Source organism: Paraburkholderia sp. Cpub6, from assembly GCF_014201065.1.
Lineage (GTDB): Bacteria > Pseudomonadota > Gammaproteobacteria > Burkholderiales > Burkholderiaceae > Paraburkholderia > Paraburkholderia tuberum.
The window spans coordinates 170008-227281 of sequence record NZ_JACHDM010000006.1 but is presented as its reverse complement, the minus strand read 5'-3'; the positions used below and the strand labels follow the sequence as shown (position 1 = coordinate 227281).

The window sequence follows — 57274 nt, the reverse complement described above, 5'->3', positions numbered from 1 at the left end:
CGAGACCGAGCAGCAAAATGCCGCACACGACGCCAATCACACCCTGAATACGAAACAGCTGCGCGGCGACGGCGCCCGCCGTCATCCGGTCGAGCGTCGTGAACAGCACGGGCGCAACCGCATAGCCGATAGTCAACAGACTACCGACCCACACCACCGTCAACAGGCGGAAAAAACGATGCGGCATCAAAGACACCGGCGCCACCCTCAGACGTAGCTGACCGCGATGATTTCGTATTCGCGCACACCGCCCGGCGCTTGCACCGACGCGACGTCGCCTTCCGACTTGCCGATCAGCGCACGCGCGATCGGCGAGCTGATCGAGATCAGGCCGTGGTCGATGTCCGCTTCGTCGTCGCCGACGATCTGGTATTTGACCGACGCACCCGACTCGAGGTCTTCGAGCTCGAGCGTCGCGCCGAACACCACGCGGCCGTCCGCTTCCACTTGCGACGGATCGATCACCTGCGCGCCCGCGAGCTTCGACTCGATTTCAGCGATACGGCCTTCGATGAAGCCCTGCTTTTCCTTCGCAGCGTCGTATTCCGCGTTTTCCGACAGATCGCCCTGGGCGCGCGCTTCCGCGATCGAGTTGATCACGGCCGGACGTTCAACCGATTTCAGGCGCTGCAATTCATCGCGCAGCATGTCTGCGCCGCGCTTCGTCAATGGAATAGTGCTCATAAACAACTCTGGAGGCAAAAAACGGCCATAAAAAAAATCACCGCGGTTAAGTGCATTCCGCGAAAGCCGCCGCCCGTGGACAAACCCGGGCCGCAGCACCTGCGGAACGCCGCTTAACCGCGGCACTTACATCTTGGACAGCTAGTCGAAGCCTTAGTTTAGGCGAGCATGGAGTCCTTGTAAATCATAGACTTCCAGGTTCTTCAGATAACGAAGACCCTCCACCGCCGCGCGTGCGCCCGACATCGTCGTGTAGTAGGTGACCTTGTTCGCCTGCGCGCTCATGCGGATCGAACGCGAATCGGCGATCGCCGCGCGCGTTTCGTCGACGGTCGTGAAGACGAGCGCGATCTCGCCGTTCTTGATCATGTCGACGATGTGCGGACGGCCGTCCTTCACCTTGTTGACGACCTTGACTGGCACGCCGGCCGCTTCGATCGCGGCAGCCGTGCCCTTGGTCGCGACGATCGGGTAGCCGAGCTCGTGCAGCATGCGCGCGACTTCGACTGCCTTCGGTTTGTCGGCGTCCATCACGGTCAGCAGCACCGTGCCCGATTCGGGCAGACGCGAACCCGCCGCGAGCTGCGACTTGAACAGAGCCTCGCCGAACGTCTGGCCGACGCCCATCACTTCGCCGGTCGAACGCATTTCAGGTCCGAGCACCGGGTCGACCGCCGGGAACTTGACGAACGGGAACACCGCTTCCTTCACGCTGAAGTACGGCGGCTCGACTTCCTTCGTCACGCCTTGCGCGGCGAGCTTCTGGCCGACCATCGCGCGCGCTGCGATCTTCGCGAGCGGCAGGCTGGTCGCCTTCGACACGTACGGCACCGTGCGCGACGCGCGCGGGTTCACTTCGAGCACGTAGATGATGTCGTCCTTCGAGCCGTCAGCCTGCGGTACCTGCTGAATCGCGAACTGCACGTTCATCAGGCCGACCACGTTCAGCGCCTTCGCCATCGCAGCGGTCTGGCGCTTCAGTTCGGCCACGGTCGCCTTCGATAGCGAATACGGCGGCAGCGAGCAGGCCGAGTCGCCCGAGTGCACGCCCGCCTGTTCGATGTGCTCCATCACGCCGCCGATGAACACGGCATCACCATCGGAAATGCAATCCACGTCGCATTCGATCGCGTCGTTCAGGAAGCGGTCGAGCAGCACCGGCGAGTCGTTCGACACCTTCACCGCCTCGCGCATATAGCGCTCGAGATCTCGCGGCTCGTGGACGATTTCCATCGCGCGGCCGCCCAGCACGTACGACGGACGCACGACGAGCGGATAGCCGATTTCGTCGGCGAGCTTCAGTGCTTCGTCTTCGGCGCGCGCGGTGCGGTTCGGCGGCTGGCGCAGACCGAGGTCCTGCAGCAGCTTCTGGAAGCGCTCGCGGTCTTCGGCCGCGTCGATCATGTCCGGCGACGTACCGATGATCGGCACACCGTTCGCCTCGAGGTCGAGCGCGAGCTTCAGCGGCGTCTGGCCGCCGTACTGCACGATCACGCCGACGGGCTTTTCCTTGTCGACGATTTCGAGCACGTCTTCGAGCGTCAGCGATTCGAAGTACAGACGGTCGGAGGTGTCGTAGTCGGTCGACACGGTTTCCGGGTTGCAGTTGACCATGATCGTTTCATAGCCGTCCTCGCGCATCGCGAGCGCGGCATGCACGCAGCAGTAGTCGAACTCGATACCCTGGCCGATCCGGTTCGGGCCGCCGCCCAGCACCATGATCTTCCTGTTGCTGGTCGGATTCGCTTCGCACTCTTCCTCGTACGTCGAGTACATGTACGCGGTCCTGGTTGCGAACTCGGCCGCGCAGGTGTCGACGCGCTTATACACCGGACGCACGTTCAACTCGATACGACGCGCGCGCACGTCCGCCGGCTTCGCGCCGAGAAGCTTGGCCAGACGACGATCCGAGAAGCCGCTCTGTTTCAGATACTTCAGCTCCTCCTTCGTCAGGCTCGCCAGCGTGCGGCCTGCCAGCGCCTTTTCCTTCAGCACGATCTGTTCGATCTGCGCGAGGAACCACGGGTCGATCGCGGTCTCCTCGAAGATCTCTTGCGCGCTCATGCCCACACGGAACGCGTCGCCAACATACCAGATGCGATCCGGACCAGCTTCGCCGATCTCGCGGATGATCTCGTCGCGATTGGCGGTCTTTTCATCGAGACCGTCGACGCCGACTTCGAGGCCGCGCAGCGCTTTCTGGAACGACTCCTGGAACGTGCGGCCGATCGCCATCACTTCGCCGACCGATTTCATCTGCGTGGTCAGGCGCGAATCGGCTTCGCGGAATTTCTCGAACGCGAAACGCGGGATCTTCGTGACGACGTAGTCGATCGTCGGTTCGAACGACGCCGGGGTCTGGCCGCCGGTGATTTCGTTCTTGAGTTCATCCAGCGTGTAGCCGACCGCCAGCTTCGCCGCGACCTTCGCGATCGGGAAGCCGGTTGCCTTCGACGCCAGCGCCGACGAGCGCGACACGCGCGGGTTCATTTCGATCACGATCATGCGGCCGTCTTTCGGATTGATCGAGAACTGCACGTTCGAGCCGCCCGTGTCGACGCCGATCTCGCGCAGCACCGCGAGCGACGCGTTACGCAGGATCTGGTATTCCTTGTCGGTCAGCGTCTGCGCCGGAGCGACCGTGATCGAGTCGCCGGTGTGGATGCCCATCGGGTCGAGGTTTTCGATCGAGCAGACGATGATGCAGTTATCCGCCTTGTCGCGGACCACTTCCATCTCGTACTCTTTCCAGCCGAGCAGCGACTCTTCGATCAGCAGTTCGCGCGTCGGCGACAGGTCGAGCCCACGCTTGCAGATCTCTTCGAACTCGTCGCGGTTGTACGCGATGCCGCCGCCCGAGCCGCCCAGCGTGAACGACGGACGGATCACGACCGGATAGCCGCCGCTGCCAGTTTCCGCGGCGATCTTCGCCTGCACCTGCAGCGCTTCTTCCATCGAATGCGCGGTGCCCGACTTGGCCGAACCGAGGCCGATCTTCGTCATCGCGTCCTTGAACTTCTGGCGGTCTTCCGCTTTGTCGATCGCTTCCGGCGACGCGCCGATCAGCTCGACCTCGTACTTCGCCAGCACGCCGTGCGCGTGCAGGTCGAGCGCGCAGTTCAGCGCGGTCTGGCCGCCCATCGTCGGCAGGATCGCGTCCGGGCGCTCCTTCGCGATGATGCGCTCGACCACTTCCCACGTGATCGGCTCGATATAGGTCACGTCGGCCGTGTTCGGGTCGGTCATGATCGTCGCCGGATTGCTGTTGACGAGAATGACCTTGTAGCCTTCCTCACGCAGCGCCTTGCATGCCTGCGCGCCCGAATAATCGAACTCGCACGCCTGACCGATGATGATCGGACCCGCGCCGATGATGAGGATGCTCTTGATGTCTGTCCGCTTGGGCATAACGCTCTCGCTAATGTATTCCTGAATTCTTTCCGTCGGCGCGCGCCGTTTTCACGTTGCGCGCGCTGTTTCGCGGCATGCCCGCCGCGTAGCGCCGCGGGCTGCGGCGGCCGCCGCGAGCCGTTTCCGGCTGGCCTCTGCGGCCGGCCTGTACTACGTCAAGCCGCTGCGCTCTTGCCGTTCTTGTGCGCGTCCATCAACGCGGTGAAGCGGTCGAACAGGTACGCGATGTCGTTCGGACCGGGCGATGCTTCCGGGTGGCCCTGGAAGCAGAACGCCGGCTTGTCGGTCAGCGCGAAGCCCTGCAGCGTGCCGTCGAACAGCGACACGTGGGTCACGCGCGCGTTGGCGGGCAGCGTGTCGGCATCGACCGCGAAACCATGGTTCTGCGACGTGATCACCACGCGGCCGTCTTCGAGATCCTTGACCGGATGGTTCGCGCCGTGATGGCCGGTCTTCATCTTCATCGTCTTCGCGCCGACCGCGAGGCCCATGATCTGGTGGCCCAGGCAGATGCCGAAGGTCGGAATGCCGCGCTCGATGAACTCCCTGGTCGCCGCGATCGCGTAGTCGCACGGCTCAGGGTCGCCCGGGCCGTTCGACAGGAACACGCCGTCGGGGTTGAGCGCGAGCGCGTCAGCGGCGCTCGCTTGCGCCGGCAGCACGGTGACATGGCAGCCGCGCTCGGCCAGCATGCGCAGGATGTTCTGCTTGACGCCGTAGTCGAATGCGACCACGCGGTACGTCGGCGCTTTCTGCTCGCCATAGCCCGTGCCCAGACGCCATTCGGTTTTGGTCCACTGGTAGGTTTCCTGGGTCGACACGACCTTCGCGAGGTCCATGCCGGCGAGGCCCGGGAACGAGCGCGCGAGTTCGATGGCCTTCGCTTCGTCGTCGGAACCAGCGAGGATCGCGCCGTTTTGCGCGCCCTTGTCGCGCAGGAGGCGGGTCAGCTTGCGGGTGTCGATGCCGGCGATGGCGACCACGCCTTCGTCCTGCAGATATTGCGGAAGCGTGCCCTCCATGCGGAAGTTCGACGCGAGAACCGGCAGATCACGGATGATCAGGCCGGCGGCATGGACTTTCGTCGCTTCGACGTCTTCGGCGTTCACGCCGACGTTGCCGATATGCGGGTACGTGAGGGTCACGATCTGGCGCGCGTAGCTCGGGTCAGTCAGGATTTCCTGATAGCCGGTGATGGCAGTGTTGAACACGACTTCACCGATGGTATGCCCGGGGGCGCCGATCGAATAACCACGAAAGACCGTGCCGTCGGCGAGCGCGAGTAGAGCGGGAGAAAATGACGGCAACACGGGAGACTCCTTGGGGGAACACCCTGTTGCCACCTGTCTATCCGATTGCAAGCCGCAGCGAAACACATCGTGGATGCGCGCGCAGACTCGCTCGCGAGTTGCCGGTGACGCTGCAAGGGGCGCGATGGGTCCATTGTGTGGACGACTCGGCTGGGTGTGGAGCCCTTCTTGCTACGCCAATGGCGCGCGGCGGATGAACGGTATGGGGGAGGTAGGCGCTAGGGTGCGGGTGGATAAGCTCAAACCTTCAAATTATAGCCTGAATCCACTGTTCCCTCCAAATGGGAGATAGGACGAGGCGTTGAGGCGACGTGCCTGGGCGGACCTTCAAAGCCTTGCCGGGCCGCGTCGCCAGGTACTTGCCACGCCTGTCCATGCGGTTCTGTCGAGACACCACTATTGACGGGGGCCGAACCGCCGTGGCGGCCCCTCCGGGTCCGACGCAAGACCTGGCGCGGCCGTTCAGGCCTCCTGTTCCGCGCGCATCTCGCCCGAACGGACAAGCTGCCGACCCGGCAACACGTACCAGATCGCACTCAGCACCTGCAGCGCGACGAGGATTTCCCACGCGCTCAGATGCGCGAGCGCCGGGTAATGCCCGCCGCTCGCCGGCCAGTGCGACAGCACCGCGCCAACGCCGATCTGGAAACCGAAGATCAGCAGAAAAATAATTAGCGTCAGCGTCGTGTTGACCCGGCCGATCATCTGCGGCGGGAAATGCCGCGCCATCACCGCGTAGCTCAGAATCCCGGTGCCGCCGAAGATGCCGTAGGCGGCCCACAACAGGCTCGCCGGCAACGGCGCGTTAAACATGATGAGCATCTGCGTCAGCACATATAGCGCCATGCCGATGCCGCAGAACGCGTACAGCGAGAGGCCGCGCCGCTCGAGACTACGCGCCGCCGCGCCGAAACCGACGCAGCCGGCCATCATCGCGAAGCCGAGAATCGACACGAGCGCCGCCGCCTGGTGCGGCTCGAAGCCTTGTACGTCACGCAGCCATGCTCCGACCCACAACGACTGCATCGCGTAGAAGACGCCTTGCGTAACGACCGAGAACGACGCGATTTTCCAGAAAGCCGCGCTGCGCAGGATGTGCCACGTACCCTCGAACTGCGCGACGATGCTCGCCTGGCGATGCGTTTCGCGCGCGTCCGGAGCGAGCGTCCATTGCGCGAGCGCAACCGCTACCGTCAGCACACCGAGTCCGACGCAAACCGGGCGCCAGTTGGAAAAACCGAGCACCCACGTGAGCGGCGAACCGACCATCACGCCGCCGAAACCGCCGATCGCCATCACAAGCCCGTTCATCAATGGCAAACGCGCCACCGGAAAATGCTGCGCGAGCGCCTTGAACGCGGCGCCGAGGCACACCGACACGCCAACGCCGATCAGCAGCCGCCCGACCATCATCATGCCGAGACTGTGCGCGGCGCCGAATACCCAGATGCCGAGCGCGGCAAAAAGCAGCGTGACGGAGGTCACGCGACGCGCGCCGAAGTGATCGAGCAGCACGCCAGCGGGGATCTGCGCGCCCGCGAAACCGAGGAAATACAGACTCGTCAGCACACCCAGATCAGCGGCTGACAGACCGAGATCGCGCGTGATGAACGGCGCGAAACCAAGATTGACGCCGCGAAACACGTAAGAGACGAAGTAGCCGGCGGAAAAAAGCAGAAAGACGCGCAGTTGGGTCGACGACATAAATCAGGAAGTAAACCTGGAAATGACCTCAAGAACCTCTCCCGAGGTTCGGACGGATCAGGACGGACCGGCACCCCGCGGCCAACGCGGCCAACGCGGCCGAAGCACGAACAATAAAGTAAATACCGCAAACGCGCAGGAATCGTCCGCGCAATGAAAAACGCCGTCACCCTGAGGTGACGGCGTTGGATGAACACGGTACGTGATCGGAGCGCAATCCATGCGCTGCCCCCGCAACGCATGTGGTCACTACCGTGAGAGCCGCTATTGGTCTATTTACCCTTCTTCTTCGCGTTGGCCACGGTCTTCGGGCGGCTCTCAGCCGCGGCCTTCGACGCCTTGCCGGGCTCCGAGGCCGAGACCTTCTCGACCTTGCCCTTGCTGGCAACGGGCGCCGCCGGCTTGTTATCCTTGCCGCCCGGCTCGGAGACCTTGACGACGGCGGAGTGGCCGCGCCCTCTCTTCTTATCGTAGCGCGATTCACCGTGTGTGTCTGCGACGTGGACGCCAATCTTCTGCACACTGCCGCCTTGCACGTCGGCGGCGATCTTTTCCGGACCCGGCTCGCTGGGTACCGGCTTGCCGACCGGCACGTGCAGCACGATCACCTGGCCGCGCGAAACCTGATCGCGATGCGTCCTGTTCCACGCCTTCAGCTGACCGACCGACACGCCGTAGCGCACCGCGATGGCCGCCATCGACTGATTGCGACGCACGCGGATCAGCATCTTGCGCGTGTCGGGTACGTCGGGTTCCATCGCGAGCACCGCGCTTTCGGCGACGTCGGCGCTGATGTCCTCGTCGTCGTCCGAGCCGCGCGGCACGACGATCGTCGAGCCCGGCTTCAGGCGCATACCGACCGGAATCTTGTTCACTTCCATCAGCGTGTCGGGGTCGACACCGATCTTCTGTGCGATCGCCGCGGGCGTCGCGCGTGCATCGACCGTGTAGGTCGTCCAGGACGACAGCGAGCCCGAGTACGTTTTCAGATTGCGCTCGAACGCGGACGCGTTGTCGAAAGGCAACAGAATCTGCGGCTGCGTCGCGCCGAGAATCACCGGCTTCCTGAACGACGGGTTCAGCGAACGGAACTCGTCCGTCGACATGTTGGCGAGCCGCGCGGCGACGTCGACGTCGATGTCGTGCGAGGTCGTGACCGTCACGAAGTACGGGTGGTTCGGAATAGACGGCAGGGTGAGCCCGTACATCTGCGGGTTCATCACGAGGTTCTTGACCGCTTGCAGCTTCGGCACGTAGTTGCGCGTTTCGTTCGGCAGACGCAGGCTCATGTAGTCGGTCGGCAGACCCGCCGCCTCGTTGCGCGCGATCGCGCGCTGCACGTTGCCCTCGCCCCAGTTATACGCAGCGAGCGCGAGTTGCCAGTCGCCGAACATGTCGTGCAGGTTCGACAGGTAGTCGAGCGCGGCACTGGTCGACGCAAGCACGTCGCGGCGCTCGTCCTGCCACATGTTCTGCTTCAGGTTGTAGGTCCGGCCCGTGCCCGGCATGAACTGCCACATACCCGCAGCCTTGGCGACCGACAAAGCCTGCGGGCTATATGCAGACTCGATGAACGGCAAAAGCGCGAGCTCGGTCGGCATATGGCGCGACTCAAGTTCCTCGACGATGTGATACAGGTATTTCTGCGAGCGCTCGGTCATGCGCTGCACGTAATCGGGACGCTGCAGATACCAGTTCAGCTGCATGTCGACGAGGTCGCTCTGCAGGTCCGGCATCTGGAAGCCACGGCGAATGCGGCCCCACAGATCGGCGTCCTCGCTCGTCAACTGATTGACGGAGCTCTGGTCGACGTTGATGGTTTCTTTAGCGGTGGCGTTCTTGCGAAGGGCGTCGGCTACGGCCTGCTGGCTGGCGGGGTTAGTGGCGGTATTCGTCGTCGGTCCCTGACTCGCGCACGCGGCGAGTGTCAGGACCAATAACGCACTTAAGATAAATCGCATGAACGTCTCGGTTTCCACAAGGGCTGGAATTTGCAGCCGATAGTACGAAACGTCAACGTTTCCGTCAATTGGAAAATCAAGAAAAAAATCAACCAAATCTGGGGCTTGGCGAATTTTTCCGATTCATCGCGTGAAGAACCGCCGAATGCGCTCCGGATCAACGGAAGCGGTTCTTCCATTCGCGCATCAATGTGAAGGCCTGCAGCCGGTCAGACACCGTTTCGTGCAATCGTGCTTCGAGGTTCGACTGGATCGCCGGCTCGCCTGCGCGCAGGAACGGATTGACCGCGCGCTCGTGCGCGATCGTGGTCGGCAGCGTCGGCTGGTGGCGGGCGCGCAACTCGTTCGCCTTGTCGCGCCACGCCTGCAGTTCGGCATTATGCGGCTCGCAAGCGAGCGCGAAGCGAATGTTCGACAGCGTGTATTCGTGTGCGCAATGCACTTCGGTTGCGCCGGGCAGCGCGGCGAGCGCATCGAGCGAATTCAGCATCTGTTGCGGCGTGCCTTCGAACAGGCGCCCGCAACCGCACGCGAACAGTGTGTCGCCGCAAAACACGTGCGGCGTGCCGCGCGTATCGGCCGCCTGGAAATAGGCGATGTGTCCGCTCGTGTGACCGGGCACGTCGAGCACGCTGAATTCAAGTGCGGGTACAGCGATCGTCACGTGGTCGCCACTTTTGAGACGATGTGTCAGGTGCGCGATCGCTTCGCCGGCGGGGCCGTAGACCGGCACGTCCTGGCCGTTCAGCAGATCGGCCACCCCGCCGACGTGGTCTTGATGATGGTGCGTGAGTAAAATAGCGCTCAGCCGCCAGCCTCGTTGGGCCAGACAGGCGCGCACAGGGGCGGCTTCGCCCGGATCGACGACGACCGCGTGGTGTCCGTCGGCAATGACCCAGATGTAATTGTCTTCAAACGCCGGGACCGGTACGTACTCGAGCGCATTCATAGGCGACGCATTTTTAATATGACTGACCGAGCGATTATAGACTGGCCCGCCTGGACCGATTCGCCGCCAGGCCGCTACGTGCTCGACTGGGAGCAAACCCAGCTCGATCGCGTGGTGTCGGACGTGTTCGGCTATCATGCGCTGCAACTCGGCCTGCCGCAGCTCGACGCGCTGCGCGAGAACCGCATGCCGTGCCGCGGCCTCGTGCTCGACGCGGCGAGCGGCGCGAGCGCGCCGTACACGTATCCGCCCTGGGCACGTCGTGGCAGCGTGAGCGGCATCAGCAGCGCGGGCAACGCTGGCGACGACAACCCCGCGAACGCCGCGCGAGGCGCCCCTGGTCTGCACGCGCCGGCCGGGCGCAGCGCGGTCTGGTGCGACCTGCTCGATCTGCCGTTCGAAGCGCAAAGCGTCGACCTGCTCGTGATGCCGCATACGCTCGAATTCACCAGCGACCCGCATCGGCTGCTGCGCGAAGCCGAACGCGTGCTGGTGCCTGAAGGCCAACTGATCATCCTCGGCTTCAACTCGTTGTCGCTGTGGGGAGTACGGCAGTCGATCGGCAAGATGACAGGCCGCCCGTTCGTGCCCTCCGCCGTCGATCTGATCGCGTTCACGCGCCTGAAGGACTGGATCAAGCTGCTCGGCTTCGACCTTGAACGCGGGCGCTTCGGCTGCTATCGTCCGCCGCTCGCGAGCGATCAATGGCTCGCGCGTTACGGCTTCATGGAAGCCGCCGGCGACCGCTGGTGGCCGATTTTCGGCGCCACCTACATGATCAAGGCGATCAAGCGCGTGCGCGGCATGCGTCTCGTCGGGCCGCTCAAAGTGAAAAAGCCCGTGCTCGCGGCAGGCCTCGCGCCCGCCGCCACCCCGAACACACGAAACCACACCGAATGACTCCAGATCACATCGACATCTATACCGACGGCGCCTGCAAGGGCAATCCCGGCCCTGGCGGCTGGGGCGCGTTGCTGCGCTTCGGCAGCCAGGAAAAAGAACTGTTCGGCGGCGAGGCCAACACGACCAACAATCGCATGGAGCTAATGGGCGTGATTTCCGCGCTCGAGGCGTTGAAGCGCCCGTGCAAGGCGATCGTGCACACCGACTCGCAGTACGTACAGAAAGGCATCAGCGAGTGGATTCACGGCTGGAAGAAGAAAGGCTGGGTCACCGCGGCGAAACAGCCGGTCAAGAACGCCGATCTGTGGAAGCGGCTCGATGCGCTCGTCGCGCAACATGAGATTGAATGGCGCTGGGTGCGCGGCCACAATGGCCACCCGGAAAACGAGCGCGCCGATCAGTTGGCCAATCGCGGCGTGGCATCGCTCGCCGAGATGTAAAGAGCGTGCGCGCATCGGCAACACCGCGCGCCGCCCTCCCCGCTTTTTTTCCGCAATTTTTTCGAAGCAGGCTAATCCGACATGCGTCAACTGATCCTCGATACCGAAACTACCGGCCTGAACGCCCGCGGCGGCGACCGGATTCTCGAACTCGGTTGCGTCGAGCTCGTGAACCGCCGGCTGACCGGCAACAACCTGCACTTCTATATCAACCCCGAGCGCGACAGCGATCCGGGCGCGCTCGCGGTGCACGGCCTCACCACGGAATTTTTGAGCGATAAGCCGAAGTTCGCGGAGATCATCGACCAGTTCCGCGATTTCATCCATGACGCGGACCTGATCATCCACAACGCGCCATTCGACATCGGCTTTCTCGACGCCGAGTTCGCGCTGCTCGGTCTGCCGCCAGTGAGCATGCACTGCGGCGAGATCATCGACACGCTCGCGCAAGCCAAGCAGATGTTCCCCGGCAAGCGCAATTCGCTCGATGCGCTGTGCGACCGCTTCGGCATCAGCAATGCGCACCGTACGCTGCACGGCGCGCTGCTCGACTCGGAACTGCTCGCCGAGGTCTATCTGGCGATGACGCGCGGTCAGGAAAGCCTCGTCATCGACATGCTCGGCGAAGCGCAGGCCGGCGGCGATACGCATGCGCCGCGCGTCGCACTCAACTCGCTGGAGCTGGTCGTGATCGCTGCGAGCGACGACGAAAGCACCGCGCACGAAGCCGTACTCGACGATCTCGACAAGGCGCTCAAAGGCGCGAGCGTATGGCGTCTTGAACCCGCGCCGACAACTGATGAGCAAACTGCTTAAAAAAAACTAGACGAACCCTGAATTCCCTGACATAATTTCGATCTCTTCGGGTGGTTAGCTCAGCGGTAGAGCACTGCCTTCACACGGCAGGGGTCACTGGTTCGATCCCAGTACTACCCACCAGATTCTTGGTGTGTCGATCACCGAAGACAAAAGGGCTTACGCAGCAATGCGTAAGCCCTTTTTCTATTTGCCGGCAAATACGTCGCGTGCGCCATACGAGATATCGTTGGCTATAGAACCACGTCGTTCCGTAGGTTGGCGAGCGCCCCGCACTATTGCTATATTCGGCAATCGGGCATTCGCCCGGTCCGGCTCCGTCCGGTTTCTCCATCTTGAACCATCTCAGGGAGGCGCCACATGTTTGCAGTGCATCGCGCGCTCCCCCGCATGGTTCCACGACCGCCGGCCCGTCCGCCACGACCGATGCGACCTTGAAGCCGCAGCGTTGTCGCTGATGCGCCGCCGCCTCGGCAGGCGCACCGCGTTCATTCCAGACAGTCCGTTGTTCCGTTGCCGTTGTTTGCAGTCGTATTTTTTCGCGCCTTGCCGCGCGGATTCCGGCATCCGCTGGCTGTCTACCCCTTTTTCGCTTCTGACTGGAATCTCGGCGCGCTCGTGCTTCGCCGGGCCCAAAGCAAATGGCTAACAGAAAACTCGACTTTCGCGGACAAGCTTTCAAGGATGTCCTCGGCTTCACCTTCCGTCACTGGGCGCAACAGCCGGGGCGCATCGTCGTGATCGCGGCGCTCGCGCTGTTCACGGCGGGCGCGGACATCCTGACGCCGGTCTTCGCCGGACGTCTCGTCGACGCGATCGCGGCCGGTCCGGCGTCGTCGGCGCCCGTCTGGCATCACGCGCTTGCGGCCTTCGGCGCGCTCGCCGCGCTCGGCATCACCGCGACGCTGCTGCGCCAGGGCGTGTACTTCAACATCATCCGCTTCACGCTGAAGATGATGAGCGAGATCGCCGCGCGCGCGTTTCATCGCGTGCAGCGCTTTTCGACCGACTGGCACGCGAACAGCTTCGCCGGCTCGACCGTGCGCAAGATCACGCGCGGCATGTGGGCGCTCGACCTGCTGAATGACACGCTGCTGATCGCGCTGCTGCCATCGCTGGCGATGCTGATCGGCGCGACCCTGCTGCTCGGCTCGCGCTGGCTCATGATGGGCATCGTCGTCGGCATCGGCTCGCTGCTGTACATCGGCGTGACCGTAACGGTGTCGCTGGGCTTCGTCGCGCCGTCCGCGCGTCTCGCGAACGCGTGGGACACACGCATGGGCGGCGCGCTCGCCGATGCGGTCAGCTGCAACGGCGTCGTCAAGGCATTCGGCGCGGAAGCGCGCGAGGAAGCGCGCCTCGCGCACGTGATCGGCAAATGGCGGCAACGCACACGCCGCACGTGGGTGCGCGGCACGCTCAACGGCGGCCTCCAGGGCGGCATGCTGGCCGCGATCCAGACGGCGATTCTCGGCGTGGCGCTACTGCTGTGGGCACGCGGCGAAGCGAGCGTCGGCGACATCACGTTCGCGCTGACGATGTTCTTCATGCTGCAAGGCTATCTGCGTGACATCGGCATGCACATCCGTAACCTGCAGCGCTCGGTCAACGACATGGAGGAGCTCGTGTCGCTCGAGAGTCAGCCGCTCGGCGTCGAGGATCGTCCCGGCGCCGGCCCCATCGCGATCCGCGACGGCGAGATCCGCTTCGAGCACGTGTCGTTTCACTATGGCGCGCACAGCCGACCGCTCTACGACGACTTTTCCATCCGCATCGCGCCGGGCGAGCGCGTCGGGCTGGTCGGTCATTCCGGCTCGGGCAAGACGACCTTCATCAAGCTGATCCAGCGCCTTCACGACATTTCGGGCGGGCGGATCACGATCGACGGCCAGGACATCGCGCAGGTCCAGCAAGCGTCGCTGCGCAGCCAGATCGCGATCGTCCAGCAGGAGCCGCTACTGTTTCACCGCTCGCTTGCCGAGAACATCGCGTATGGACGGCCCGGCGCGAGCCGCGCCGACATCGAGCGGGCCGCGCGGCTCGCGAGCGCGCACGACTTCATCGCCGCGCTGCCGAACGGCTACGACACGCTGGTCGGCGAACGCGGCATCAAGCTATCGGGAGGCGAGCGTCAACGCGTCGCGATCGCGCGGGCTTTTCTCGCCGACGCGCCGATCCTGATTCTCGACGAAGCCACGTCGAGCCTCGACAGCGAAAGCGAAGTGCTGATCCAGCGCGCGATGGAGCGGCTGATGCAGGGGCGCACGACGCTGGTGGTCGCGCATCGGCTGTCGACGGTGCGCGCGCTCGACCGGCTCCTCGTGCTCGACAAGGGCAAGGTGATCGAGGAAGGCAGCCACGACGCGCTGATCAAACGCGACAACGGCTTGTACCGTCGCTTGTTCGAGCGTCAGGCGCTGGAGCTGATCAAGGGTCTCGGCGAGCCGGAGCTCGTGCGCGAGTCGGCAAAGGTCAAAGCCGACCGGGTCGACGATTCTGGCTTGTTGGTCGGCTAGCGCGACGCAGGCATGCACCAGGCTTCGCGGCAAACGATGCCACGCCTGGCGCCACCAGCCCCTGGCAATAGAAGGCCCGCCGCGCTACACCGCGCCGGCGGGCAACCCGATGCCGCGCGCCATTCCGGTCGCGGCAAACACCATCAGAACCAGCAGCACGGTCTGGATCACGCTGAAATGCGCGTAGGATCGCGCCTTCTTCAGATTCGGCGCCGCGCCGCTGCGGATCGACGCGCGCCAGCGCATCAGGCCGAGCATCGTGGGCACTTCGAGGATCAGGATCAGCACCAGCAACGTCATCTTCACGTGAAAGAGCGGCTGGTGCAGGTAGTAGTCGGCGCCCTTCTCATAGCTACCGAACATGCGCATCAGGCCGGTCACGATCAGCACCAGCGCGGCGATGCCCCAGCGTGAATCGGCGCGGAACACCGAACGCAACGCGGCGGGCACCGACGCGCGACGCAGCGACCACGTGCGTCTGAGAATCGACGCGAGCGCAAAACCATAAGCGAGCAGATGAAGGGCGGCAAGCAACCAGCGAACCAGCATGGCGACTCCTGCGAAAGACGCAATATGATCGATGAGTGTCCCACTCGCCCGCCTGCAGGCCGGGCGCCTTGATTGCATTATCGACGAAGCTTCGCTTCGGGATGCGTGCATCGGCCACGCGATGTGACCGATAGCACAAAACATGCAGCGTCAGACCTGGCGCAGCGTCGTGTCGAGCGCGCGAGCGGCGACGCGATCGCCTTCGGTCGTCAGCGCGGCGCGGAAAACGGTCTGCCGGTTATGACCCGCGGCGGCAGGCGAATCCCACAGCAACTCGACCTTCGGACGTACGCCGAACGCGCTGCGCGCGAGCGAGGGCGCCGCGACCGACCCTCTCGGCGCCGCTGACGCGCCGGCCTTGCCCGCCGCGCCGAACGCGACCGCGGGCGCCGGCGCCGGCGTCGCGCGCGCATTGGAACCGCTCGCCCAGCGCACCGACAATTCGCGCGCATCGTATTGCCCCACCTTGCGCCGCTCAGCCCACACGACGACGGTACGGGTCAGCGGATCGAGCGACACCGCATAGCGGCCGATCGCAAAGCGCCGCGCCGCCACATTGGTGCGCCACAACGGCAGCGGCCGGCAGATCCACAAGACGATCGCATACAGCACCGGCGCCGCGACGAGCCAACCGTTGCTGGCCGCGACCGCCTGCATCGCGCGACGCCAGCCTGCGCTCGCGACGAACGCGCCGACCGACCACAGCGCAAACAGAAACCCGAGGAACGCGAACAGGCGCAGCGCCTGACGCAGCCATTGCGGCAACGGATGGAACGGACGCTCCGCGACGGCGCGCGCGCCCGGCAGGAAGATCAGCAGGAACAGAAAAACGAGGTTGATACATGCCCACGGTGAAGACGCCATCGCGGTCAGCGCGGTGGTCAGCTTCATCTCGGACATCGAGAAAAACCAGCGGGCGGCGAGCACGAGACCGATGGCGCGCAACGTAAAAATCGTTCCGGCGCCGGGCGCGGCGTTCGCGCGCGTCTCTTTCGTTCTCGCCAAGGCATCCTCCTGTCGTCGGCGGCACCGCAGCCCAATTTGCGGCACGGCAATTATAGGGATATTACCGAGACTGGCTCGTTCGCGCCGCGCGGAAACCCGTATTTTCAGTTGTGCACCGACGAAAAACGCAGCGCGCATGCAACAACGCCCCGCCGGCGACGTGCCGGCGGGGCGTTCAGAGCAACGAAGGAAGCGTGCAACGAGTTGCTGCCGACAGCGTTTTATCTACCGCGAAACAACCGCGGTGAAACAATCGCCAATCAGCCCGCGTTGACTTCGCGCAGCACCGTGCGATGTTTGCGGCGCAGCAGCTCTTCATAGGTGGCGACGTAGTTCTGCGCCATCACCTTCGACGAGAAGCGCGCCTCGAACGCCTTGCGCACGCCAGCGCGGGGCAGCGTGTGCAGACGTTTGACGGCGGCGACCGCGCTGATTTCGTCCTCGACGACGAAACCCGACACGCCGTTTTCGATCACTTCCGGCACCGAACCGCGATTGAACGCGATCACCGGCGTGCCGCAAGCCATCGCCTCGATCATCACGAGACCGAAGGGCTCCGGCCAGTCGATCGGGAACACCAGTGCGTGCGCATTGCCGAGAAACTCGCGCTTTTCAGCTTCGCCGATTTCGCCGATGTACTCGACGTGCGACAACGACATCAGCGGCTTGATGACTTCTTCGTAGTAGGCACGGTCGGCCTTGTCGATCTTGGCGGCGACCTTGAGCTTCATGCCTGCCTGCCCGGCGATGCGAATCGCCCTGTCAAGCCCCTTCTCCGGCGAGACGCGGCCCAGGAATGCGAGGTAGCCGGGCTCGACGTTGGGACTCGGCTTGAGCACGTCTTCCGGCAAACCGTGATAGACGGTTTGCAGCCAGTGCGCCTGCGGCAGCGGAATGCGCTGGTTGTCCGAGATCGACACGACCGGCACGTCATTGAACGTTTTGAAGATCGGCTGCAGTTCAGGCAGATCGAGACGGCCGTGCAGCGTCGTGACGAACGGCACAGGCTGACGCGCGAACAGCGAGAACGGGTAGTAGTCGATGTGGAAATGCAGCACGTCGAATTCGTCCGCGCGGCGGCGCACTTCTTCGAGCAGCAGCATGTGCGGCGCCATCACGTCGCGGATCGTCGGGTCGAGGCGCAGCGCCTGCGGCCAGAAAGCTTCGAGCTTCGCCGAGGTTTGCGAATCACCGCTTGCAAACAGCGTGACGTCGTGGCCCTGCTCGACCAGCGCCTCGGTCAGATAGGACACCACGCGTTCCGTACCACCGTACAGCTTGGGAGGAACCGCCTCGTGCAGCGGAGCGATTTGAGCGATTCGCATATTGACGAACTCCTAGTAAAAAATCAGGCAAAAGTACTGCATTTGGAAAAAGCGACTCGCTTGCTCGCCAGGGCAGTCTGGCCGGAAATGCCGGCGCGGGCCTGATTCTTTTGAGAAATCCTGCGATGGATCGCTTGGTAACGAGCCCGGACAAGTGGATCAGCGACTGGGCATGTGCGAGTAAACGCGGCCGTTGCACCGACGTTGACAAACTGTCAGAAAAATTGCCGGGCTAACGAGCACGCATTATCGTTGCCCGGATTGTTGCAGCACCGCAGCATTTCAAAGTCTTTACGTTGTTACAAACGCGAAACACTTTGCAAACCCTTGTTTTCAAAGACAGTTCTACAGTATCCACGAGGATTCGCGAGGCGCGGCGGTACCGTCTCTGCGAGCTCTCGCCCATCAACGTTGCCGGCAGGAATTGCAAAATTGCCGCAGCGCGGTTGAATGCAATCTGTAATTATATCTCGAAATTTTCCGCAATCTGCCTGAATGGCCCGTCGGCTGGTGTGTCGGGACGACGCAGATCGCGGAGGTCCATCGCGAAATCAATCGCGTCAAAGCCCGGATACACAGGGCGCAATCGCCTTTGCATGTTTACAATGCGAAGCATCGGCTTCACGGAGAGTCATGCTTGTCCGTGTGGTCCGCGCATTGCATGCACAACCCGCAACACATCGATCTCAGCTCAATTGGAACACTTGACCATCGCCCAGCGTAACGCCCAGAACGCCAAGCTCGCGAGCTATGCGCACCGGCCACTTGCGTTTCTCTTCCGCTTTATCCGCCGCCATCCACTCGCGCATGCGATCGTGTTGTGCAGCGTGTTTGCGGCCGTGGGCTGTGCACTCGCTTCGCAGTACGCGATCAAACATCTGATCGACGTGCTCGGCGGCGGCAGGCATCATCCGGGACCGCTGTGGGGCGCGTTCGCGATCCTCGTCGGCCTGATCGCTGCCGACAACCTGTTGTGGCGGATCGGCGGCTGGTTCGCCGCGCACACGTTCGTCGCCGTGACGGGCGATTTGCGGCGCGACCTGTTTCAGTACCTGAGCGGCCACTCGCCGACCTACTACGCCGAAAAGCAGCCCGGCATGCTGGCAAGCCGGATCACCGCGACCTCGAACGCCGTCTACACCGCCGAAAACACCACCGCGTGGAACGTGCTGCCGCCGTGCATCGCGGTGCTCGGCGCGATCGTGATGATCATCGCGGTGAACCCGCTGATGGCCGCCGGCCTGATGCTGTGCTCGGCGATCCTGTCGGTCGTGCTGTACAAGCTCGCGGGCCGCGGTTCCGCGCGTCACCATAATTTCGCGACCAAGGCGGCATCGGTCGACGGCGAGCTTGTCGACGTGATCAGCAATATGGGGCTCGTGCGCGCGTTCGGCATGACGTTCCGCGAACAGCACCGCTTTGCTTCGACGGTCAAGTCGGAAATGGACGCGCGCCAGCAAAGCCTGCTGTACCTGGAAAAGCTGCGTCTGCTGCACGCCGTGGTCACCGCGCTGCTGTCGGCCGGCCTGCTCGGCTGGGCGCTATGGCTGTGGGACCAGGGCCGCGCGACCTCGGGCGACATCGTGCTCGTCAGCTCGCTCGGCTTCACGATCCTGCACGGCACGCGCGATCTCGCCGTCGCGCTCGTCGACGTCACGCAGCACGTCGCGCGACTCGCAGAGGCCGTGCGCACGCTGCTCGAACCGCACGGCATGCCCGATCGCGACGACGCGACCGAACTCGTGCCGCAGGGCGGCCGCGTCACGTTCGACGGCGTCACGTTCGCCTATCCGCGCCGCCGGCCGATTCTCGATCACTTCGACCTCGATATCGAACCGGGTCAGCGGGTCGGGCTGATCGGCAAGTCGGGCGCCGGCAAATCGACCGTGCTCGCGCTGTTGCAGCGCTTCTACGAGACCCAGGGTGGCGCGATCAAGATCGACGGCCAGGATATCGCGTCGATTACCCAGGACAGCCTGCGCCACGCGATCGCGCTGGTGCCCCAGGACATCTCGCTGTTCCATCGCACGGTGTACGAGAACATCGCGTACGGCCGCCCGGACGCGAGCCGCGAGGAAGTGCTCGCCGCCGCGCGCGAGGCGCGTTGCGCGGACTTTATCGACGCGATGCCGGAAGGCTACGACACGATCGTCGGCGACCGCGGCGTGAAGCTGTCGGGCGGTCAGCGCCAGCGCATCGCAATCGCGCGCGCGATTCTGAAAAACGCGCCGATCCTGCTGCTCGACGAAGCCACGTCCGCGCTCGACAGCGCGTCCGAGGAAGCGATCCAGAAGGCGCTCGACCGCCTGATGGTCGGCCGCACCGTGATCGCGATCGCGCACCGTCTGTCGACGCTGAACAACTTCGACCGGATCATCGTGATGAGCGCCGGCAAGGTCATCGACGACGGCACGCCGGAAGAACTGCGCCAGCGTCCGGGCCTCTATCGCGACCTGCTCTCGAAGCAGTATGGCAAGGGCCAGACGCTGCATATCGGCGGCAAGAAGGTCGACGAACAGCACGTAGCCTGACGCACGCCTGGTCCACGCGCTGCGCATCGCATCGCTTGAAAAAAAGCCGCTCCCTGGAGCGGCTTTTTGCTGTCTGGCTCGCGGCCCGGCTTGGCTTAGCCGGTCACGCTCTCGCGCGCCGCCCTCTTCCGCGCGGCGCCCGCCGCACCCGTGGCCGCGCGCGCTTTCCCGCTTCTGGCGCGCTTCGCGCCCTCGACGCTCTGCAGATCGCGCATGAAGTTATCGCGCCACACCGACACGTTGTTCTCGCGCAGCTGCGCCATCATGTCGCGATAGCGCCCCTGGCGCTCGGCGAGCGGCATGTCGAGCGCCCGCGCGAGCGCTTCGGCCATGCCGTCGATATCGACCGGATTGACGATCAGCGCGCCGTCGAGCTCCTGCGCCGCGCCCGCGAAGCGCGACAGCACCAGCACGCCGGGATTCTCCGGATCCTGGGCCGACACGTATTCCTTCGCAACGAGGTTCATGCCGTCGCGCAACGGCGTCACATAGCCGACGTGCGCGGTACGGAACAGCGCCGCCAGCACCGAGCGCTCGTACTGCTTGTGGATGTATAGGATCGGCGTCCAGTCCAGCTCGGCGAAACGTCCGTTGATCCGTCCCGACTCGCCTTCGAGCTGTAGCCGGATGTCTTGATACGCGTGCAGGTCGGCGCGCGTCGGCGGGGCGATCTGCAGGAACGACACCTTGTTGCGCTGCGCGGCCGTATGCTCGAGCAGGCGCTCGAACGCACGGAACCGCTCGACCAGCCCCTTCGAATAGTCGAGCCGGTCGACGCTCATGATCAGCTTGCGCGAATGCAGGGTCGCCTTCATCGTGCGCACCGGCTTGCCGCGTTCGCCCGCCTTCGCGAGCTCGGCGATCTCGTCCGGATAGACGCCGATCGGATACGCAGAGGCGCGCAACGTGCGGCCGAACGCATGCACACTCAGCGGTCCTTTCGCCGACGCGTCGATCGAGCCGCCCGCCTCGTTGATCACGTAGTCGCAGAACGCGCGCAGATCGGGACCGGTCTGGAAGCCGAGCAGGTCGAACGAACACAGCGCCTCGACGAGCTCGCGATGCGGCGGCACCGTCAGCAGCACCTGCGCGGCCGGAAACGGAATGTGCAGAAAAAAACCGATGCGGTTCTTCACGCCTGCCGAGCGCAGCGCCTGAGCGAACGGAATCAGGTGATAGTCGTGCACCCAGATCACGTCGTCTTCGCGCAGGAGCGGCACGAGTTGCTGCGCGAGCCACGCGTTGACGCGGCAGTAGCCTTCGAAGTCGTGCCGGTCGTAATGCAGCAGGTCGGATCGATAGTGGAACGCGGGCCACAGCGTCGCGTTCGAGAAACCACGATAGTACTGGTCGTAATCGCGGCGCATGAGCGGGACGGTCGCGAAGGTCACCGGACCGCGCTCCTCGAGCTTGATCTGCGGCTGGCCGGAGCTCAGCACGTCGCCGCTCCAGCCGAACCACATGCCGCCGGTCTCCTTCAGCGCGTCGTACACGCCGACCGCCAGACCGCCCGCCGCCGGACCGCCCTCCGAAATAGGCGCCACCCGGTTCGAAACAATGATCAGTCGGCTCATGAAGCGCGATTCCCGGTGCAGTATGTTGTTTTCGTTGAACGGGGCCGCCGGCGTCATGCGCCGCGCGCCGCCGCGACGATGGTTTCGAGCCAGTCGAGCAGTGACGACACCGATTCGACGCGCGTGTGCGCCATCGTTTCGCCCGCGCCGACCTTGATCGACAGACCGCCGCGCTCGTTGACGACCGCGAAGCCCTTCTCGTCGGTCAGATCGTCGCCGGCGAATATCGGCGTGCGGCCGGTGAACGGCAGCTCGTCGAGGAACGCGCGCGTCGCGCGGCCCTTGTCGACGTCCTTCGGCTTGATCTCGTAGACCATCTTGCCGGGCTGCAGCACGTAAGAAGCGGGGTAATCGGCGACGAGCCGCTCGGTCGCCTCGCGCGCGACCGGCTCGCGGTCCGGCGCGTTGCGGTAGTGCAGCGCGAGCGCCGCGCCCTTGATCTCGAGCAGCATGCCCGGATGTTCGTTGACGATCTGCGCGAGCACCTGCTCCATGCGCAACAGGCGCTCGTCGTGAAAGCCGATGCGCTGCGTGTCGCCATTCGCATCGCGCCGCTCGGCGCCGTGCAGACCCGCGACCGGCAGATCGGGCATGCCGAGAAAACTGTCGATGCTGTCGATGCCGCGCCCCGACACCACCGCGACCGCGCCATTCGTCAGACTGCGCAGTTCGCGCAGCAGGTCGATCACGCGCGGCTGCACCAGCACGCCGTCCGGTGTGGGGGCGAGTTCGACGAGCGTGCCATCGAAGTCGAAGAAAAATGCCGTCTCGCTCGGAGACAGAACAGCCGGAAGTGCTTGCATCGCCTGGGTTCGCCTTTCAGCCATCTATGGCCGGAAAAGTGTGCGCATCTTACCGCGCATCCGTCAATTTTTCGAGAAAGTAAGCTGGGACTCAAGCCCGATGGGCGATCTATCCATCCGCTTCTGTCGATTGCGTTCAAAAGCGCAACGATCGGGCTTCAACCGGCTTTCAGCAAGCTGCGTCAAATTGACTCGCAAATCGCGCGCCCGGCGCGCTGCGCGACGCTGGCGCCAATTTTGCGCTACAGTCGCTGCCACGCGGACCGTCGGTGTGATGGACATCGTTGCACGCTCTCAATCAATCGCGTGTCGCGCGCGAATCTTGCGCGGCATGATCGGGCGGCGGTGCGGCCCCCTGCTCCATCGATTCGTGTTGCCTGCTCTTCAATCGAGTCATTGAACCCTGCTTTGTTCCCGATCCTGCCACCCCAGCGCCAGCGGCCGAACCTGTCCCGCTCACGACCCAAGCGACTCACGCACCGCTTGATGCACGGGTTGGCACGCCGGCTTGCGGCGGCAACTGCGCTGGGCACGCTGGGCACGCTTGTCGCGCTCGCCGCGCTGACCGGTTGCACACAGCGCGCCGAGCCGTGGCAGTTGACCAACGTGACCGGCCACCTGCCGGATCTGGACTTCACCTTGACCGACGACACCGGCCGTCCCGTCAACGCCGCGTCGTTCAGGGGCCGCACGTCGCTGGTCTACTTCGGCTACACGCATTGCCCGGACGTCTGTCCCGAAACGATGGGCCGTCTGATGCAGGTGCTCGGCAAGCTCGGTCCCGATGCGCAGAAAGTGCGCATTCTGTTCATCACCGTCGATCCCGCGCGCGACACGCCGCGGGCCTTGCACGACTATGTCGGCGCGTTCGACGCACAGCACGCCGAAGGGCTGACCGGCACCGACTGGCAGATCGAGTCGCTGGCCAAGCGCTATCGTGTCGCTTATCAGATGGAAAAGCGCGACTCGAACGGCAACTACGAGGTCACGCACAGCTCCGCCGTCTATGTGTTCGACAGCCGGGGCCGCGCGCGCCTGCTCGCCACCGATCACGACACGCCCGATGCGATCGCGCAGGACCTGCGCCGCATCATCGATGACCAATCCTGATTCTTCTTTGATCCCACTCCATTCCATCATGACGATCAAGCTCAAACCAATCGCTTCCCTCGCCTGCGCGCTCGCGCTGTCACTCGGCGCCGCGTCGGCCGCGCAAGCGGCCGATGCTCACGCGATCAGCATCAAGGACGCGTGGGTGCGCTGGCTGCCGAACAACCTGCCCGCGGCCGGCTATGCGACGCTCGTCAACGCGAGCGACAAGCCGATCGACCTCGTCGATGTATCGAGCGACGACTACGGCGATGCGATGCTGCATCAAACCGTATCGAACGGTTCGACGCAGAAGATGGTGATGGTCGACAAGCTGACGGTGCCCGCGCATGGCCAGGTCGCGATCGCGCCGGGCGGCTATCACGTGATGCTCGAGGACGCGAAGCACAAGGTCGCGCCGGGCGACACCGTGCGTCTGACGCTGAAGTTCTCCGACGGCGAAACAGTGAGCGCGCCGTTCGCGGTCAAGTCGCCGGGCCAGACCAAGTAAGCGGCACGACGGGCCGCCGCCACCGCACGCGCCATCGCCATGAACCTGCTCTACTGGCTCGATCCCTGGGAGTTTTCGCCGACCGTCGTGATCGCGTTGCTGATCCCCGCGATCCTGTTCGTGCGCGGCGCACGCAAGGCGCGGCTGTCGTTCGCGCGGCGTCTGTCATTCTGGTTCGGGCTGGTCGCGCTGTATGTCGTGCTGCATACGCGGCTCGATTATTTCTTCGAGCATGAATTCTTCATGCATCGCTTGCAGCATCTGGTGCTGCATCATCTCGGGCCGTTCTTCATTGCGCTGTCGTATCCGGGCGCGGCGTTGCGCGCGGGAATTCCGTTGCGCTGGCGACAGCGCTTCGTGCGGCCCGCGCTGCAAACACCGCTCGTGCGCATGGCGCTCGACGTCGTCATGCACCCGGTCGTCGCGGTCACGCTATTCGTCGGGCTGATCTATTTCTGGCTGCTGTCGCCGATCCATTTCGTCGCGATGCTCGACTGGCGGCTCTATCGCGTAATGAACTGGAGCATGGCGATCGACGGCCTGCTGTTCTGGTGGCTCGTACTCGATCCGCGTCCGGCGCCGCCCGCGCGTCTGTCTCCGGGCAAGCGCGTGCTCGTCGTGATCGCGGCGATTCCGCCGCAGATCGTTCTCGGCGCATTCATCTTTTTTACGACGCACGAGTTGTATCCGATCTACTCGATCTGCGGCCGCGCGTTCACGTGGCTGAGCCCGATGCGCGATCAGCAGATCGGCGGGCTCCTGCTATGGATTCCGGGTTCGATGATGAGCGTGGTCGGCGCGCTGATCGCGCTGCGTCACTGGATGCGGCTGTCGTCTCGCGGACGCCTGCGCGCCGAGCGGCGTGCAAAAGCGGCGCGCGGGCTCACGCATGCGGCGTCGACGACCACGAACGTGCCCCGCTGACCCGTTCGGGTTCACAGCGCGCGCATCCACACATGCGGGATGCCGTCTTCGTCGTGAACCTCCGAGACCGGCTCGAAGCCGAACGCACCGTAAAAGCCTTGCAGATGCGCCTGCGCGTGCAGACGGATCGGCGTATCGGGCCACTGCGCACGGATTTGCGTGAGCGAGCGTTCGAGCATCGCATTGCCGAAACCGATGCCGCGAAACGGCGCGGTCGTCAACACCCGGCCGATGCGCACATCGGCATCCGCCGCATCGGGCAACAACACGCGCAGATAGCCGGCCAACGGCGGCAGCGCCGCACCGTCGCCGGTGCCATACGCAAGCAGATGCCAGGCTTCGACGTCGAGCCCATCGATGTCGCCATACACGCAGTTCTGTTCGACGACGAACACCGCGCTGCGGGCGGCCAGCATCTCATAGACTTCGACGCTCGTGAGGTTCCCGAACGGCTTCCAGCGCCATTCGAGCTGGGCGAGCCGCGCGACGGCGGTGTGTTGCGGTTCAGTCATCGGTAGCTTTCAGGGTCAATGCGCGACAGCGCGGGCAACGATCCGCAATTATGCCGCGCGCCTCGTCATCGAGCATGCGCAGGCCTGGCATCCGGGCGGTCGACACGGCTGTATTCAGCCGCGAAAGCCGCGCACGCGTTCAGAGGACCGCTTGCACGGGTCGCGCGAGACAGTCGGGGAGATTGCCGGGGCCGCATAGATGCAGCGCGCCGACGACCACCAGCGTGCGCTCGCGAACGTCCAGCAACTCGCTCAGCCGCGCGGCCCACGCGCGATTGCGCACGTCGAGAATCGCCTGACGGATGCCGGCCAGATTGAACATCGGCGATTCGACGGCGATTTGCTGTATCGCGTGCAGATCGCCCTCCAGCCACGCCGCGTGCATCCGTTCGAGCGTGCGCTGCGGTTCGCCGCGGTCGGCCATCAGCATGTCGAGCGCCGCGGCAATGGCTTCGAGCGGAATCGATTCGAGCGCGACTGCGACGTCCCGCGCGGACTCGAGATAGCGATACGGCTTCGCCTGCGCGAGCGCCGAGCGCAACATGCGCGGCTCGACACCCTCGACGACCTGCTGCAGCAGCGTCGGCGCGACGATCAGCGCGGCCCACGGACGCAGTGTTTCAAGCGGCGCGAGCAGGCCATCGGTCGGCCACAGCGCCTGCAGTTGCGTCCAGGCTTCGTCGCGCATCCGGGGCCGCAGTTGCGCGGCGTCGGGGTGTGCGTCGGCTTTGAGAAACGGCAGGATCGTTGCTGGGTCGGACTCGAATACGAGCGCGTCGGCCCAGTCATAGGCTTCGGCGACCCATGGCGGCGTTCGACGGCTCGTCGCGGGAAACAGATGCATCGAGCCGAGCAGGCGGACCTGAGTGCCGGTGAGTTGGAAATACATGCGGCTTCAATGAAAACGGGCGATGACGATGGTGCGATTCTATCGCCCGGCCCGGATGAGGCGCGCCGGCGTGCGTTGCCCTTCCCGTGCGCGCGCCGGACACGCCGTTGAGCGGAATGCGCTGCCCCAATGAATGCGGGAACGCATCAAACGCCTGAACCCGATTATTGCCCGCTCTTTTTAAACGACTCGAGTTCGGTCGTATAGCGCTCGTTTCTCACGCCATTGCTGCCGTAATACTCTTCCACCGATTTCGCCCAACGGCCGACTTCCGGCACATACCAAAACGCTTTATACGTGCGTCCCGTCGCCTGAACAGGACCGAGTTTCTGCGCATGCGTGATCATCGCGGTGTCGCCCTGCTCGACCTGGGTGACTTGCGTGACCGTCTGCCGCGGCTCAAGTTGCGCGACCCGGTCGCCTTCGGCTTCGATCTTGATCGCCTGGAATTTGCCGGCGGCCACTTCGACGGTTTCCGTCCCGACCACCCGATACTGCGAGTCCCACTTCTGCGAAGCGAATACCCGGTTCGAATGCTGCCCGGCGTATTCGACCGTCCAGCTCTTACCCGGCGACAACGGAAACGCGAACGGCCGGTTCACGACTGTATCGGTGCCGCTCACGCTGCGCTCGCGGCTCCAGTCCGCTCCGGCGATCACTTCGCGTGGCGCCTGCGTCGAACCCGAGATCTTCGATTCGAAATAGATGTGCGATGGCGTCGCCCGCAGCACCGTCACCTGCTCGTGCGTCTGGTTCCAGCCCGATGGCCCTCTCTCGCTCGTCGATGTATATGTCCGGCGGTACGCTGCAAGAGAACTACTGCTTCCTGAACACCGCTGCCGTGCAGTCGATTAAATCCGCGCTCAATTTCTGATCGATTCGGAGGAACGTCTGCGGCACGCAGTCGGATCGACCGCTCCGCTCACCTTGATGACGACGATCGACAAGGCTGGCGAAGAGAGGAACAGAAAAACGAAAAGCCCCGACAAGTCGGGGCTTTCGCTTTACATCAAAGACTGGAGGCGCGAGCCGGAGTCGAACCGGCCTAAACGGCTTTGCAGGCCGCTGCATAACCGCTTTGCTATCGCGCCGCAAGCGGACTGGAACCTGGACACGGGTTCGCAGATTTATCTGGTGATTACCAGAAGAACCGAAGCTCTGGAAGTTCAGAACGAGCGGCCTTCCAAACAAAAAGGGAAGCGCTGCTTCCCCTGATGTATGGAGCGGGAGACGAGGCTCGAACTCGCGACCTCAACCTTGGCAAGGTTGCGCTCTACCAACTGAGCTACTCCCGCATTGAACTGCTTCACCGCGCTGCTTTTTTACTTCGCCAAACAACGCGATGCTTCGAATACTGGAGCGGGAAACGAGGCTCGAACTCGCGACCTCAACCTTGGCAAGGTTGCGCTCTACCAACTGAGCTATTCCCGCGTTGTGCTGCATTTTACCGCTACTGCTTTACTGCGTCTCCGGTGTTTCGCGTTGCGTGAATCGGAGAAACGAAATTATGGAGAATCGACTGAAACGTGTCAACCCCTTTGCCCGTCTGTTTTAGAGAAAATATTTCTCTCGTAGTAGTGCGGGGTTCGAACACACTTTTGCGCCCCCCGTGCTCTTCTATTCACACCGTCACGCAATGCCGCCGCGCTCGCGAATCTGCGGCCACGCGAGCTTCATGTAGTACAGCATCGACCAGATCGTCAGGAACGCAGCCAGATAGATCAGCCACAGGCCCCACACGCGCGTGTCGACCGTCACGCCGCCACCGAGCGGCAGCGGGCCATAGAACAGCAGCATCGGAATCGCGACCATCTGGCAAGCGGTCTTGAACTTGCCGAGAGAGTTCACCGCGACGCTCTTCGACGCACCGATCTGCGCCATCCATTCGCGCAGGGCCGAGATCGCGATTTCACGTCCGACGATCACGAGCGCGATCGCGGAATCGATCCGCGTGAGTTGCACGAGCACGAGCAGCGCCGCGGTCACCATCAGCTTGTCGGCGACCGGATCGAGAAACGCGCCGAATGCCGAGGTCTGATTCCATTTGCGGGCCAGAAAGCCGTCGAACCAGTCGGTGAGCGCCGCCAGAATGAAGATCGTCGCAGCCGCGAGATTGCGGTGCGCAGGGCTCATCATCATGTCGGGCAAATAGAACACACCGACGACGAGCGGAATCAGCACGATCCGCAGCCAGGTCAGGAATATCGGGAAATTAAACGGCATGGGGCAGGCGCAGCGTCTGACGAGTGAGTTGCAATTGTGCCGTGTCACAGGGCCTGCCACAAGCAAGCGCGCCCAGGCATGGCCGCGCGGGGGCGGCAAGCGAGCCGCCCCCGGCGCGTGGTTCGCAGCCAGCGCATCCGCAGCGCGACGCCGCGGGTCCGACGAACCGTCGTTCCGATCACAGCCCGGCGCGGCCCGCCAATTCAATGCAGTTGCCGGTAGATCTGCTCGGCGAGCGCCTGCGAAATGCCTTCGACGCTCGCGAGATCCTCTACGCTCGCGGCCACCACGCCGCGCAAGCCGCCAAAGCGCGCCAGCAGGCGCTGACGCCGCTTGGCCCCTACGCCTTCGAGTTCTTCGAGCCGCGAGGTCTGGCGCGTCTTGCCGCGTTTGGCGCGCATGCCAGTGATCGCGAAACGATGCGCTTCGTCGCGGATCTGCGCAACCAGCATCAGCGCGGCGCTTTCCTTGCCGAGTTCGAGCGGCGTGCGGCCGTCCGCGAAAATCAGCGTCTCGAGACCGACCTTGCGCCCCTCGCCCTTCGCGACGCCGACGAGCATGCCAGTATCGAGCCCCAACTCCGTGAACACCTGCCGCGCGATCTCCACCTGCCCCTTGCCGCCGTCGATCAGCACGATGGTCGGCAGCACGCCGCCGGCCGCGGCCGGCTCGGCGGCATCGGCGGCGAGCGCGGGATCGGCGGCCGCGTCACTTTGCGATTCGGCGGCTTCGTCGCTCGCATTCGCGGCGGCCTGCGCGACCATCTTTTCGTAGCGGCGCGTGAGCACCTGGCGCATCGCCGCGTAATCGTCACCGGGCGTGATGCCGGCGATGTTGTAGCGGCGATACTCGGACGACTGCATTTTGTGGTGGTGAAAGACGACGCATGACGCCTGCGTCGCCTCGCCCATCGTGTGACTGATGTCGAAGCATTCGATGCGCAGATGCGCGAGGTCGTCGCACTCCATGCCGAGCGTGTCGGTCAACGCGCGCGTGCGCGCCTGCTGCGAGCCCTGCTCGGAGAGCAGGCGCGCGAGCGCGAGCCGCGCGTTCTGCTCGGCCATCGCGAGCCACGCGCGCCGCTGTCCTTGCGGTTGACGCAGTACGGTCACCTTGTGGCCCGCCTGCTCGATCAGCACGTCGACGAGTTCGCGCGCCGGCGCGTGGCTGACCACCAGCACCGGCGGCACGCGATTGCCGAGGTAATGCTGCGCGATGAACGCTTCGAGCACTTCGGATTCGATGCCACCTGGCGCGCGGCTTTTGCGGCGCTTCGCCGCGGGGCCGGACTCCACGTTCCCGTCTGCGCCTTCGTCCGCGCCTTCGTCGCTGACGGCGTCCGGGGTCGCTTCGGCAGCCTCGTCGATCGCGTCTTCTTCACTATCATCGGCGTCCTCGTCTTCCGACGGCATGTCCTGAGCGATCGCGAGCGCATCGGCCGAGGCGCTCGCCGCCACGGCCGATGGCGCGACCGCTCGCGCATCCGCCGATGCATCGTCCTGATCGCCGTCTTCTTCGAGCCCGCCTTCCTCCGCCGTCAACGCGCTCTCCACGTGCGCGGGAAAGTACGCCTTGTCGCCGAGATGTCGTCCGCCGCGCACCATCGCGAGATTCACGCACACGCGGCCGCCCAGCGCGACTACCGCGAGAATGTCGACGTCGCTGTCGCTGCCGACTTCGATTGCCTGCTGATGCAGCACCGTCGACAGCGAACTCATCTGGTTGCGCACCGCCGCGGCCTGCTCGAACTTCAGCTCGCTCGCGAACGCATGCATCTTCTGCTCGAGCTCCTTCATCACCTCGCCCTGGCGGCCGAGCAGAAAGCGCGACGCGTTGGCGACGTCGCGCGCGTAATCCTCCTCGCTGATGTTCGCGACGCACGGCGCCGTGCAACGGCCGATCTGATGCAGCAGACACGGCCGCGTGCGGTTGTTGAACACCGAGTCTTCGCAGGTGCGCAGCTGGAACACGCGCTGCAGGATCTGGATGCTCTCGCGCACCGCCCACGCGCTCGGGAACGGGCCGAAGTACTGGTTCTTGCGATCGACCGAGCCGCGGTAATAGGCCATGCGCGGAAACTTGTGGCCGGTCAGCTTCAGATAGGGATACGACTTGTCGTCGCGAAACAGGATGTTGTAACGCGGCGTGAGCGCCTTGATCAGATTGTTTTCGAGCAGCAGCGCCTCGGCCTCGGAACGCGTGACCGTGGTCTCGATGCGCGCGATGCGCGTGACCATCATCGCGATACGCGGCGACAACTGGGTCTTCGTGAAGTAGCTCGATACGCGCTTCTTCAGATCGCGCGCCTTGCCGACGTAGAGCACCGCGCCACTCGTGTCGTAATAGCGGTAGACGCCGGGCAGATGCGGCAGTTGGGCGAGCACTGTCTTCGGCTCGAAGGTGTCGGGGGCGTCGCTGGCTTCGGGTTCGGTCATGCGGGATCGATTGGGGTGGGACTGTCTCGCGCTGCCTCGCCGCTTGCACCGATTGCACTGATTGCACCGATTGCACCGATTGCGCCGCCGGGTGCCCGGCATCGTGCGCCGGGGGTCATGTCGCGTGTCGCCGATGCGGCCCGCATGGCGGACAAAGGGCGCGCGCGATCGCGAGCGAGGCTTTAGAATCGCCAGTTTAGAACATTCCGCGTTCGTTCGAACCAGCTCCGTTCGCCGGAGTCACCGAGCCAGCCGAGCCGCCATGTCCTCCGTCGCGCCCGATTCCGGATCACCCGCCGCCCCTGCCAACCCGATCGCCTGCGATATCTTCTGCGCGGTGATCGACAACTTCGGCGACATCGGCGTGTGCTGGCGCCTTGCGCGCCAACTCGCGCGCGAGCACGGCTGGCAGGTGCGCGTGTTCGTCGACGATCTGCATGCGTTCAGGAGGCTGTGCCCGTCGCTCGAGCTGGAGCGTACGCGGCAGACGCTCGACGGCATCGTCGTCGAGCATTGGCACGAGCCGTCCCATGTTGGCGATACGCTCGAAGTCGCCGACGTCGTGATCGAGGCGTTCGCCTGCGAACTGCCGCCCGTCTATATCGCGGCGATGGCAGAGCGAACGAGCGTGCCGCTCTGGTTCAACCTCGAATATCTGAGCGCCGAGGACTGGATCGCCGATTTTCATCTGCGGCCGTCGCCGCATCCGCGCTACGCACTCAGCAAGACCTTCTTTTTCCCCGGACTCGGCCCCGGCACCGGTGGCGTCCTGAAGGAGCGCGATCTCGACGCGGCGCGCGCCGCGTTCGAAGCATCGCCCGCCGCGCGCACCGACTGGTGGCGCAACGTCACGGGCCACGCGCCGCCGCCCGCCGACGCGACGGTCGTGTCGCTGTTCGCCTACGAAAACCCGGCGGTCGACAGCCTGCTCGAACAATGGCGCGACAACGCAAGCCCGATCGTGCTGCTGGTGCCCGAAGGACGCATTTCCGGCGCGCTGGCGCGCTTTTTCGGCCTACCGTCGTTTGCAGCGGGCACCCATGCGACGCTCGGCAACCTCAGCGCGCACGCGCTCGCGTTCACCGAACAGCCTGGCTACGACGCACTGCTCTGGGCGAGCGACGTCAATTTCGTACGCGGCGAGGACTCGTTCGTGCGCGCGCAGTGGGCCGCCAAGCCGTTCGTCTGGCACATCTACCCGCAGGCCGACGACGCCCATCTGCCAAAGCTCGACGCCGCACTTGCGCACTACACCCGCACGCTCCCAGCTGACGCGCGCGCCGCGCTCGAGCGCTTCTGGCACGCGTGGAACGGCGCTGGTCAGCCGGACTGGGCGGAATTCCAGCGCCACTATCCGGCCCTGAAACGGCGCGCCGCTGGCTGGGCGGTCGAACTCGCGCAAGTCGGCGATCTCGCCGGAAATCTGACCTCGTTCGCAAAAACTCAGTTAAAATAAGCGGTTATCCAACGGCCGACGACGCAAGCGCGGCCCGATTAGACCAACTACCCCATGGTCAGCCCGTCTGACCGGTCCCCGCGAAAAACACAGCACGCGTCCCAATCTTCCGGTCGGGCACGCGAATGTCAAAAAAGGGACGTATGTTTGGGCGTGTTGCAGATCGGCGCCACTCGTGTACACGCCCGAACAGGGTAAAAATCAGGTAACGGACAGGTGGAACGCCGAGGCATCACGCCCCCGGGTTTTCGCCGCGAGCCGATCCCGTTTCACGCATCGGGGCTGCGCGGCCGCTTCACGCGGCGCGCGGCAGGCGGTGGGCGAAACGCCGAAGCCGCTTGCGCCGTATGCCGTTGAGCAACAGTTAAGCTATTTATCTCGTACAGGACAGTTTTATGAAGACCGCACAGGAACTCCGCACCGGCAACGTCGTGATGATCGGCGCAGACGCAATGGTCGTGCAAAAGGCCGAGTACAACAAATCGGGCCGTAACTCCGCCGTCGTCAAGATGAAGTTCAAGAACCTGCTGACCGGCGCAGGCATGGAATCCGTGTACAAGGCGGACGACAAGTTCGACGTCGTCGTGCTCGAGCGCAAGGAAGTGACGTACTCGTACTTCGCCGACCCGATGTACGTGTTCATGGACGCCGACTACAACCAGTACGAAGTCGAAGCCGAAATGATGGGCGACGCGATGCACTACCTCGAAGACGGCATGGCTTGCGAAGTCGTGTTCTACAACGAGAAGGCGATCTCGGTCGAACTGCCGACCACGCTGGTTCGCGAAATCATCTACACGGAACCGGCCATCAAGGGCGATACGTCGTCGGGCAAGGTGCTGAAGAACGCCAAGCTGAACACCGGCTTCGAACTGCAAGTGCCGCTCTTCTGCAACATCGGCGACAAGATCGAAATCGACACGCGTACGCACGAGTACCGCAGCCGCGCCTAAGCGCCCGCCTGCGTCACCCCGCCAGCACCGGCGCCCTGCCGGCCTGCACAAAAAGCGCTCAATTTTTGGGCGCTTTTTCTTTTCTGTCGCGCCGTGTATGGTTTAGGAAAACTTTACCGGCAAATTTCTCAAAATTACCATCGCGACATCCGGATTTCGCGTTGAGCGCGCGGCAAGCCCTTGATCGATTTCGTCCACGCTCTTTGGCACGATCTCTGCTAGGTGGAGAGAGTTACGCGAGTATCGCTCATTTTCCACTCCTGGGAGAGGCACCATGAACAACGACATCGCGGAAGGTAAATGGAGACAGATGATCGGCAAGGCGAAGACCGCATGGGGCGAACTGACGGACGACGAGTTGACCAAGGCCGAAGGCCGGGCCGACAAGCTCGCTGGTCTGATTCAAGAACGCTATGGCAAAACCCGTGAACAGGCGGAACTCGAAGTGCGCCGGTTTTTCGATAGCAACCGGGATTTCTGACAGGACCAGTGAAGGAACTACAGGCGCCGGCCCGCGTGACTCAAGGCGCAGTGCCGGCGGCTGTCGTTTTTTCATCGCCCAGGGACCGTTCGTTTAGCCCTGTCATCGAGCCCCCAGAGTCCGTGGTGCGCGCCATCAGCGTTGGCGGCGCACCGGGCATTCAACCCATTCATAAAATTGCGCTCGCCATGCCACACGCCCTGATTGTTGAAGACGATCCCAATAGCCTGTCCGGTCTGTCGGCAATCCTCGCCGCCGACGGCTTTTCAGTCGACACCGCGACCACGCTCGCCGAGGCCCGCGGCGCATTGACGCGCTTCATCCCCGACGTCGTGCTCGTCGACCTGAATCTGCCGGACGGCAGCGGCCTCGATCTGTTGCAGCATTTGCCCGCGCATCCGCCGGGCGGCGCGCTTCCGGTGATCGTGATGACCGGCAATGCGACCGTCGAGAGTGCGATCGAGGGCTTGCGGCACGGTATCTGGGACTATCTGCTGAAGCCGGTCAACATTCCGCGCCTGCGCAGCCTGCTCGCGCGCATTCCGCGGCCTTATGAGCTGACCGAGGAGGTCCAGGCGCTGCGCGCGGCGCTGCGTCAGCTTGGGCGCTTCGGCTCGATGCTCGGTCGCAGCGGCGCCATTCAGCACGTGTACGACACGATCGAGCGTCTCGCGCCGACAGAAGCCGCGGTGCTGATCTCCGGCGAGGCTGGCACCGGCAAGCAGATCGCCGCGCGCACGCTGCACGACATGAGCCGCCGCCGCAAAGGCCCGTTCGTCACGTTCGATTGCCGCGGCGCGACCGCGGGCGGGCTCAATCGCTCGCTCGACAGCATGCTGTTCGGTCACGAACGCGGAGCGTTCGGCGGCGCCGAGCAGCGCGAGCCGGGCCTCTTCGAACAGGCGAGCGGCGGCACGTTGTTCATCAACGAAATCACCGAGCTACCGCGCACGCAGCAGGAAGCGCTGTTGCGCGCGCTCGATTCGCAGACCTTCATGCGCGTGGGCGGTACCAGCCAGATCGTGACCGACTTCCGGCTCATCGCGTCGACGCGCAAGTCGCCGCGCGCGGCGGTCGCGGACGGCTCCCTGCATCAGGACCTCTCGCTGCGCCTCGAAGCCGCCGCGGTCATGCTGCCACCGCTGCGCGAGCGTGGTGAAGATCCGCTGCTGATTGCGCAGGCAGCCGTCGACGAACTGAATGTGGAAGCGACCGCGCGCGGTACGGCCGAGGTCGCGAAGCAGGCGGCGCCGAATTTCCTGCGCGAATGCCTCGCGTACGACTGGCCGGGCAACGTGCGCGAACTGCAGGAGCGCGTGCGGCGCGCTTATCAGGCATCGGGCGACGTGATCGAGTCGTTGCGCGCCGACGAAGCCAGCACGGCGAACGGCCGCGATCTGAACGGCAGTCGCGTGCAGGTGACCGTCGGTACGCCCCTCGCGGACGTCGAAGAAATGCTGATTCGCGCGACGCTTGACGCGGTCGGCGGCACGCGGCATCGCGCGGCGTCGTTGCTGGGGATCAGCCCGAAGACGCTGTACAACAAGTTGCAGCGCATGCGCTTGAACTGAGCGATCGGATCGCGCGTGCTGCGGCTGTCAAGCAAAGCTTGACGGCGGCTCGCACCGTTCGAAGCTGATAAAAAATGGCGCCTTGAATTGCTTCAAGGCGCCATTTCCTTTTATGCAAACGTACTGCGCAGCAGCCTCTGCGCTTCGGCGTACCGTGGCTCGGCCATCAGCTTGCTCCACGTGAGCGCTTTACCGCGCGGCCGCATGCGCTTCAGCCGCCGCTGCGATTCCCTCGCCGGCGTGACGCGCAGCGCGTCGAGCACCTTCTCCGCTTCGTCCGGCTGGTTGCAGATCAGCACCATGTCGCAGCCGGCCTGCAGGGCCGCTTGCGCACCTTCGGTCAGCGTGCCGCCCTGGCGCGCGGCTTCCATCGACAGATCGTCGCTGAAGATCGCGCCTTCGAAGCCAAGCTTGCCGCGCAGGATGTCCTGCAACCAGATGCGCGAGAAGCCGGCCGGCTTCGCATCGACCCGCGGATAGACGACGTGCGCGGGCAGCACCGCGCCAAGCGACAGACCGAGCCAGTCGTACGGCGCGACGTCGTTGCCGAGGATTTCTTCGATCGGGCGTTCGTCGACGGGCATCGCGACGTGCGAATCTGCCTGCGCGAATCCGTGCCCTGGAAAATGCTTGCCGCAATTGCTCATGCCGGCGAGCGCGAGGCCGTGGTTCAAACTCTTCGCGAGCAGCGCGACCACGCGCGCATCGCGATGGAACGCGCGATCGCCGATCACCTGCGAGTGTCCATAGTCGAGGTCGAGCACCGGCGTGAAGCTCATGTCGATACCGCACGCGCGCAGTTCCGCGGCGAGGATATAGCCGACCGCGGTCGTCACCCTGGTCGCGTGCAGCACGTCCTGGTCCCACAGCGCGCCGAGCTTACCCATCGACGGCAGCACCGTGAAGCCGTCGGTGCGAAAGCGCTGCACGCGGCCGCCTTCGTGATCGACGGCGATCAGCAGATCCGGGCGAATCGCGCGGATGGCATCGGTCAGCCCGACCAGTTGCGCGCGGCTCTCGTAGTGGCGCGCGAACAGGATCACGCCGCCGGTCATCGGGTGAGCGAGACGCCTTTTGTCATCGCGGTTCAGCGTTTTGCCGACCACGTCGAGCATCACCGGTCCGGGTGTGGTTTTCATCGAATTCCGCTGGAAAGGACTGTGAGACAACACAAACGCGACCGCCAGCGGCCGCGCTCAACCTTTTCATTCTGTGGCGGAACGGGCGGACGAAGCCCGCGACGCCGACGACGCCAACGAACCTTCCGTATCGCCCGGCCGCTGCGTCTCCGCGATCACGAACGACACCGCGTAGTCGCGCTCGTCGCTGATCGTCACGCGCGCCGTGATGCCGCGCGCGTCGAGCCAGTCGGCCAGCTCGCCAGAGGCGACCACCATCGGCTCGCCGCTCGGCCGGTTCAGCGTTTGCAGCGCGCGCCAGCTCATCGGCCAGTGCATGCCGAGGCCGATTGCCTTCGAGAACGCCTCTTTCGCCGAGAAGCGCGTCGCGAGAAACGCGAGACCGCGCGCCGCCGAACGGGCGTGGCGCGCGTGGTACACGCGCAGTTCGTCGGGACCGAGCACCTTCTCCGCGAAACGGCCATTGGTGCGAGTCATCACCGCTGCTACGCGGCTGACCTGAACGATGTCGGTGCCGATTCCGTAGATTGCCATGCGTGCGTCCATCGCCAGGTTGCGTTACGCGCGCGCGCCGAGACGCGCGGCGACCATGATCGCCTTCATCTCGCGCACCGCGTTGTCCCAGCCCGCGAAGATCGCGTGCGCGACGATCGCATGGCCGATGTTGAGTTCGACGATGCCGTCGATCGCCGCGATCTGCTGCACGTTCGTGTAGTGCAGGCCGTGGCCCGCGTTCACTTTGAGGCCGAGCGTCGCGCCGAATTCGACTGCTCGCACGATGCGCTCGTATTCGCGCTGCTGTTCCGCGGGATCATGAGCTTCCGCGTAACGGCCTGTGTGCAGCTCGATCACCGGCGCGCCGGCTTCGTGCGCGGCGCGAATCTGCGTCTCCTCGGGGTCGATAAAGAGCGACACGCGCGAGCTCGCGTCCGCCAGTTGCTTGCATGCGGCGCGCACCGCCTCGAACTGTCCGGCGACGTCGAGACCGCCTTCGGTCGTCAGCTCCTCGCGCTTTTCCGGCACGAGGCAGACGTCGTGCGGTTGCACTGCGCACGCGATGTCGAGCATTTCCGGCGTGACCGCGCATTCGAGATTCATGCGCGTTTTCAGCAGCGGACGCAACTTGTGCACGTCGGCGTCGACGATATGCCGGCGGTCTTCGCGTAGATGCAGCGTGATCGCGTCGGCGCCGGCTTCTTCGGCCATCAGCGCGGCGCGGATCGGATCGGGATAGGACGTGCCACGCGCGTTGCGCAGCGTGGCGACGTGGTCGATGTTCACGCCGAGATCGATCGCGGTCGGCGAAGTCAGGAAGAAGCTCATAGGTTTTGCAGGTCGATCAGGATCTGGCGGGTGGCAAGCGGCGCGCCGCCGAGATAGGTGTTGAGCAGGAAGCGCATCAGCGTTTTGCTTTGCGCGACGGTCTGCGCTCGATGGTAATCGTCCTTTTCCATATCGAGCAAGGTTTGTCCCGTCACTACCGGCCACTGCGCGGGCCATTCGTCCGATGCCTCGCGTACCCCGCGCTCGGGATCGAACACGTAGCGGCCGTCGGCGAGCACCGCTTTGCGTGCGACCGTGCGGTCGAGCGCCATCGCGTAACCGGTCTCGCGTAGCAGCACGCGTTCGAACGAGCGCAGCACCTGCACCGGCGGCTCATCGTGCGCGAGCCGCGTCAGCGTGACGACGTAGTGATGGAACAACTGAGGATGCGGGTCTTCGCGCGCGCAGAACCGCACCAGCAGTTCGTTGACGTAGAAACCGCACAGCAACGCGTCGCCGGTCAGCGGCAGCATGCCGCCGACCCATTCGGCGCCGGTCAGCGTGCGCATTTCGGACTTGCCCGACCACGCGAGCGACAGCGGCTGGAACGTTTGCAGCACGCCGCGCAGCGCGGAGTGCGGGCGCTTCGCGCCCTTTGCGACCAGCGCGAGACGGCCGTGATCGCGCGACAGCACGTCGATGATCAGGCTGGTCTCGCGATACGGATAGCTATGCAGCACGAACGCGGGCTGCTCGGTGATCCGATATTCGGATGTGGAGGTGCGCGGCGCGCGGCGCGCCGGCGTTTTGCGTGGCTCGCCATCGTCGGCGGGTGCGCTTTTCGCGCTTTTTGGGCTTTTTGCGTCGGCCGACGATTTCCTCGCGCTACGCGCGGGCTGAGACGGTTCGTGCTCCGGCTGATCCGAAGCCTCGTCTGAATTGAGCGTCATCCACGCGTCATTCGTACCCATACGCACGAAGCCCGGCTTCGTTGTCGGCCCAGCCGCTCTTCACCTTGACGAAGGTTTCGAGGTACACCGGCCCGTCGAACAGCTTTGCCATGTCGAGGCGAGCCTCGGTGCTGATCTGCTTCAGCTTCGCGCCCTTCTGGCCGATGATCATCGCCTTGTGCATGTCGCGATCGACGAGGATCGTCGCGAAGATACGGCGCAGCCGCCCTTCGGTTTCGAACTTCTCGATCAGCACGGTGCTCGTGTACGGCAGCTCGTCGCCGGTCCAGCGGAAGACTTTCTCGCGCAGGATTTCGGCGGCAAGGAAGCGCTCGCTGCGATCGGTCAGGTCGTCCTCGCCGTAGATCGGCTCGCCTTCCGGCAGGAACGGCTTGACGGTGGCCATCAGACGTTTGATGTCGTCGGAATTTTTCGCCGACAGCGGCACGATCTCGTTGAACTCGCGCAGCGTGCTCATCTGCTGCATGAACGGGAACAGCGAGTCTTTATCCGACACGCGATCGAGCTTGTTCGCGATCAGCAGCGTCGGGACCTTCGCCGGGATCAGATCGAGTACCTTCTGGTCGTCAGGGCCGAAGCGGCCTGCTTCGATGACGAACAGGATCGCGTCGACCGAGGTCAGCGTCGACGTAACGGCGCGATTCAGCGAGCGGTTCAGGGCGCCGCTGTGTTTGGTCTGAAAACCGGGCGTGTCGACGAAGATGTACTGGGCGTCTTCGAGCGTATTGATGCCGGTAATGCGATGGCGCGTGGTCTGCGCCTTGCGCGACGTGATGCTGACTTTCTGGCCGACCAGCGCGTTCATCAGCGTGGACTTGCCGACATTCGGGCGGCCGACGATCGCGACCATGCCGCAGCGAAAACCAGTGGGAGTGGGAGCGTTCATATTCGGACTACGGCAGGTTCAGTTCGGCGCGCGCGACGCGCACGCCGATGGCAATCAATGGCCCGCGTCGGCGACGCGCGTTTGCACCGCGTCGGCGACGCCGGGTTCGTGTTCGGCAGGTGCCGGGGGCACCGAGACAACCGACGCGGGCGCGGCGGTCACGCTCGACGCAGCAGTCCCCGGCGCGGCCTCGCGGCTGCGCTGACGGTCTGCGCTGCGAGCGTGTGACGGCGTGTCGGCTTTGAGGTCGGGGGTTTGGTCCGCTGCGGGTTTTTCGGCCGGCTTGTCGACAGGTTTCTCGCCCGCGTGGATCGAAACCTTGTCGGCCCTCTCCGTCTTTTCGGACTTTTCGGCGCGCTCCGGCTTGTCCTGTCCGCTGTACTCCACATGCGCGGCACGAATTACAGCCAACGGCGCACCGGCGGCACCCGGCGCGGCACGCTCGGTCGCCGGTCTTTCAGCGGCTGATTTTTCCACGGAAGGTTTGTCGGCGTGCGCTTCCAGCGCGACAGCCGCGCGCCCTTCACCGCGCGCGCTCTTGCGATCCGGTGTGCGCAAATCCAGTGCGGCCTGTACGCCGGTCACGCCCGGCACGATTTCCTGCAGGGCATTTTTCGCGGCACGTGCGCCCTTCGAGCGCTTCGGCTTCGCGACCACGGCAGGCGCCGCGGCCATCACTTCGTCGAGCGCCTTCTTTGCGGCCGCCTGCTCCGCCGCGCGACGGCTCGCGCCGGAGCCAGACACCTTGACGTCCAGCTTCGGCACCGTACATTCCACTTCGAACTGCTGATTGTGCGCCGCACCATGCGTGGCGACGACCGTATAAGTAGGCAACGCGATCTTGTGGCCTTGCAGATACTCCTGCAGCAGCGTCTTCGCGTCCTTGCCAAGCGTGCGTGGGTCGATATGGTCGAGAATCGGTACGTAAAGGCGCTTGATGACCGTCTGCGCAGCCTCGAATCCGCCGTCCAGAAATATCGCACCGAGCACCGCCTCGAGCGTATCCGCGAGGATCGACGGGCGGCGGAAGCCGCCGCTGCGCAACTCGCCCTCGCCGAGGCGCAGGCCCTCCGAAATATTGAGTGCCTGAGCAATCTCGTAGAGGGACTGCTGTTTGACCAGATTGGCGCGCACGCGAGACAGGTCGCCTTCGTCGAGTTTGCCGAAACGTTGGAACAAAAGCGCAGCCACCGCGCAATTCAGAACAGAGTCGCCGAGAAATTCGAGCCGTTCGTTATGCGTGGAGCTATGACTGCGGTGTGTTAGAGCCTGGCGCAGCAATTCCGCATTGCGAAATTCGTAGCGCAAACGGCTTTCCAACGGAGATAGGGGCATGGGCAGAGTATAACGCGGGCGCCTGACCCGGCGGAAACACGGGGCGCCAGCGGAAAAAGCGTGGTGAAACGACGTTACCGCGAGTTCTTAAAGTAGCATGACAACACGCCGCGACCGAGATAACCGGGTGCTGGTTATTCGCGCGGCGTCTGAGAAGCGCTCATGAAGCGATCAATGCACGCGACTCACTGGAAAGGGCCGATGCGCCGCAGATCGCTGAAGTTCATCCAGATGAAAAATGCGCGGCCGACGATATTGCGTTCAGGCGCAAAACCCCAGTACCGGCTATCCGCGCTGTTGTCGCGGTTATCGCCCATCATGAACAAATTGCCCGGCGGCACTTTGCAGATCACGCCACGCGCGTTGTACTGGCAGTTGTCGCGATACGGATAATCTTCCGCACCAACGATGAACGGCGGCACCGCCGGATTATTCAGAATCGCGTTCTTGCGGCCGTCGATATCTTCCTGGAACTGCTTCGCATAACCGAGACGCTCTTCGTCGAGATAATCGGGCAACGGCGTTTCAGGCACCGGCTTGCCGTTGATCGTGAGTTTCTTGTCCTGATACTCGATCACGTCGCCGGGCAGACCAATGACGCGCTTGATGTAGTCGACCGATTCGTCTTTCGGATAACGGAACACCACCACGTCGCCGCGATGGACCGGACTGCCCTGCGTGATCCTCGTGTTGGTAATCGGCAAACGTAGACCATATTCGAATTTATTGACGAGGATGAAGTCGCCCACCAGCAGCGTCGGCACCATGGAGCCCGATGGGATCTTGAACGGCTCGATCACGAACGAGCGCACGACGAACACCACCAGAATCACCGGAAAAAAGCTCGCCGTATATTCGAGCCACCACGGCTGACGCAGCTTGTCGTCGCGCAGACGCGCGCGCGTTTGCGCGGCGTTTTCATCGGCGAAACGCTCGCCGATGCGTGCCTGCTGACGATCGAATTCGGCGACTGCGGCTTCCGCCTCGCGGCGCCGTTTCGGCAGGAAAACCAGTTTGTCCGCGACCCATGCGACACCCGTCAAAACGACGAGCACAAAAAGAATCAACGCAAAATTCATAGGGTTCCGTTATTCAACTTATTTGTCTTCGACACGCAGAATAGCGAGGAAAGCCTCTTGCGGGATTTCAACCGAGCCCACCTGCTTCATTCGCTTCTTGCCCGCCTTCTGCTTTTCAAGCAGCTTCTTCTTACGCGTGATATCACCGCCGTAGCATTTTGCCAGCACGTTCTTACGCAACGCTTTAATGTTTTCGCGCGCAATAATGTTCGAACCGATCGTGGCTTGAACCGCTACGTCGTACATCTGACGCGGAATCAGCTCGCGCATTTTCGCAGCCACTTCGCGGCCGCGGTACTGGCTTTGCGAACGGTGCACGATAACCGACAGCGCATCGACCTTGTCGCCGTTGATCAGCATGTCGACCTTCACGACGTCCGACGCGCGGTATTCCTTGAACTCGTAATCCATCGACGCATAACCGCGCGAAATCGACTTCAGACGGTCGAAGAAATCGAGCACGACTTCACCCATCGGAATTTCGTACGTAAGCTGAACCTGACGACCGTGATACTGCATGTTGATCTGGTTGCCGCGCTTCTGCGTACACAACGTGATCACCGCGCCGACGTAGTCTTGCGGCATGTACAGGTTCACGGTGACGATCGGCTCGCGCACTTCCTCGATCTTCGACGGCTCCGGCATCTTGGCCGGATTCTCGACCATCAGGGTCGTGCCGTCGCGCTGCAGGACTTCATAGACCACGGTCGGCGCCGTCGTGATCAGGTCCATGTCGAACTCACGTTCGAGACGTTCCTGCACGATTTCCATGTGCAACAAACCGAGGAAGCCGCAGCGGAAACCGAAACCGAGCGCCTGCGACACTTCCGGTTCGTACTGCAGCGACGCGTCGTTCAGCTTCAGCTTTTCGAGCGAATCGCGCAGCGCGTCGTACTGATTCGCTTCGACCGGATACAGACCCGCGAACACCTGCGGCTTCACTTCCTTGAAACCCGGCAGCGGCACGGCCGCCGGCTGGTTCACGAGCGTAACCGTGTCGCCGACCTTCGCCGCCGCGAGTTCCTTGATGCCGGCGATGATGAAGCCCACCTGCCCCGCCGACAGTGATTCGAGATCTTTCGACTTCGGCGTGAACACGCCGATATGTTCAACCGGATACTGCGCGCCGGTTGCCATCAGCCGGATCTTGTCCTTCGGACGCAGCGTGCCGTTGACGATCCGCACCAGCATCACGACGCCGACGTAGTTGTCGAACCACGAGTCGATGATGAGAGCCTGCAGCGGCGCTTGCGGATCGCCCTTCGGCGGCGGCACTTTCGCGATCAGCGCTTCGAGCACGTCTTCGACGCCGAGGCCCGTTTTCGCGCTGCAATGCGTCGCGTCGGTCGCGTCGATGCCGATCACGTCCTCGATTTCGGCGATCGCGTTTTCGGGGTTCGCCGCCGGGAGATCGATCTTGTTCAACACCGGCACCACTTCGACGCCGAGTTCGATGGCCGTGTAGCAATTGGCGACGGTTTGCGCCTCCACACCCTGGCTCGCGTCGACGACGAGCAGCGCGCCTTCGCACGCGGACAGCGAGCGGCTGACTTCGTACGAGAAGTCGACGTGCCCCGGGGTGTCGATCATGTTCAGGTTGTAGAGCTGCCCATCGCGCGCGCGATACGACAACGCGGCGGTTTGCGCCTTGATGGTAATGCCGCGCTCGCGCTCGAGATCCATCGAGTCGAGCACCTGAGCTTCCATCTCGCGGTCGGACAAACCGCCACAAATCTGGATGATGCGATCGGCGAGCGTCGACTTGCCATGGTCGATGTGCGCGATGATCGAGAAGTTACGAATATGATCCATTCAGTGCCGATCAAGCGAAAAGGCGCGCCCCGGACAATAGCGGAGCACGCCTTGTAAGTAGGTGAAAATCTTATCTATTTTAGCCGAAAAGCCCATCGGCCGGCGCATCTTGCGAAGCGCGGGCCTCAAGACGGCGTAGAGGATGCGAGAAAATTACCGCGCGCATCGCAGTGAGCCGCGGCAAAAATGCGCATGGATCGCGCGAAACCAGATGCCGCGCGGGTGCGTATCAGGATGCCGCCGCGACACGCGACGCATGTGCAGCCAATGCTGCCCGCACGGGCGCTTCGTCGAGATGGTAGTGGCACAGTTCGACGCCATCGCAAACCAGCAGCGGCACCAACTCGTTGTAACGCGCTTCGAGCAACGGATCGCTGTCGACGTCGATCACCGCCAGCTGCGCTCCGAACTCGGCCAGCATTGGCTCGAGCGCAGCGCGCATGTCCTCGCACAGATGGCACCACGCGCGCCCATAGAGCGTGAGCGATGCCGTCTTCGTCATTTCTGCGCGCTGCGCGGACGAATCGGCACGAACTGCGTGTTGTCGCCGCGACGAACCAGCAACGCGACCATCTTCTGCGAATCGAGGTGTGAGGTCAGCTCGTCGAACTGTTTCGTGCTCGTCACATCCGTATCGCCAATCCGCAGGATGATGTCGCCCTTTTGGAGCCCGACACGCGCGGCCGGACCGTCGACCGCGTCGATCTGCACGCCGTTCTGAATCTTCAGCGCTTTCTGCTGATCGGCGGGAATGTCGCTGACCGCGATGCCGAGCGCGTTGGTCGCGCGCTGCTTCGGCGCTTGCGGCTTCTTCTGATCCGCCTTCGCGACCTTGTCCGGCTGCATTTCTGCGATCGTGACCGGCAGTTCGCGCGTTTGACCCTTGCGCCAGATCGTGATCGACGTCTTCGTGCCCGGCTTCGTATCGCCGACCATGCGCGGCAGGTCCGTCGCCGTGTCGACCGAATGACCGTTGAACTTCAGGATGATGTCGCCCGGCTGCACGCCAGCCTTATCGGCGGGTCCGCCCGGCTCCACGCTGCTCACAAGCGCGCCCTGCGCCTTCGGCAAACCGAGCGACTCGGCGACGTCCTTCGTCACTTCACCAATCGCCACCGCGATGCGGCCGCGCACCACCTTGCCCGAACTCTTCAGCTGATCGGCCACGCGCATCGCCTCGTCGATCGGAATCGCGAACGAAATGCCCATGAACCCGCCGGTGCGGCTATAGATCTGCGAATTGATGCCGATCACCTCGCCCTGCATGTTGATCAGCGGACCGCCCGAATTGCCCGGATTGACGGCCACATCAGTCTGGATGAACGGCAGGTAGTCACCGGTGTCGCGCCCCTTCGCGCTGACGATACCGGCAGTCACCGTGTTTTCGAGACCGAACGGCGAACCGATCGCGACGACCCATTCGCCGACACGCACCTTGTTCGAGTCGCCGATCGTGATGGTCGGCAGGTTCGACGCGTTGATCTTCACGACCGCGACGTCGGTACGGTCGTCGACGCCGATCAGCTTCGCCTTGAATTCGCGCTTGTCGGTCAGCGTCACGTAGATCGTGTCCGCGTCGTCGATGACGTGCGCGTTGGTCATCACGTAGCCGTCCGCCGACAGGATGAAGCCCGAGCCTACCCCGCTGTTCTGTTCGGCGTCCGAGTTGTCCGGTGAATCCGGGCTGCCGCCACTACCGCCGCCGCCCCCGTTATCACCCCCGTGCGGCGATTGCGGTGACTGTGGCAACGGAATCCCGAAGAAGCGCCGGAAGAACTCCGACATGTCGCCGTCGTCCATACCCGGCGGCAGGCCGCCGCGGGAACTACCGTTCGACACGCGCGTTGTCGTGCGAATGTTGACGACCGCCGGGCCGACCTTGTCGACGAGGTCGGTGAAGTCGGGCAGGTTGGCAGCGGGAGCCGCCGATGCCATATGCGGCACAAGCGGCAAACACGCCACCACCACTACGGCCGCGAGGAATTTGCGCACCGAGAAAGTCGTCATATCGTAGCAAGCCGAGGGATTTCAGGATTCGGAAGGGTTACTTCGGAGCTTTGTATTCTATGGCAGACGCGAACTGCTGCAATGTGGTTTGGGGCACTTCACCGAGCAGGGTAATCCAGAAGTCGCCCTGACGCTTGACCAGTACGTGCGTCGCGCCGCTATCGCCCGTGCCTTCCTTACGCGTATTTTTCTCGACGGGCTCGACGAACACCGAAATCGCTGCGAGGCCGTCGGAAAACACGGCCTGGTCGACCGGGATCGGAGGCTGCCCCGCCTCGCGCGACGCCATCGGACGACGCAACTGGCGGATCATATGGAAGCCCGGTACCGACGGCATGATGTGCCAACCCTGCGCGGCCATGTCGACCGGCTCGACTGGCGGACGCACTACCGTCCAGCCCGTGAGATTGCGGATACCGTTGACGATGCCCGTCTTGTCGACCGGCACGCCGATGCGGACCTGCGAAAACGACAACTGCTCGAGCACCTGACCGCTCGGGTCGAGCGTCTGCGCGCGCAACAGCAGACCGGACTTTTTGTCTGCCCACAGCTTGTATGCGAAGCGGTACGCGTCTTTCGGATCGAGTTCCATCACGAGGCTGTCGACGCCCGCGACGCGGTCGTCGTCAAGCATCTTCGGCTCGTAGACGGACAGCACCTGCTCGCCGTTCACCGACAGCAGCGCAGGGAATGAGTCCTTGTTCTGCCGTTTTTCGAAGACCACGATACGCCGCTCCGGCAAGAACGTGTACATGTCGTCGTTGTGACGCAGCATTTTGCGCGGCTTGCCGTCGAGGCTTTCGAGCTGCTCGAACTCGCCGTCCGTACGCGTGGAGTAATGTGCGATGCGCGACGTCTGCACGAAACTGCCGCGCTGATAGACGAACGCGCCCTCGTAGTTCTGCTGCTGGGCGGCCTGATGGATGCGATCGAGCAGTTCCGCGGCCGTGCGACGGGCGACGGCAGGATCGTCTTGTGCGAAGACCCGCGGCGTAGCGGACAACAACACGGCTGCGCAGAACAGAAATGCTGGCAACCGCCCCCAGATAGTCGTTTTATTGAACCGCGGAGTCTGCATCAAACTATTGGCCCTGCGTGGAGACTGAGGCAGCGCGAATCACCGGCATCGAGCCTGCCATCGCCGGTTGTTGCGCGAATTGCTGATGAGCTTCGAGGTACTGATCGAGGCTCGCGTCGCGAATGATGTTGGAGTCTTGCGCGGGCACCGAGGCCATGGCGACACGCTGCACCGCGTCGCCGTGCGATTGGAGCGAAGCGAGTTGGGCACCCGGTCCACCCGGCACGCCCTGCAGCTGCGGCACGACGATCCAGGTCAACGTAGCGGCCGCGGCAGCGACGGCAAGAGCCGGCACGACTCTCCGGCGCAGCCCGAGCAGGCGGCGCGCGACCGATGCAGACGCGGCGGCGGGCGCCAGCACATGCGGCTCGCTTTCAAGACGCGCGGCAAACCCGCTCAGAAAGGCACTGCTCCGTGCGGGGCTGACTGCCAGATCGTCGGAACGTAGCGCGTCGCCGATCAGGTGGTAGCTCGACCAGGCAGCGCGATCATCGCCGCCCAGCTCCGCAAGAAACTTGTCCAGATTCAGATGCTCTTCGCCGAACAACTCACCGTCGACGAAAGCGGACAGACGCTCGCCGTGCGAGCCTGCTTGCGATTGCATCGAGACCGACCCCATGATGCTCTCCATCTTCCAAATACCCCGTAGTGACACCACTAATCCAGATATTGCACCGCTGCCCCGCCAAGCCAGCTGGACGTTCGGAAACGTCTACCAACGCTTGCCTTCGGGTGTGTCAAGCAACGGTCGCAATTTTGCCGCAATGGCTTCGCGAGCGCGGAAAATTCGTGATCTGACTGTGCCAATCGGGCAACCCATCATCTCGGCGATTTCCTCGTAACTCAAACCCTCAATTTCTCGGAGAGTAATGGCGGTGCGCAATTCTTCCGGTAAAACCGCCATCGCAGCATTGACCGTCTCTGCGATCTGCTTGCTCATCAACATCGACTCAGGTGTGTTGATATCCCTTAGTTGGTCGGCATCGGAGAAAGTTTCAGCTTCTTCAGCATCCGCTTCGGTCGAGGTCGGCGCGCGCCGGCCCTGGGTGGCAAGGTAGTTCTTCGCGGTATTGACCGCAATCCGGTACAACCACGTATAAAACGCCGACTCGCCGCGAAACTGCGGCAACGCGCGATACGCCTTGATAAAAGCGTCTTGCGCGACGTCTTCGACTTCGGCGGGGTCCCGCACGAGACGCGAGATCAGCCGGAGAATCTTGCGGTGGTATTTGGAGACCAGAAGCTCGAACGCGGCCTTGTCGCCCTTCTGGACGCGCTCGACCAGCACCTGATCAATTTCTTTTTCGCTCACCTGATAAATCCGTTAACTATAGGGCGCATGGCGGGGGACCATTGTAGCGTCCCCCTCGTGAGGGCACGTTACTACGGTAACAGCGGTTACAGTCGTTACAGTCAGGCGCCGGCCGCACGTCGGCCCAGCACGGAAAGTTCGCGGAAAACAGTGGACGGCAGCGCGTCCGCGGCGAGCAGCAGGGAGCGCCTGCGACCCGTCGGTGCGCGCATGAGGCCGCGCCTTCGACCACCCTCGGGATCGAGCTCAAGCACCAGCAAACGGCCGCTCCACTGCGCGCAACCGACCATGCGGCCCCGCGCGAGCAACTCACCCGCGTGGTTCCAGGCGGAAATCTCGCCCATCGCGACATGCAGCGCGATGGCCTGCGCCGCGTCATGCCTCGCCGCGCAGAGCATGAGCAGTGCTGCGACGGCGAGCGTCAACGGAGCGGCCTGCCAAGCGCCCACTCGCGGCGCGAGACAGGTATAAACGGCTAACGTCGCAATCAGCACGAACGCTCCCACCGCGGCGCGCATTGCGATAGAGCGACGCAGCGTGATCCGCTGCGCTGCTCTACCCAACGTTGCCGGTGCGGGGGAAAGCGCCGGCGAAGCCGGCGTCGTGAACCGACGCGTCACCCGAGATCAGGCGATCCGGCGCGCTTGAACACCAGCGTGCCGTTCGTGCCGCCGAACCCGAACGAGTTCTTCAGCGCGACGTCGATCTTCATTTCCCGCGCGGTGTTCGCGCAGTAATCGAGATCACAGGCCGGGTCCTGGTTGAAAATATTGATGGTCGGAGGCGACACCTGGTGATGCACGGCGAGCACCGTGAACACCGACTCCAGACCGCCAGCGCCGCCCAGCAGGTGACCCGTCATCGACTTGGTCGAGTTGACGACCATGTTCTTCGCGTGGTCGCCGAACGCCCGCTTGATGCCGGTCGTTTCCGCCAGATCGCCGAGTGGCGTGGACGTGCCGTGCGCGTTCAGGTAGCTCACCTGATCGCCGTTGATGCCCGCGTTCTTCAGCGCTGCGAGCATGCAGCGGCGTGCGCCGTCACCGTCTTCGAGCGGCGCGGTCATGTGATACGCATCGCCGCTCATGCCGTAGCCGCCGATTTCCGCGTAGATCTTCGCGCCACGCGCCTTCGCGTGCTCGTATTCTTCGAGCACCATTACGCCGGCGCCTTCGCCCAGCACGAAGCCGTCGCGGTCCTTGTCCCACGGACGGCTCGCGGTAGCCGGATCGTCATTGCGTTGCGACAGCGCGCGAGCCGCGGCAAAGCCGCCGATACCGAGCGGCGACACGGTCGATTCCGCGCCGCCCGCGATCATCACGTCGGCGTCGCCATATTCGATCAGGCGCGAAGCCTCGCCGATGCAGTGCAGACCGGTCGTACACGCGGTAACGATCGACAGATTCGGACCCTTGATGCCGAACTTGATCGACAGGTGGCCGGAGATCATGTTGATGATCGAAGCCGGCACGAAGAATGGCGAAATGCGACGCGGGCCGCGATTGAGCAATTCGGTTTGGGTGATTTCGATCATCGGCAGACCGCCGATGCCCGAACCGACCACCACGCCAATGCGCTCCGAATTCTCGTCGGTGACTTCGAGGCCGCTGTCCTGCATCGCCTGGATGCCCGCAGCCACGCCGTAATGGATGAAGGTATCCATGTGGCGCGCTTCCTTACCGGGGATGTAGTCCTCGATATTGAAGCCCTTCACCTCGCCGGCGAAACGAGTCGAGAAGTTCGACGCATCGAACTTCGTGATATTGGCAATCCCAGACTTGCCGGCGACCAGATTGGCCCAGCCATCGGCAACATTATTGCCAACAGGCGAAATCAGCCCCAGGCCTGTAACAACAACACGACGGCGGCTCACGGTAACCCCTTTTTCATAGATGACAAAAAGCAAAAGCCACAGCGGCCACAGGAATCGCCCTGTGTGCCCTGTGGCTGTTTAAGTCGGCAATCGCGCGGAAAGTTGCGCTGTCAACATCGCTGGCTCCTGCGTGGTAAGCGGCGCGACGTATGGTGTGCCAATGGACACGCCCGATAGCGTCGACCCTGCTGGCGCCGGCAAGCGGCACGGCAGGGCGTCATGCGCGGCCCGTGCAGAAACGCAGGCGCGAATGACCTTAGGCCTTGACGTTTGCGCGAGCGTAGTCGATCGCTTGCTGAACGGTGGTGATCTTCTCGGCTTCTTCATCTGGAATTTCCATGCCGAATTCGTCTTCGAGGGCCATCACGAGTTCAACGGTGTCGAGCGAGTCGGCGCCGAGATCGTTCACGAACGACGCTTCGTTCTTGATTTCCGCTTCCGCAACGCCCAGTTGTTCCGCGACGATCTTCTTGACGCGCTGTTCGATATTGTCCATTACCCCTCCAAGGGAAAAGAAGTTCAAAAATACAGGTGCGCGCATTTTATCAGGTTTGACCCGGCAAAAAAGCGGCGCATCGGGTTCCTGTCAACGCATGCGCCTCGTGCTTTCCGCAAACGCATCAAGGCGCGGATAGTAACCGAAATTGGTTACTGCATATACATGCCGCCGTTCACGTGCAGCGTCGTGCCGGTGATGTAGCCCGCTTGCGGCGACGCGAGGAACGCGACCGCGTGCGCGATGTCTTCCGGGCTGCCGAGGCGGCCGAGCGGAATCTGCGTTTTCAGCGCGGTCTGCTGCTCTTCGGGCAGCGCCTTCGTCATGTCGGTATCAATGAAACCAGGTGCCACGCAATTGACCGTGATGCCGCGGCTGCCGATCTCACGCGCGAGTGCGCGCGTCATGCCCGCGACGCCGGCCTTCGCGGCCGCGTAGTTGATCTGCCCCGGGTTGCCGGCCGAGCCGACCACCGACGTGATATTGATGATCCGACCGCCCTTCGCTTTCATCATCGGGCGCAGCACCGCACGCGACAGACGGAACACCGACTTCAGGTTGGTGTCGACCACGGCGTCCCAGTCGTCGTCCTTCATGCGCATCGCCAGTTGATCCTGCGTGATGCCGGCGTTGTTCACCAGCACGTTCAGCGCGCCGAATTCCTTGACGGTGCCGTCGATCAGCGCTTCGGCCGCGGCCGCGTCGTTGACGTCGAGCACCGCGCCGCGGCCGTTCACGCCCGCCGCCTTGAACGCTTCGGTGATCGCCGTCGCGCCGCTTTCGCTCGTCGCGGTGCCGATCACCGTCGCGCCCTGACGCGCGAGTTCCATCGCGATCGCACGGCCGATGCCGCGCGATGCGCCCGTCACGATTGCGATCTGCTTGTCGAGAGTCTTTTCCATCTGTCAGTCCGGATGCCCTTCAAATAGGGCTCATTGATTCTTGTTGATTCGAATGTCGAGGGATGCCGCGCCAGCGCGGCATTGCTCTGTCGATACCCGTTCGCGAATGCGCGCTCAGTCTGCCGTCACGAGCTTCAGCGTTTCTTCGAGCGACGCCGGATCGAACACCGACGCGCCGACGAGATTGCCGTCGATGCGCCTGGTCAAACCCGCAAGGACCTTGCCCGGGCCGCATTCGATCACGTGCGTGACGCCCTGCGCTGCCATTGCCTGTACGCATTCGACCCAGCGCACCGCACCAGCTGCCTGGCGCACGAGTGCGTCCTTGATTTTGGCCGGCTCGTTGACCACGGCGACGTCAACGTTGTTGATGACGGGAATCGACGGCACCTGCACGTCGATGCTCGCGAGGTATTCGCGCAATTGATCCGACGCCGGCTTGAGCAGCGACGAGTGGAACGGCGCCGACACCGGCAGCGGTAGCGCGCGCTTCGCGCCCTTCGCCTTCGCGACTTCGCAGGCTTTCTCGACCGCGGCTTTGTGGCCCGCGATCACGACTTGCGCCGGCGCATTGAAATTGACCGCTTCGACGACGCCCGCCGCCGACGCTTCCGCGCAGACCGCGCGCACCGTGTCGTCGTCGAGGCCGAGAATCGCGGCCATGCCGCCTTCGCCCACCGGTACCGCGGTTTGCATCGCCTGCGCACGGAAACGCACGAGCGGCACCGCGTCGCGGAACGCAAGCGCGCCGGCCGCGACGAGCGCCGTGTATTCGCCAAGGCTATGGCCGGCGACGAGCGCCGGCGCCGGGCCGCCCGCCTGCTGCCACGCGCGATAGATAGCGTAGGCCGCGGTCAGCATGACCGGCTGGGTATTGGTGGTGAGATTGAGATCTTCGGCGGGGCCTTCGGCGATCAGCTTGCCGAGGTCCTGGTTGAGTGCGTCGGAGGCTTCCTGAACCGTCTCACGCACGATCGCGTAATCGGCCAATGCGTTGAGCATGCCGACCGCCTGCGAACCCTGCCCCGGAAAAACGAACGCGAATTTCATATCGTCCCCAAAATCTGTTTAATCGGATGTGGCTGCCAGATGGCGCGCGGTGTTATTCCGGCCGCACGGGCGCCGCCAGCGACGCCCCGGAATGCGTCGTCCCGCTCAGTAGCGGATGACCGACGCGCCCCACGTGAAGCCGCCGCCGACGCCTTCGATCAGCACGTTATGGCCGCGCTTGATGCGGCCGTCGCGCACCGCGACGTCGAGTGCAAGCGGAATGGACGCCGCCGACGTATTGCCGTGCTCGCCCACCGTGACGACCATGCGCTCCTGCGGCAGGCCGAGCTTGCGGCAGGTGCTTTGCATGATGCGGATGTTGGCCTGATGCGGAATCAGCCAGTCGATCTGCTCGGGCTTCAGATCGGCTTTTTCCAATGCTTCGATCGCGACCTTCTCGAGCACGTTGACGGCAAGCTTGAACACCGCCTGACCGTCCATGTGCAGGAAGGCGCTGCCGGCGACCACGCCGCCATTCACGTTGCCCGGCGTGCACAGAATGTTCGAATGGCTGCCGTCCGCGTGCAGCGCGCTCGAAAGCACGCCCGGTGCGTCGGACGCTTGCAGGATCACTGCGCCGGCGCCGTCGCCGAACAGCACGCAGGTGGTGCGGTCGTTGAAATCGAGAATGCGCGAGAAAGTTTCGGCGCCGACCACGAGCGCCGTGCGATGCTGGCCGCTGCGAATCAGGGCGTCCACCGTCGCCACCGCATAGGCGAAGCCGGAGCAGACCGCCTGTATGTCGAACGCGGCACCGTGATTCTTGATCCTGAGCTTGTTCTGCAGCAGGCAGGCGGTGCTCGGGAACACGAAGTCCGGCGTGGAGGTGGCGACGACGATCAGGTCGATGGACTGCGGATCGATGTCCGCCGCTTCGATCGCTCGCTGCGAGGCAATCAACGCGAGGTCGCTGGTCGTGACGTCCGGCTCGGCGAAGTGACGCGCATGGATGCCCGTGCGCGCGACGATCCATTCGTCGCTCGTTTCAACGCCTTGCCTGGCGAGACGCTCAGCCAGATCCTGATTGGTGACGCGGTTGGGCGGCAGACAGCTGCCGGTGCCCAGCACGCGGGAGTAGATTGTGGATTGAGCCATTATGCCTTCGAGGATTGCGCAGCGTAGGGCTCGGCCGGCTGGCCTGCGATCGGGCTTGCGTGACCCGCACCGCTTGCGTCGCGCGCCGCCTGTTCGAGAGAACTCGCGTTCTCTTCCATCGCTCGCGCAAGGCGCTCCAGCACGCCGTTTTTGACGGCATCATACCCGCGTTTGATAGCCCACTCAAACGCGTAGGCATCGGCTGAACCGTGGCTTTTGATCACGAGACCGCGCAAGCCGAGCAGCGCGGCGCCGTTGTATTGCCGATGATCGACGCGTTTCTTGAAGCGCATCAATACCGGCAGCGCGAGCACCGCCATCACCTTGGTCAGCCACGAACGGCCGAACTCTTCCTTGATGATGTTGGACAGCATCTGCGCGAGACCTTCCGACGTCTTCAGCGCGACATTGCCGACAAAGCCATCGCAGACGATCACGTCGACGGTGCCCTTGTAGATGTCGTCGCCTTCGACATTGCCATGAAAGTTGAGTGTACTCGCACGCAGCAGTTCGCCGGCGCGCTTGATGATGTCGTTGCCCTTGATGACTTCTTCGCCGATGTTGAGCAGGCCGATGGTGGGCCGCTCTTTTCCTTCGAGCGCGGACACGAGCGCGTGCCCCATCTCGGCGAACTGCAGCAGATGCTGCGGCTCGCAGTCGACGTTGGCGCCCAGGTCGAGCATCATCGTATAGCCGGTGGGATTAGGCAGGGCAAACGCGATGGCCGGGCGTTCGATGCCCGACAGCGTTTTCAGCACATAGCGCGAGACCGCCATCAACGCGCCGGTATTGCCGGCGGAAATGCAGGCTTGCGCCTCGCCTTCCTTGACGCGGTTCAGCGCCACGCGCATCGACGAATCTTTTTTCTTGCGCAGCGCGACCTCGACCGGGTCGTCCATCGCGACGACCTCGGTAGCAGGTACGACGGTCAGCGCCGGCAGATCCTGAGCCTTGAGCTTCTTCAGCTGCGCACGAATCGCACTTTCAATGCCGACGAGCAGCAACTGCGCGTCGGGATGCGAACGAACGAAGTTGACGGCAGCGGGAACGGTCACGGACGGGCCGTGGTCGCCTCCCATGCAATCTATCGTGAGCTTTACTGTCATGGAGTGCGACGAATTTCAGACACAAAAAAGCGGCAGTTGAATGCCGCCTTTTTGCCGAACCGGGAAAATGTCAAGCGAGCCGATCGCTACGCGAAACGCCACAGGGCGCATCGCAGTCAACGATTAGTCGTTCTTCGTCTTGACGACTTTCTTGCCGCGATAGTAGCCGTTCGGGCTAATGTGGTGACGTAGATGCACTTCGCCCGTGCTCGGCTCGACGGCCAGCGGCGCTGCCGTCAGGAAATCGTGCGAACGGTGCATGCCGCGCTTCGACGGCGACTTCTTGTTTTGTTGAACTGCCATGACTAAAACTCCAAAAAATTTTCCGAATTCTAACACAGCCCGACACGGACTTAACCACTGGCCGAATGGCCAATGCGCCCGCATCGCGCCCCCTGCAACTGTTTAGCGCTTCTTGCCGCCCGGTTCGTCGCGTTTCAGACTTTCGAGCGCCGCGAACGGATTGCGCCGCTCGCTGGACTGGTCCGGCTTGCTGGCATCGCCAGATTCTTTCTGCGCGGCTTCGTCGCCCTCGCCTTCGCTACCGTCCGTGCCCGAGACAAGGCTCTCGTGCACTTCGGGACAGACCTCGTGTTTGGGCACGAGCGGCAAGGAAAGCAGCAACTCTTCTTCGATCAAGTCGATGAGATCGAACTGGCGCGAGCCGACGACCACCTCGACTTCATCCTCGTCCAGCGGAAACTCTTCGGCTTCCGCCTCCGTATTGACGATCCGGTAAGTTGCATCGACGTTGAACGCCTGCGAATACGGCGTCAAGCACCGCTGGCATTCGAGCCACGCGGCACCGTGAATCGCCAGCCGCAGATAAGGCTGGGAACCTTCGGTGCCATCGTCCTGCAATTCCGGCTGCATCGTCCCTTCGGCCTGCCATGTGAACGCGGTGTCGCGATCTGGCGCTTCCGCCGGGACTTCGTTTAACATGCGCGGCAGTTGCGAGACGCGCACGACACCCGCGGCCTGACGCCCGCTCCGCGAAAATTCGAACAGATCGAGTTCATGCGGGTCGGACAGACCTGCAGGTTTGCCAGGATGTTGAGTCATGTGCGCTCCTGCGTCGGCAAGCATGTTGCCGGGGTGATTCGCGAAGGATGATCAGATCCGCCGCGAAGATAATCCGGTGTGCGGGGCAGTCAGTGCGGCCCGCGGCCGTTGCGTTCACCCTGCCGGGCTTTCTTCAACCTTCCGACTGCCGAAAGCCACTGAACGCGCCGAGACCCTTCAAGTGCAAGCATATCGTGAAAAGCCCGAAATCATATCCGTTTTGCCTTTTCGAGTCAAACACTTAAGCCCGTACGTACGGGAGCCTCGCGCGACCACGTACGACCCGCCGCTCCCGTTGCCCGCAAACTATGCCTGAATCCTCCAAACGCCCGCCACGCCTGATTCTGGCGTCGAGTTCGCGGTATCGCCGCGAGTTGCTCGAACGCCTGCGCGTGCCGTTCGACGTCGTCGTGCCTGCGATCGACGAAACCCCGCTCGCCGCCGAAACACCCGAAGCCACTGCGCTGCGCCTCGCCGAAGCCAAAGCGCGTGCGGTCGCCCAAGGCCTCGCCGCCGACGAACACGCGCTCGTGATCGGCTCCGACCAGGTCGCCACCTACGACGGCCTGCAGATCGGCAAACCCGGCACGCACGACAGGGCGCTCGCGCAATTGCAGGCGATGCGCGGCCGCGACGTGTTGTTCCACAGCGCGCTGTGTCTGTTCGACAGCGCGACAGACAGCGCGCAAACGATCGACGTGATCACCCGCGTGCGCTTTCGCGATCTGCCGGACGCGGCGCTCGACGCCTACCTGCACGCTGAAACACCGTACGACGTGGCCGGCAGCGCCAAATCCGAAGGGCTTGGCATCGCGCTGCTGGAGGCCATCCATTCCGACGACCCGACCGCGCTCGTCGGCCTGCCGCTTATCGCGCTGTCGCACATGCTGCTCGCGGCCAACTACCCGCTTTTGGGGGCCCGATGACCGGTACGCTCTATCTCATTCCCAACACGCTCGGCGAAGGCGACGCAAGCGCGCTCGATCTGGTACTGCCCGCGCCCGTACGCGCCCGCGCGGCGTTGCTGCACTATTACATTGGCGAAAACGCCAAAACCACGCGCGCGTTCCTGAAGAAAGTCGGCCCCGATCGGCCGATTCAAGAAATCGAGATTCGCGAACTGAACGTCAATACGCCGGCCGGCGAAATCGACAAGCTGCTCGCGCCGCTGCTGTCGGGCACCGATGCGGGCCTCGTCTCCGAGGCTGGCTGCCCTGCAGTCGCGGACCCGGGCGCGCTGCTGGTGCGACGCGCGCACGAGCGCGGCGTAAAGGTTGTGCCGC

General features: G+C 63.7%; 53 protein-coding genes and 4 tRNA genes (2 of these 57 running past the window's edge). 15 read left to right on the top strand and 42 right to left on the bottom strand.

What is annotated here, in order from left to right:
* From HDG33_RS13970 to gloB, 7 genes are all read right to left on the bottom strand, one after another.
* Positions 1-187, bottom strand: the beginning of a protein-coding gene (locus tag HDG33_RS13970) for a DUF4149 domain-containing protein (protein WP_184028322.1). 323 nt of this gene lie to the left of the window's left edge; the window shows 187 of its 510 coding nt (coding positions 1-187); its start codon is at positions 185-187; the stop codon falls past the left edge of the window.
* Positions 188-207: 20 nt separating this feature from the next.
* On the bottom strand, positions 208-684 hold the full coding sequence (greA, locus tag HDG33_RS13965; RefSeq protein WP_062127755.1) for a transcription elongation factor GreA: 477 nt from the start codon (positions 682-684) through the stop codon (positions 208-210).
* Positions 685-837: 153 nt separating this feature from the next.
* Positions 838-4092, bottom strand: coding sequence for a carbamoyl-phosphate synthase large subunit (gene carB / locus HDG33_RS13960; protein WP_184028319.1), 3255 nt, complete (start codon positions 4090-4092; stop codon positions 838-840).
* A gap of 158 nt (positions 4093-4250) precedes the next feature.
* Complete coding sequence (carA, locus tag HDG33_RS13955; RefSeq protein WP_184028316.1) at positions 4251-5405, bottom strand: glutamine-hydrolyzing carbamoyl-phosphate synthase small subunit; 1155 nt, start codon at positions 5403-5405, stop codon at positions 4251-4253.
* Positions 5406-5867: 462 nt separating this feature from the next.
* A complete protein-coding gene (locus tag HDG33_RS13950) occupies positions 5868-7109 on the bottom strand; it encodes a nitrate/nitrite transporter (protein ID WP_184028313.1) in 1242 nt (413 codons plus the stop codon).
* A 272-nt stretch (positions 7110-7381) separates the two neighbouring features.
* Positions 7382-9070 carry a transglycosylase SLT domain-containing protein gene (locus HDG33_RS13945; protein ID WP_184028310.1) on the bottom strand — a complete coding sequence of 563 codons (1689 nt, stop codon included), beginning with the start codon at positions 9068-9070 and terminating at the stop codon, positions 7382-7384.
* Between the two features lie 157 nt (positions 9071-9227).
* Positions 9228-10019 (bottom strand): hydroxyacylglutathione hydrolase, encoded by a 792-nt coding sequence (gene gloB / locus HDG33_RS13940; protein ID WP_184028296.1) that lies wholly within the window; start codon positions 10017-10019, stop codon positions 9228-9230.
* A gap of 18 nt (positions 10020-10037) precedes the next feature.
* On the opposite strand from gloB, the gene HDG33_RS13935 reads away from it, so the two are divergent.
* The 5 genes from HDG33_RS13935 to HDG33_RS13915 all read left to right on the top strand — a co-directional run bounded on the left by HDG33_RS13935 (position 10038) and on the right by HDG33_RS13915 (position 14694).
* Positions 10038-10919: a class I SAM-dependent methyltransferase gene (locus tag HDG33_RS13935; RefSeq protein WP_184028280.1), complete on the top strand. Its 882-nt coding sequence runs from the start codon at positions 10038-10040 to the stop codon at positions 10917-10919.
* Complete coding sequence (gene rnhA / locus HDG33_RS13930; protein ID WP_184028269.1) at positions 10916-11362, top strand: ribonuclease HI; 447 nt, start codon at positions 10916-10918, stop codon at positions 11360-11362. Before HDG33_RS13935 ends, rnhA begins: the two co-directional genes overlap by 4 nt.
* An 81-nt stretch (positions 11363-11443) precedes the next feature.
* Positions 11444-12178 (top strand): DNA polymerase III subunit epsilon, encoded by a 735-nt coding sequence (gene dnaQ / locus HDG33_RS13925; RefSeq protein WP_184028244.1) that lies wholly within the window; start codon positions 11444-11446, stop codon positions 12176-12178.
* Positions 12179-12226: 48 nt separating this feature from the next.
* Positions 12227-12301: transfer RNA gene (locus HDG33_RS13920), tRNA-Val, on the top strand.
* A gap of 518 nt (positions 12302-12819) precedes the next feature.
* Positions 12820-14694, top strand: coding sequence for an ABC transporter ATP-binding protein (locus HDG33_RS13915; RefSeq protein WP_184028218.1), 1875 nt, complete (start codon positions 12820-12822; stop codon positions 14692-14694).
* An 84-nt stretch (positions 14695-14778) separates the two neighbouring features.
* Here HDG33_RS13915 and HDG33_RS13910 read toward each other — a convergent pair whose 3' ends face one another.
* The 3 genes from HDG33_RS13910 to HDG33_RS13900 all read right to left on the bottom strand — a co-directional run bounded on the left by HDG33_RS13910 (position 14779) and on the right by HDG33_RS13900 (position 17573).
* Positions 14779-15243, bottom strand: a complete 465-nt coding sequence (locus HDG33_RS13910; RefSeq protein ID WP_184006244.1) for a DUF2214 family protein — start codon at positions 15241-15243, stop codon at positions 14779-14781.
* Between the two features lie 150 nt (positions 15244-15393).
* The gene (locus HDG33_RS13905; RefSeq protein WP_184028205.1) at positions 15394-16248 is read right to left on the bottom strand and encodes a hypothetical protein; all 855 of its coding nucleotides are present in this window, start codon (positions 16246-16248) and stop codon (positions 15394-15396) included.
* Positions 16249-16508: 260 nt separating this feature from the next.
* Positions 16509-17573, bottom strand: coding sequence for a glycosyltransferase family 4 protein (locus HDG33_RS13900; protein ID WP_184028193.1), 1065 nt, complete (start codon positions 17571-17573; stop codon positions 16509-16511).
* Between the two features lie 695 nt (positions 17574-18268).
* Between HDG33_RS13900 and HDG33_RS13895 the strand changes: the two genes are divergently transcribed.
* Positions 18269-20104, top strand: coding sequence for an ABC transporter ATP-binding protein (locus HDG33_RS13895; RefSeq protein ID WP_184028190.1), 1836 nt, complete (start codon positions 18269-18271; stop codon positions 20102-20104).
* A gap of 95 nt (positions 20105-20199) precedes the next feature.
* Here the strand turns inward: HDG33_RS13895 and otsA are convergent, their stop codons facing one another.
* Positions 20200-21678: an alpha,alpha-trehalose-phosphate synthase (UDP-forming) gene (otsA, locus tag HDG33_RS13890; RefSeq protein ID WP_184028187.1), complete on the bottom strand. Its 1479-nt coding sequence runs from the start codon at positions 21676-21678 to the stop codon at positions 20200-20202.
* A 53-nt stretch (positions 21679-21731) separates the two neighbouring features.
* Entirely contained in the window at positions 21732-22481 is a 750-nt protein-coding gene (gene otsB, locus HDG33_RS13885; RefSeq protein ID WP_184028184.1) for a trehalose-phosphatase, read from the bottom strand.
* A gap of 486 nt (positions 22482-22967) precedes the next feature.
* On the opposite strand from otsB, the gene HDG33_RS13880 reads away from it, so the two are divergent.
* From HDG33_RS13880 to HDG33_RS13870, 3 genes are read left to right on the top strand one after another with little or no spacing between them, the layout of a single operon-like run.
* Positions 22968-23591 (top strand): SCO family protein, encoded by a 624-nt coding sequence (locus HDG33_RS13880; protein WP_184028170.1) that lies wholly within the window; start codon positions 22968-22970, stop codon positions 23589-23591.
* 28 nt (positions 23592-23619) lie between these two features.
* Positions 23620-24081, top strand: coding sequence for a copper chaperone PCu(A)C (locus HDG33_RS13875; RefSeq protein ID WP_090801139.1), 462 nt, complete (start codon positions 23620-23622; stop codon positions 24079-24081).
* Between the two features lie 39 nt (positions 24082-24120).
* Positions 24121-25005 carry a cytochrome c oxidase assembly protein gene (locus HDG33_RS13870; RefSeq protein WP_184028167.1) on the top strand — a complete coding sequence of 295 codons (885 nt, stop codon included), beginning with the start codon at positions 24121-24123 and terminating at the stop codon, positions 25003-25005.
* 11 nt (positions 25006-25016) lie between these two features.
* Here HDG33_RS13870 and HDG33_RS13865 read toward each other — a convergent pair whose 3' ends face one another.
* The 8 genes from HDG33_RS13865 to uvrC all read right to left on the bottom strand — a co-directional run bounded on the left by HDG33_RS13865 (position 25017) and on the right by uvrC (position 31064).
* Positions 25017-25517 (bottom strand): GNAT family N-acetyltransferase, encoded by a 501-nt coding sequence (locus tag HDG33_RS13865; RefSeq protein ID WP_184028164.1) that lies wholly within the window; start codon positions 25515-25517, stop codon positions 25017-25019.
* Positions 25518-25656: 139 nt separating this feature from the next.
* Complete coding sequence (locus tag HDG33_RS13860) at positions 25657-26406, bottom strand: TraB/GumN family protein (protein WP_184028161.1); 750 nt, start codon at positions 26404-26406, stop codon at positions 25657-25659.
* Between the two features lie 164 nt (positions 26407-26570).
* Positions 26571-27143 carry a hypothetical protein gene (locus tag HDG33_RS13855; protein ID WP_260330420.1) on the bottom strand — a complete coding sequence of 191 codons (573 nt, stop codon included), beginning with the start codon at positions 27141-27143 and terminating at the stop codon, positions 26571-26573.
* Between the two features lie 280 nt (positions 27144-27423).
* A tRNA-Cys gene (locus HDG33_RS13850) sits at positions 27424-27497 on the bottom strand.
* Between the two features lie 128 nt (positions 27498-27625).
* A tRNA-Gly gene (locus HDG33_RS13845) sits at positions 27626-27701 on the bottom strand.
* A gap of 60 nt (positions 27702-27761) precedes the next feature.
* Positions 27762-27837 (bottom strand) — tRNA-Gly (locus tag HDG33_RS13840).
* 198 nt (positions 27838-28035) lie between these two features.
* Complete coding sequence (gene pgsA / locus HDG33_RS13835; protein WP_062127799.1) at positions 28036-28629, bottom strand: CDP-diacylglycerol--glycerol-3-phosphate 3-phosphatidyltransferase; 594 nt, start codon at positions 28627-28629, stop codon at positions 28036-28038.
* Between the two features lie 203 nt (positions 28630-28832).
* Entirely contained in the window at positions 28833-31064 is a 2232-nt protein-coding gene (uvrC, locus tag HDG33_RS13830) for an excinuclease ABC subunit UvrC (protein ID WP_184028158.1), read from the bottom strand.
* A 262-nt stretch (positions 31065-31326) separates the two neighbouring features.
* On the opposite strand from uvrC, the gene earP reads away from it, so the two are divergent.
* The 4 genes from earP (at position 31327) to HDG33_RS13810 (ending at position 35525) form a co-directional block, all read left to right on the top strand.
* A complete protein-coding gene (earP, locus tag HDG33_RS13825) occupies positions 31327-32520 on the top strand; it encodes an elongation factor P maturation arginine rhamnosyltransferase EarP (protein WP_184028150.1) in 1194 nt (397 codons plus the stop codon).
* Between the two features lie 395 nt (positions 32521-32915).
* Entirely contained in the window at positions 32916-33473 is a 558-nt protein-coding gene (gene efp, locus HDG33_RS13820; protein WP_184028122.1) for an elongation factor P, read from the top strand.
* A 274-nt stretch (positions 33474-33747) separates the two neighbouring features.
* Entirely contained in the window at positions 33748-33954 is a 207-nt protein-coding gene (locus HDG33_RS13815; protein ID WP_090801149.1) for a CsbD family protein, read from the top strand.
* Positions 33955-34142: 188 nt separating this feature from the next.
* On the top strand, positions 34143-35525 hold the full coding sequence (locus HDG33_RS13810) for a sigma-54 dependent transcriptional regulator (RefSeq protein ID WP_184028109.1): 1383 nt from the start codon (positions 34143-34145) through the stop codon (positions 35523-35525).
* Positions 35526-35635: 110 nt separating this feature from the next.
* Here the strand turns inward: HDG33_RS13810 and nagZ are convergent, their stop codons facing one another.
* The 22 genes from nagZ to HDG33_RS13700 all read right to left on the bottom strand — a co-directional run bounded on the left by nagZ (position 35636) and on the right by HDG33_RS13700 (position 55991).
* Entirely contained in the window at positions 35636-36664 is a 1029-nt protein-coding gene (gene nagZ, locus HDG33_RS13805) for a beta-N-acetylhexosaminidase (RefSeq protein ID WP_184028098.1), read from the bottom strand.
* A 66-nt stretch (positions 36665-36730) separates the two neighbouring features.
* Positions 36731-37198: a holo-ACP synthase gene (acpS, locus tag HDG33_RS13800; RefSeq protein WP_184028086.1), complete on the bottom strand. Its 468-nt coding sequence runs from the start codon at positions 37196-37198 to the stop codon at positions 36731-36733.
* Positions 37199-37222: 24 nt separating this feature from the next.
* Positions 37223-37987: a pyridoxine 5'-phosphate synthase gene (gene pdxJ, locus HDG33_RS13795; protein ID WP_184028074.1), complete on the bottom strand. Its 765-nt coding sequence runs from the start codon at positions 37985-37987 to the stop codon at positions 37223-37225.
* Complete coding sequence (recO, locus tag HDG33_RS13790; RefSeq protein WP_184028071.1) at positions 37984-38898, bottom strand: DNA repair protein RecO; 915 nt, start codon at positions 38896-38898, stop codon at positions 37984-37986. Before recO ends, pdxJ begins: the two co-directional genes overlap by 4 nt.
* A complete protein-coding gene (gene era / locus HDG33_RS13785) occupies positions 38885-39784 on the bottom strand; it encodes a GTPase Era (protein ID WP_026225953.1) in 900 nt (299 codons plus the stop codon). The genes recO and era overlap by 14 nt, the downstream gene beginning before the upstream one ends.
* 54 nt (positions 39785-39838) lie before the next feature.
* The gene (gene rnc / locus HDG33_RS13780; RefSeq protein ID WP_184028068.1) at positions 39839-41119 is read right to left on the bottom strand and encodes a ribonuclease III; all 1281 of its coding nucleotides are present in this window, start codon (positions 41117-41119) and stop codon (positions 39839-39841) included.
* A 185-nt stretch (positions 41120-41304) separates the two neighbouring features.
* On the bottom strand, positions 41305-42198 hold the full coding sequence (gene lepB / locus HDG33_RS13775; RefSeq protein ID WP_184028065.1) for a signal peptidase I: 894 nt from the start codon (positions 42196-42198) through the stop codon (positions 41305-41307).
* A gap of 18 nt (positions 42199-42216) precedes the next feature.
* A complete protein-coding gene (lepA, locus tag HDG33_RS13770; protein WP_090801163.1) occupies positions 42217-44010 on the bottom strand; it encodes a translation elongation factor 4 in 1794 nt (597 codons plus the stop codon).
* Between the two features lie 229 nt (positions 44011-44239).
* Entirely contained in the window at positions 44240-44512 is a 273-nt protein-coding gene (locus tag HDG33_RS13765) for a glutaredoxin family protein (protein ID WP_184028062.1), read from the bottom strand.
* Positions 44509-46017 carry a DegQ family serine endoprotease gene (locus HDG33_RS13760; RefSeq protein WP_184028059.1) on the bottom strand — a complete coding sequence of 503 codons (1509 nt, stop codon included), beginning with the start codon at positions 46015-46017 and terminating at the stop codon, positions 44509-44511. The genes HDG33_RS13765 and HDG33_RS13760 overlap by 4 nt, the downstream gene beginning before the upstream one ends.
* Positions 46018-46054: 37 nt before the next feature.
* A complete protein-coding gene (locus HDG33_RS13755; protein WP_184028056.1) occupies positions 46055-47095 on the bottom strand; it encodes a MucB/RseB C-terminal domain-containing protein in 1041 nt (346 codons plus the stop codon).
* 4 nt (positions 47096-47099) lie between these two features.
* Positions 47100-47714: a sigma-E factor negative regulatory protein gene (locus tag HDG33_RS13750; RefSeq protein WP_184028053.1), complete on the bottom strand. Its 615-nt coding sequence runs from the start codon at positions 47712-47714 to the stop codon at positions 47100-47102.
* A 93-nt stretch (positions 47715-47807) separates the two neighbouring features.
* A complete protein-coding gene (gene rpoE, locus HDG33_RS13745; RefSeq protein ID WP_006051939.1) occupies positions 47808-48407 on the bottom strand; it encodes an RNA polymerase sigma factor RpoE in 600 nt (199 codons plus the stop codon).
* Positions 48408-48508: 101 nt separating this feature from the next.
* Positions 48509-48901 (bottom strand): hypothetical protein, encoded by a 393-nt coding sequence (locus HDG33_RS13740; protein WP_409259013.1) that lies wholly within the window; start codon positions 48899-48901, stop codon positions 48509-48511.
* A 122-nt stretch (positions 48902-49023) separates the two neighbouring features.
* Positions 49024-50280 (bottom strand): beta-ketoacyl-ACP synthase II, encoded by a 1257-nt coding sequence (gene fabF, locus HDG33_RS13735; RefSeq protein ID WP_184028047.1) that lies wholly within the window; start codon positions 50278-50280, stop codon positions 49024-49026.
* A gap of 256 nt (positions 50281-50536) precedes the next feature.
* On the bottom strand, positions 50537-50776 hold the full coding sequence (gene acpP / locus HDG33_RS13730; RefSeq protein ID WP_004197638.1) for an acyl carrier protein: 240 nt from the start codon (positions 50774-50776) through the stop codon (positions 50537-50539).
* Positions 50777-50928: 152 nt separating this feature from the next.
* On the bottom strand, positions 50929-51678 hold the full coding sequence (gene fabG, locus HDG33_RS13725) for a 3-oxoacyl-ACP reductase FabG (protein ID WP_090801174.1): 750 nt from the start codon (positions 51676-51678) through the stop codon (positions 50929-50931).
* Between the two features lie 114 nt (positions 51679-51792).
* Positions 51793-52728, bottom strand: a complete 936-nt coding sequence (fabD, locus tag HDG33_RS13720) for an ACP S-malonyltransferase (RefSeq protein ID WP_184028027.1) — start codon at positions 52726-52728, stop codon at positions 51793-51795.
* 105 nt (positions 52729-52833) lie between these two features.
* Positions 52834-53823: a beta-ketoacyl-ACP synthase III gene (locus HDG33_RS13715; protein ID WP_184028002.1), complete on the bottom strand. Its 990-nt coding sequence runs from the start codon at positions 53821-53823 to the stop codon at positions 52834-52836.
* Entirely contained in the window at positions 53823-54929 is a 1107-nt protein-coding gene (plsX, locus tag HDG33_RS13710) for a phosphate acyltransferase PlsX (protein ID WP_090801179.1), read from the bottom strand. Before plsX ends, HDG33_RS13715 begins: the two co-directional genes overlap by 1 nt.
* A 123-nt stretch (positions 54930-55052) precedes the next feature.
* A complete protein-coding gene (gene rpmF, locus HDG33_RS13705; RefSeq protein ID WP_006401275.1) occupies positions 55053-55232 on the bottom strand; it encodes a 50S ribosomal protein L32 in 180 nt (59 codons plus the stop codon).
* A 102-nt stretch (positions 55233-55334) separates the two neighbouring features.
* Positions 55335-55991 (bottom strand): DUF177 domain-containing protein, encoded by a 657-nt coding sequence (locus tag HDG33_RS13700; RefSeq protein WP_184027997.1) that lies wholly within the window; start codon positions 55989-55991, stop codon positions 55335-55337.
* 308 nt (positions 55992-56299) lie between these two features.
* On the opposite strand from HDG33_RS13700, the gene HDG33_RS13695 reads away from it, so the two are divergent.
* Positions 56300-56917, top strand: coding sequence for a Maf-like protein (locus HDG33_RS13695; protein WP_184027985.1), 618 nt, complete (start codon positions 56300-56302; stop codon positions 56915-56917).
* A protein-coding gene (locus HDG33_RS13690) for an SAM-dependent methyltransferase (protein ID WP_184027982.1) crosses the window boundary here: on the top strand, positions 56914-57274 show its 5' portion. 359 nt of this gene lie beyond the right edge of the window; the window shows 361 of its 720 coding nt (coding positions 1-361); it begins with the start codon at positions 56914-56916; its stop codon lies off the right edge, out of view. Before HDG33_RS13695 ends, HDG33_RS13690 begins: the two co-directional genes overlap by 4 nt.

Excerpts from the sequence above, each read along its gene's own strand:
- greA (WP_062127755.1), bottom strand. The coding sequence starts at position 684 with ATGAGCACTATTCCATTGACGAAGCGCGGCGCAGACATGCTGCGCGAT.
- carB (WP_184028319.1), bottom strand. The coding sequence starts at position 4,092 with ATGCCCAAGCGGACAGACATCAAGAGCATCCTCATCATCGGCGCGGGT.
- HDG33_RS13950 (WP_184028313.1), bottom strand. The coding sequence starts at position 7,109 with ATGTCGTCGACCCAACTGCGCGTCTTTCTGCTTTTTTCCGCCGGCTAC.
- HDG33_RS13945 (WP_184028310.1), bottom strand. The coding sequence starts at position 9,070 with ATGCGATTTATCTTAAGTGCGTTATTGGTCCTGACACTCGCCGCGTGC.
- gloB (WP_184028296.1), bottom strand. The coding sequence starts at position 10,019 with ATGAATGCGCTCGAGTACGTACCGGTCCCGGCGTTTGAAGACAATTAC.
- HDG33_RS13935 (WP_184028280.1), top strand. The coding sequence starts at position 10,038 with ATGACTGACCGAGCGATTATAGACTGGCCCGCCTGGACCGATTCGCCG.
- rnhA (WP_184028269.1), top strand. The coding sequence starts at position 10,916 with ATGACTCCAGATCACATCGACATCTATACCGACGGCGCCTGCAAGGGC.
- dnaQ (WP_184028244.1), top strand. The coding sequence starts at position 11,444 with ATGCGTCAACTGATCCTCGATACCGAAACTACCGGCCTGAACGCCCGC.
- HDG33_RS13915 (WP_184028218.1), top strand. The coding sequence starts at position 12,820 with ATGGCTAACAGAAAACTCGACTTTCGCGGACAAGCTTTCAAGGATGTC.
- HDG33_RS13910 (WP_184006244.1), bottom strand. The coding sequence starts at position 15,243 with ATGCTGGTTCGCTGGTTGCTTGCCGCCCTTCATCTGCTCGCTTATGGT.
- HDG33_RS13900 (WP_184028193.1), bottom strand. The coding sequence starts at position 17,573 with ATGCGAATCGCTCAAATCGCTCCGCTGCACGAGGCGGTTCCTCCCAAG.
- otsA (WP_184028187.1), bottom strand. The coding sequence starts at position 21,678 with ATGAGCCGACTGATCATTGTTTCGAACCGGGTGGCGCCTATTTCGGAG.
- otsB (WP_184028184.1), bottom strand. The coding sequence starts at position 22,481 with ATGCAAGCACTTCCGGCTGTTCTGTCTCCGAGCGAGACGGCATTTTTC.
- HDG33_RS13880 (WP_184028170.1), top strand. The coding sequence starts at position 22,968 with ATGCACGGGTTGGCACGCCGGCTTGCGGCGGCAACTGCGCTGGGCACG.
- HDG33_RS13875 (WP_090801139.1), top strand. The coding sequence starts at position 23,620 with ATGACGATCAAGCTCAAACCAATCGCTTCCCTCGCCTGCGCGCTCGCG.
- HDG33_RS13870 (WP_184028167.1), top strand. The coding sequence starts at position 24,121 with ATGAACCTGCTCTACTGGCTCGATCCCTGGGAGTTTTCGCCGACCGTC.
- HDG33_RS13865 (WP_184028164.1), bottom strand. The coding sequence starts at position 25,517 with ATGACTGAACCGCAACACACCGCCGTCGCGCGGCTCGCCCAGCTCGAA.
- HDG33_RS13860 (WP_184028161.1), bottom strand. The coding sequence starts at position 26,406 with ATGTATTTCCAACTCACCGGCACTCAGGTCCGCCTGCTCGGCTCGATG.
- pgsA (WP_062127799.1), bottom strand. The coding sequence starts at position 28,629 with ATGCCGTTTAATTTCCCGATATTCCTGACCTGGCTGCGGATCGTGCTG.
- uvrC (WP_184028158.1), bottom strand. The coding sequence starts at position 31,064 with ATGACCGAACCCGAAGCCAGCGACGCCCCCGACACCTTCGAGCCGAAG.
- earP (WP_184028150.1), top strand. The coding sequence starts at position 31,327 with ATGTCCTCCGTCGCGCCCGATTCCGGATCACCCGCCGCCCCTGCCAAC.
- efp (WP_184028122.1), top strand. The coding sequence starts at position 32,916 with ATGAAGACCGCACAGGAACTCCGCACCGGCAACGTCGTGATGATCGGC.
- HDG33_RS13815 (WP_090801149.1), top strand. The coding sequence starts at position 33,748 with ATGAACAACGACATCGCGGAAGGTAAATGGAGACAGATGATCGGCAAG.
- HDG33_RS13810 (WP_184028109.1), top strand. The coding sequence starts at position 34,143 with ATGCCACACGCCCTGATTGTTGAAGACGATCCCAATAGCCTGTCCGGT.
- nagZ (WP_184028098.1), bottom strand. The coding sequence starts at position 36,664 with ATGAAAACCACACCCGGACCGGTGATGCTCGACGTGGTCGGCAAAACG.
- acpS (WP_184028086.1), bottom strand. The coding sequence starts at position 37,198 with ATGGCAATCTACGGAATCGGCACCGACATCGTTCAGGTCAGCCGCGTA.
- pdxJ (WP_184028074.1), bottom strand. The coding sequence starts at position 37,987 with ATGAGCTTCTTCCTGACTTCGCCGACCGCGATCGATCTCGGCGTGAAC.
- recO (WP_184028071.1), bottom strand. The coding sequence starts at position 38,898 with ATGGGTACGAATGACGCGTGGATGACGCTCAATTCAGACGAGGCTTCG.
- era (WP_026225953.1), bottom strand. The coding sequence starts at position 39,784 with ATGAACGCTCCCACTCCCACTGGTTTTCGCTGCGGCATGGTCGCGATC.
- rnc (WP_184028068.1), bottom strand. The coding sequence starts at position 41,119 with ATGCCCCTATCTCCGTTGGAAAGCCGTTTGCGCTACGAATTTCGCAAT.
- lepB (WP_184028065.1), bottom strand. The coding sequence starts at position 42,198 with ATGAATTTTGCGTTGATTCTTTTTGTGCTCGTCGTTTTGACGGGTGTC.
- lepA (WP_090801163.1), bottom strand. The coding sequence starts at position 44,010 with ATGGATCATATTCGTAACTTCTCGATCATCGCGCACATCGACCATGGC.
- HDG33_RS13765 (WP_184028062.1), bottom strand. The coding sequence starts at position 44,512 with ATGACGAAGACGGCATCGCTCACGCTCTATGGGCGCGCGTGGTGCCAT.
- HDG33_RS13760 (WP_184028059.1), bottom strand. The coding sequence starts at position 46,017 with ATGACGACTTTCTCGGTGCGCAAATTCCTCGCGGCCGTAGTGGTGGTG.
- HDG33_RS13755 (WP_184028056.1), bottom strand. The coding sequence starts at position 47,095 with ATGCAGACTCCGCGGTTCAATAAAACGACTATCTGGGGGCGGTTGCCA.
- HDG33_RS13750 (WP_184028053.1), bottom strand. The coding sequence starts at position 47,714 with ATGGGGTCGGTCTCGATGCAATCGCAAGCAGGCTCGCACGGCGAGCGT.
- acpP (WP_004197638.1), bottom strand. The coding sequence starts at position 50,776 with ATGGACAATATCGAACAGCGCGTCAAGAAGATCGTCGCGGAACAACTG.
- fabG (WP_090801174.1), bottom strand. The coding sequence starts at position 51,678 with ATGGAAAAGACTCTCGACAAGCAGATCGCAATCGTGACGGGCGCATCG.
- fabD (WP_184028027.1), bottom strand. The coding sequence starts at position 52,728 with ATGAAATTCGCGTTCGTTTTTCCGGGGCAGGGTTCGCAGGCGGTCGGC.
- HDG33_RS13715 (WP_184028002.1), bottom strand. The coding sequence starts at position 53,823 with ATGGCTCAATCCACAATCTACTCCCGCGTGCTGGGCACCGGCAGCTGT.
- plsX (WP_090801179.1), bottom strand. The coding sequence starts at position 54,929 with ATGACAGTAAAGCTCACGATAGATTGCATGGGAGGCGACCACGGCCCG.
- rpmF (WP_006401275.1), bottom strand. The coding sequence starts at position 55,232 with ATGGCAGTTCAACAAAACAAGAAGTCGCCGTCGAAGCGCGGCATGCAC.
- HDG33_RS13700 (WP_184027997.1), bottom strand. The coding sequence starts at position 55,991 with ATGACTCAACATCCTGGCAAACCTGCAGGTCTGTCCGACCCGCATGAA.
- HDG33_RS13695 (WP_184027985.1), top strand. The coding sequence starts at position 56,300 with ATGCCTGAATCCTCCAAACGCCCGCCACGCCTGATTCTGGCGTCGAGT.